The sequence below is a fragment of the [Pantoea] beijingensis genome, assembly GCF_022647505.1.
In the GTDB taxonomy this organism is placed as follows: domain Bacteria; phylum Pseudomonadota; class Gammaproteobacteria; order Enterobacterales; family Enterobacteriaceae; genus Erwinia; species Erwinia beijingensis.
The window spans coordinates 346,029-402,283 of the sequence record NZ_CP071409.1; the positions used below are offsets into that span (position 1 = coordinate 346,029).

At 51.4% G+C, this 56,255-nt stretch carries 59 protein-coding genes (2 of these 59 cut by a window edge); 44 read left to right on the top strand and 15 right to left on the bottom strand.

Annotation, left to right across the window (positions count from 1 at the left end):
* The 11 genes from J1C60_RS01455 to trpS all read left to right on the top strand — a co-directional run.
* On the top strand, positions 1-71 hold the 3' end of the coding sequence (locus tag J1C60_RS01455) for a PilN domain-containing protein (protein ID WP_128177098.1). 466 nt of this gene lie to the left of the window's left edge; 71 of the gene's 537 nt are visible here — the last part of the coding sequence; the start codon falls outside the window, past its left edge; the stop codon is at positions 69-71.
* The gene (locus tag J1C60_RS01460; RefSeq protein ID WP_128177100.1) at positions 64-567 is read left to right on the top strand and encodes a HofO family protein; all 504 of its coding nucleotides are present in this window, start codon (positions 64-66) and stop codon (positions 565-567) included. Before J1C60_RS01455 ends, J1C60_RS01460 begins: the two co-directional genes overlap by 8 nt.
* A complete protein-coding gene (locus tag J1C60_RS01465; RefSeq protein ID WP_128177102.1) occupies positions 548-934 on the top strand; it encodes a HofP DNA utilization family protein in 387 nt (128 codons plus the stop codon). The genes J1C60_RS01460 and J1C60_RS01465 overlap by 20 nt, the downstream gene beginning before the upstream one ends.
* Complete coding sequence (hofQ, locus tag J1C60_RS01470; protein ID WP_164877283.1) at positions 876-2,123, top strand: DNA uptake porin HofQ; 1,248 nt, start codon at positions 876-878, stop codon at positions 2,121-2,123. The genes J1C60_RS01465 and hofQ overlap by 59 nt, the downstream gene beginning before the upstream one ends.
* A 934-nt stretch (positions 2,124-3,057) precedes the next feature.
* The gene (gene aroK, locus J1C60_RS01475; RefSeq protein ID WP_024966530.1) at positions 3,058-3,579 is read left to right on the top strand and encodes a shikimate kinase AroK; all 522 of its coding nucleotides are present in this window, start codon (positions 3,058-3,060) and stop codon (positions 3,577-3,579) included.
* Between the two features lie 176 nt (positions 3,580-3,755).
* Positions 3,756-4,844, top strand: coding sequence for a 3-dehydroquinate synthase (aroB, locus tag J1C60_RS01480; protein ID WP_128177106.1), 1,089 nt, complete (start codon positions 3,756-3,758; stop codon positions 4,842-4,844).
* A gap of 160 nt (positions 4,845-5,004) precedes the next feature.
* Positions 5,005-6,039: an SPOR domain-containing protein gene (locus J1C60_RS01485; protein WP_128177108.1), complete on the top strand. Its 1,035-nt coding sequence runs from the start codon at positions 5,005-5,007 to the stop codon at positions 6,037-6,039.
* A 103-nt stretch (positions 6,040-6,142) separates the two neighbouring features.
* Positions 6,143-6,955: an adenine-specific DNA-methyltransferase gene (dam, locus tag J1C60_RS01490; RefSeq protein ID WP_128177109.1), complete on the top strand. Its 813-nt coding sequence runs from the start codon at positions 6,143-6,145 to the stop codon at positions 6,953-6,955.
* Positions 6,956-7,021: 66 nt separating this feature from the next.
* Positions 7,022-7,708, top strand: a complete 687-nt coding sequence (rpe, locus tag J1C60_RS01495) for a ribulose-phosphate 3-epimerase (RefSeq protein ID WP_128177111.1) — start codon at positions 7,022-7,024, stop codon at positions 7,706-7,708.
* Positions 7,692-8,372 carry a phosphoglycolate phosphatase gene (locus J1C60_RS01500; RefSeq protein WP_128177113.1) on the top strand — a complete coding sequence of 227 codons (681 nt, stop codon included), beginning with the start codon at positions 7,692-7,694 and terminating at the stop codon, positions 8,370-8,372. The genes rpe and J1C60_RS01500 overlap by 17 nt, the downstream gene beginning before the upstream one ends.
* Positions 8,373-8,390: 18 nt before the next feature.
* A complete protein-coding gene (trpS, locus tag J1C60_RS01505) occupies positions 8,391-9,395 on the top strand; it encodes a tryptophan--tRNA ligase (protein WP_128177115.1) in 1,005 nt (334 codons plus the stop codon).
* Between the two features lie 58 nt (positions 9,396-9,453).
* Here trpS and cysG read toward each other — a convergent pair whose 3' ends face one another.
* The 5 genes from cysG to tsgA form a co-directional block, all read right to left on the bottom strand.
* A complete protein-coding gene (cysG, locus tag J1C60_RS01510; protein WP_128177117.1) occupies positions 9,454-10,818 on the bottom strand; it encodes a siroheme synthase CysG in 1,365 nt (454 codons plus the stop codon).
* 86 nt (positions 10,819-10,904) lie between these two features.
* Positions 10,905-11,231: a nitrite reductase small subunit NirD gene (gene nirD, locus J1C60_RS01515; protein WP_128177119.1), complete on the bottom strand. Its 327-nt coding sequence runs from the start codon at positions 11,229-11,231 to the stop codon at positions 10,905-10,907.
* Positions 11,228-13,771: a nitrite reductase large subunit NirB gene (gene nirB, locus J1C60_RS01520; protein WP_128177121.1), complete on the bottom strand. Its 2,544-nt coding sequence runs from the start codon at positions 13,769-13,771 to the stop codon at positions 11,228-11,230. Before nirB ends, nirD begins: the two co-directional genes overlap by 4 nt.
* 230 nt (positions 13,772-14,001) lie before the next feature.
* Positions 14,002-14,952, bottom strand: a complete 951-nt coding sequence (locus J1C60_RS01525; RefSeq protein ID WP_128177123.1) for a hypothetical protein — start codon at positions 14,950-14,952, stop codon at positions 14,002-14,004.
* Between the two features lie 526 nt (positions 14,953-15,478).
* Positions 15,479-16,660, bottom strand: a complete 1,182-nt coding sequence (tsgA, locus tag J1C60_RS01530; protein WP_128177125.1) for an MFS transporter TsgA — start codon at positions 16,658-16,660, stop codon at positions 15,479-15,481.
* 274 nt (positions 16,661-16,934) lie between these two features.
* Between tsgA and ppiA the strand changes: the two genes are divergently transcribed.
* The 5 genes from ppiA (at position 16,935) to argD (ending at position 20,719) form a co-directional block, all read left to right on the top strand.
* Positions 16,935-17,507: a peptidylprolyl isomerase A gene (gene ppiA, locus J1C60_RS01535; protein ID WP_128177127.1), complete on the top strand. Its 573-nt coding sequence runs from the start codon at positions 16,935-16,937 to the stop codon at positions 17,505-17,507.
* Between the two features lie 266 nt (positions 17,508-17,773).
* Positions 17,774-17,944, top strand: a complete 171-nt coding sequence (locus tag J1C60_RS01540) for a YhfG family protein (RefSeq protein ID WP_128177129.1) — start codon at positions 17,774-17,776, stop codon at positions 17,942-17,944.
* Entirely contained in the window at positions 17,934-18,524 is a 591-nt protein-coding gene (locus J1C60_RS01545) for a putative adenosine monophosphate-protein transferase Fic (RefSeq protein WP_128177131.1), read from the top strand. Before J1C60_RS01540 ends, J1C60_RS01545 begins: the two co-directional genes overlap by 11 nt.
* 113 nt (positions 18,525-18,637) lie before the next feature.
* On the top strand, positions 18,638-19,213 hold the full coding sequence (locus tag J1C60_RS01550; protein ID WP_128177133.1) for an aminodeoxychorismate synthase component II: 576 nt from the start codon (positions 18,638-18,640) through the stop codon (positions 19,211-19,213).
* A gap of 285 nt (positions 19,214-19,498) precedes the next feature.
* Positions 19,499-20,719, top strand: a complete 1,221-nt coding sequence (gene argD, locus J1C60_RS01555; protein ID WP_128177135.1) for a bifunctional acetylornithine/succinyldiaminopimelate transaminase — start codon at positions 19,499-19,501, stop codon at positions 20,717-20,719.
* Between the two features lie 68 nt (positions 20,720-20,787).
* Here argD and J1C60_RS01560 read toward each other — a convergent pair whose 3' ends face one another.
* Both J1C60_RS01560 and crp read right to left on the bottom strand, forming a co-directional pair.
* Positions 20,788-22,863 (bottom strand): YccS/YhfK family putative transporter, encoded by a 2,076-nt coding sequence (locus J1C60_RS01560; protein ID WP_128177137.1) that lies wholly within the window; start codon positions 22,861-22,863, stop codon positions 20,788-20,790.
* Between the two features lie 61 nt (positions 22,864-22,924).
* Positions 22,925-23,557 (bottom strand): cAMP-activated global transcriptional regulator CRP, encoded by a 633-nt coding sequence (gene crp / locus J1C60_RS01565; protein ID WP_000242758.1) that lies wholly within the window; start codon positions 23,555-23,557, stop codon positions 22,925-22,927.
* A 398-nt stretch (positions 23,558-23,955) separates the two neighbouring features.
* Here crp and J1C60_RS01570 point away from each other — a divergent pair, with 398 nt between their 5' ends.
* Positions 23,956-24,360, top strand: a complete 405-nt coding sequence (locus J1C60_RS01570) for an OsmC family protein (RefSeq protein WP_128177139.1) — start codon at positions 23,956-23,958, stop codon at positions 24,358-24,360.
* Between the two features lie 68 nt (positions 24,361-24,428).
* Here J1C60_RS01570 and J1C60_RS01575 read toward each other — a convergent pair whose 3' ends face one another.
* Positions 24,429-25,298: a phosphoribulokinase gene (locus J1C60_RS01575; protein ID WP_128177141.1), complete on the bottom strand. Its 870-nt coding sequence runs from the start codon at positions 25,296-25,298 to the stop codon at positions 24,429-24,431.
* 172 nt (positions 25,299-25,470) lie between these two features.
* On the opposite strand from J1C60_RS01575, the gene J1C60_RS01580 reads away from it, so the two are divergent.
* On the top strand, positions 25,471-26,274 hold the full coding sequence (locus tag J1C60_RS01580) for a creatininase family protein (RefSeq protein WP_128177142.1): 804 nt from the start codon (positions 25,471-25,473) through the stop codon (positions 26,272-26,274).
* On the opposite strand, the gene J1C60_RS01585 is transcribed toward J1C60_RS01580, so the two are convergent.
* Positions 26,246-27,145 (bottom strand): LysR family transcriptional regulator, encoded by a 900-nt coding sequence (locus J1C60_RS01585; RefSeq protein WP_128177144.1) that lies wholly within the window; start codon positions 27,143-27,145, stop codon positions 26,246-26,248. The genes J1C60_RS01580 and J1C60_RS01585 overlap by 29 nt on opposite strands.
* A gap of 110 nt (positions 27,146-27,255) precedes the next feature.
* Between J1C60_RS01585 and J1C60_RS01590 the strand changes: the two genes are divergently transcribed.
* Genes J1C60_RS01590 through J1C60_RS01615 form a run of 6 tightly spaced genes read left to right on the top strand, consistent with a single transcriptional unit; the run spans position 27,256 to position 33,044 of the window.
* A complete protein-coding gene (locus tag J1C60_RS01590) occupies positions 27,256-28,263 on the top strand; it encodes a BMP family protein (protein WP_229655776.1) in 1,008 nt (335 codons plus the stop codon).
* Between the two features lie 25 nt (positions 28,264-28,288).
* Positions 28,289-29,821, top strand: coding sequence for an ABC transporter ATP-binding protein (locus J1C60_RS01595; RefSeq protein ID WP_229655808.1), 1,533 nt, complete (start codon positions 28,289-28,291; stop codon positions 29,819-29,821).
* Entirely contained in the window at positions 29,802-30,920 is a 1,119-nt protein-coding gene (locus tag J1C60_RS01600; protein ID WP_235859166.1) for an ABC transporter permease, read from the top strand. Before J1C60_RS01595 ends, J1C60_RS01600 begins: the two co-directional genes overlap by 20 nt.
* Positions 30,917-31,855 (top strand): ABC transporter permease, encoded by a 939-nt coding sequence (locus J1C60_RS01605; protein WP_128177150.1) that lies wholly within the window; start codon positions 30,917-30,919, stop codon positions 31,853-31,855. The genes J1C60_RS01600 and J1C60_RS01605 overlap by 4 nt, the downstream gene beginning before the upstream one ends.
* A 3-nt stretch (positions 31,856-31,858) precedes the next feature.
* Positions 31,859-32,281, top strand: coding sequence for a cupin domain-containing protein (locus J1C60_RS01610; RefSeq protein WP_128177152.1), 423 nt, complete (start codon positions 31,859-31,861; stop codon positions 32,279-32,281).
* A gap of 1 nt (position 32,282) precedes the next feature.
* Positions 32,283-33,044 (top strand): cysteine hydrolase family protein, encoded by a 762-nt coding sequence (locus J1C60_RS01615; RefSeq protein ID WP_128177154.1) that lies wholly within the window; start codon positions 32,283-32,285, stop codon positions 33,042-33,044.
* A 77-nt stretch (positions 33,045-33,121) separates the two neighbouring features.
* Here the strand turns inward: J1C60_RS01615 and J1C60_RS01620 are convergent, their stop codons facing one another.
* A complete protein-coding gene (locus J1C60_RS01620) occupies positions 33,122-33,340 on the bottom strand; it encodes a YheU family protein (protein ID WP_128177156.1) in 219 nt (72 codons plus the stop codon).
* 4 nt (positions 33,341-33,344) lie between these two features.
* Complete coding sequence (locus J1C60_RS01625) at positions 33,345-34,310, bottom strand: hydrolase (protein ID WP_375139764.1); 966 nt, start codon at positions 34,308-34,310, stop codon at positions 33,345-33,347.
* A 108-nt stretch (positions 34,311-34,418) separates the two neighbouring features.
* On the opposite strand from J1C60_RS01625, the gene J1C60_RS01630 reads away from it, so the two are divergent.
* Positions 34,419-35,021 carry a LysE family translocator gene (locus J1C60_RS01630; protein WP_128177160.1) on the top strand — a complete coding sequence of 201 codons (603 nt, stop codon included), beginning with the start codon at positions 34,419-34,421 and terminating at the stop codon, positions 35,019-35,021.
* On the opposite strand, the gene J1C60_RS01635 is transcribed toward J1C60_RS01630, so the two are convergent.
* Positions 35,022-36,002, bottom strand: coding sequence for a LacI family DNA-binding transcriptional regulator (locus J1C60_RS01635; RefSeq protein WP_128177161.1), 981 nt, complete (start codon positions 36,000-36,002; stop codon positions 35,022-35,024).
* A gap of 347 nt (positions 36,003-36,349) precedes the next feature.
* On the opposite strand from J1C60_RS01635, the gene J1C60_RS01640 reads away from it, so the two are divergent.
* The 8 genes from J1C60_RS01640 (at position 36,350) to tauD (ending at position 44,379) form a co-directional block, all read left to right on the top strand.
* On the top strand, positions 36,350-37,597 hold the full coding sequence (locus J1C60_RS01640; protein ID WP_128177163.1) for an MFS transporter: 1,248 nt from the start codon (positions 36,350-36,352) through the stop codon (positions 37,595-37,597).
* Entirely contained in the window at positions 37,587-38,678 is a 1,092-nt protein-coding gene (locus J1C60_RS01645; RefSeq protein ID WP_128177165.1) for a Gfo/Idh/MocA family protein, read from the top strand. The genes J1C60_RS01640 and J1C60_RS01645 overlap by 11 nt, the downstream gene beginning before the upstream one ends.
* Entirely contained in the window at positions 38,675-39,739 is a 1,065-nt protein-coding gene (locus tag J1C60_RS01650; RefSeq protein WP_128177167.1) for a sugar phosphate isomerase/epimerase family protein, read from the top strand. The genes J1C60_RS01645 and J1C60_RS01650 overlap by 4 nt, the downstream gene beginning before the upstream one ends.
* Positions 39,736-40,863, top strand: a complete 1,128-nt coding sequence (locus J1C60_RS01655; RefSeq protein ID WP_128177169.1) for a Gfo/Idh/MocA family protein — start codon at positions 39,736-39,738, stop codon at positions 40,861-40,863. Before J1C60_RS01650 ends, J1C60_RS01655 begins: the two co-directional genes overlap by 4 nt.
* 98 nt (positions 40,864-40,961) lie before the next feature.
* Complete coding sequence (tauA, locus tag J1C60_RS01660) at positions 40,962-41,942, top strand: taurine ABC transporter substrate-binding protein (protein ID WP_128177171.1); 981 nt, start codon at positions 40,962-40,964, stop codon at positions 41,940-41,942.
* Between the two features lie 9 nt (positions 41,943-41,951).
* Entirely contained in the window at positions 41,952-42,719 is a 768-nt protein-coding gene (gene tauB / locus J1C60_RS01665) for a taurine ABC transporter ATP-binding subunit (RefSeq protein ID WP_128177172.1), read from the top strand.
* Positions 42,716-43,543 (top strand): taurine ABC transporter permease TauC, encoded by an 828-nt coding sequence (tauC, locus tag J1C60_RS01670; protein ID WP_128177174.1) that lies wholly within the window; start codon positions 42,716-42,718, stop codon positions 43,541-43,543. Before tauB ends, tauC begins: the two co-directional genes overlap by 4 nt.
* The gene (gene tauD, locus J1C60_RS01675) at positions 43,540-44,379 is read left to right on the top strand and encodes a taurine dioxygenase (protein WP_128177176.1); all 840 of its coding nucleotides are present in this window, start codon (positions 43,540-43,542) and stop codon (positions 44,377-44,379) included. Before tauC ends, tauD begins: the two co-directional genes overlap by 4 nt.
* 60 nt (positions 44,380-44,439) lie before the next feature.
* Here tauD and J1C60_RS01680 read toward each other — a convergent pair whose 3' ends face one another.
* Entirely contained in the window at positions 44,440-46,344 is a 1,905-nt protein-coding gene (locus tag J1C60_RS01680) for an ABC transporter ATP-binding protein (protein ID WP_128177178.1), read from the bottom strand.
* A gap of 230 nt (positions 46,345-46,574) precedes the next feature.
* On the opposite strand from J1C60_RS01680, the gene kefG reads away from it, so the two are divergent.
* From kefG to slyD, 4 genes are all read left to right on the top strand, one after another.
* Positions 46,575-47,126 (top strand): glutathione-regulated potassium-efflux system ancillary protein KefG, encoded by a 552-nt coding sequence (gene kefG / locus J1C60_RS01685; protein WP_128177239.1) that lies wholly within the window; start codon positions 46,575-46,577, stop codon positions 47,124-47,126.
* Positions 47,127-48,935: a glutathione-regulated potassium-efflux system protein KefB gene (kefB, locus tag J1C60_RS01690; protein ID WP_128177180.1), complete on the top strand. Its 1,809-nt coding sequence runs from the start codon at positions 47,127-47,129 to the stop codon at positions 48,933-48,935. It abuts the gene before it with no gap.
* 135 nt (positions 48,936-49,070) lie between these two features.
* The gene (locus J1C60_RS01695; protein WP_128177182.1) at positions 49,071-49,265 is read left to right on the top strand and encodes a YheV family putative zinc ribbon protein; all 195 of its coding nucleotides are present in this window, start codon (positions 49,071-49,073) and stop codon (positions 49,263-49,265) included.
* 360 nt (positions 49,266-49,625) lie between these two features.
* Positions 49,626-50,177, top strand: a complete 552-nt coding sequence (gene slyD, locus J1C60_RS01700; RefSeq protein WP_128177184.1) for a peptidylprolyl isomerase — start codon at positions 49,626-49,628, stop codon at positions 50,175-50,177.
* A 65-nt stretch (positions 50,178-50,242) separates the two neighbouring features.
* Here the strand turns inward: slyD and J1C60_RS01705 are convergent, their stop codons facing one another.
* Together J1C60_RS01705 and J1C60_RS01710 are read right to left on the bottom strand one after the other, a co-directional pair.
* On the bottom strand, positions 50,243-51,964 hold the full coding sequence (locus J1C60_RS01705; protein WP_128177186.1) for an alpha-amylase family glycosyl hydrolase: 1,722 nt from the start codon (positions 51,962-51,964) through the stop codon (positions 50,243-50,245).
* Between the two features lie 183 nt (positions 51,965-52,147).
* The gene (locus J1C60_RS01710; protein ID WP_128177188.1) at positions 52,148-52,366 is read right to left on the bottom strand and encodes a protein SlyX; all 219 of its coding nucleotides are present in this window, start codon (positions 52,364-52,366) and stop codon (positions 52,148-52,150) included.
* A gap of 287 nt (positions 52,367-52,653) precedes the next feature.
* On the opposite strand from J1C60_RS01710, the gene fkpA reads away from it, so the two are divergent.
* The 7 genes from fkpA to rpsG form a co-directional block, all read left to right on the top strand.
* A complete protein-coding gene (fkpA, locus tag J1C60_RS01715; RefSeq protein WP_128177190.1) occupies positions 52,654-53,472 on the top strand; it encodes an FKBP-type peptidyl-prolyl cis-trans isomerase in 819 nt (272 codons plus the stop codon).
* A gap of 290 nt (positions 53,473-53,762) precedes the next feature.
* Positions 53,763-54,485, top strand: coding sequence for a helix-turn-helix transcriptional regulator (locus J1C60_RS01720; RefSeq protein WP_128177192.1), 723 nt, complete (start codon positions 53,763-53,765; stop codon positions 54,483-54,485).
* Positions 54,485-54,871 (top strand): sulfurtransferase complex subunit TusD, encoded by a 387-nt coding sequence (gene tusD, locus J1C60_RS01725; protein ID WP_128177194.1) that lies wholly within the window; start codon positions 54,485-54,487, stop codon positions 54,869-54,871. The genes J1C60_RS01720 and tusD overlap by 1 nt, the downstream gene beginning before the upstream one ends.
* Positions 54,871-55,230, top strand: a complete 360-nt coding sequence (gene tusC, locus J1C60_RS01730) for a sulfurtransferase complex subunit TusC (RefSeq protein WP_128177196.1) — start codon at positions 54,871-54,873, stop codon at positions 55,228-55,230. Before tusD ends, tusC begins: the two co-directional genes overlap by 1 nt.
* Positions 55,231-55,240: 10 nt before the next feature.
* Entirely contained in the window at positions 55,241-55,528 is a 288-nt protein-coding gene (gene tusB / locus J1C60_RS01735) for a sulfurtransferase complex subunit TusB (protein WP_128177198.1), read from the top strand.
* A 180-nt stretch (positions 55,529-55,708) separates the two neighbouring features.
* Entirely contained in the window at positions 55,709-56,083 is a 375-nt protein-coding gene (rpsL, locus tag J1C60_RS01740) for a 30S ribosomal protein S12 (protein WP_075182598.1), read from the top strand.
* A 96-nt stretch (positions 56,084-56,179) separates the two neighbouring features.
* Positions 56,180-56,255: the start of a 30S ribosomal protein S7 gene (gene rpsG, locus J1C60_RS01745; protein WP_017803037.1), read on the top strand. It continues 395 nt past the right edge of the window; the window shows 76 of its 471 coding nt (coding positions 1-76); the start codon lies at positions 56,180-56,182; its stop codon lies beyond the right edge, outside the window.

A 56,255-nucleotide genomic window follows, 5' to 3' on the forward strand; every position in this document is an offset into this window, starting at 1 on the left:
AGGGGGTTATTCGCCAGGCACCAGGGCAATTGCAGTTTATTCTCCTGGCAAAGGAGGTGCTGGATGGATGAGTGGCTATCACGCTGGTTGCAAATACGGCCACTTTGGCAATGGGTTACGGTGATGGTTTTGCCGCCTGGATTCCTTCTACTCATTGGATGGATGTGGCTTCAGCCCCTGTGGATGAGCCAGCAAAGGTTAGTGAATGAACACCAGCAGTTGATGATGCGGTGGCAAACAACGCTCGTGCAGCTATTGGCGAAGCCACGTCTGGCAGAACAACAGGTGAAGAATCAGCGACTCCGTGCTGCGTTAACGCTACATCAGGAGCAGCGTTTCTCACTGGTCGCTCTGATGCGTTATGCCGGTGGCGTCGTCGAACAGTGGCAGCCGCAGCTTCACGGCGGCGAAATCACTCTGTTACTGAGTTGGGTACAACTACAGCGAGTGTTTGATTATTTGGTTACACGGCCTTTAACGCTGAAAGATTTTACCCTTCAACGCAGCGGTGAGCGGTTGCGGCTAACGTTGTTATTAGGGTGGGAATATGAAATGTCGCTGGATTAGCTGGAGTATCGTGGTAATCGCGTATTTTGCTCATGCCCGGGATCCTTTTTCCCCACCTGACGCCATGACTTGCCTGAGTGAGATTCCCCGGCCCGTACAATGGCGTTTGCAAGGGATTATTGGCCGTAAGAATGACTATCGTGGTTGGCTACTCTCGCCTCAGGGACAATCCCTGACGATGTCAACCGGAGACGTTTTCCCCCTCGCCCCCTGGTTCATTGATGAAATTGGCCCGATGAGCGTCATGCTCAGCGAAGAGAAGAGCTGCCGCCCCGGTCAGTATCAGTTAACCGTAAAAGGACCTTTCGATGATAAGGATATTCATCATGTTAATAGGACTGCTCGCTATCCGCAGCCACGCCAATGAGGAGCCTATTTCACTGGCGTTTGATGATGCGCCTGTTGAACGTGTTTTGCAGGCACTTGCCGATTATCAACAGCTTAACCTGATGGTTGCACCCGGTGTAACGGGTAATGTTTCACTACGTTTGAAAATGGTGCCCTGGCAACAAGCGCTTGATTTAATTGTTCGCATGGCAAAGCTGAGTATTGAAACTGATGGCAATGTAATGCTGGTGTATCCGGAAAGCTGGCAGCAGGAGAAGCGGCAACGCGAGAGTGAACGTCAGGATGACGCACGGCAAAAATTGCCGCTCGAAACACAAATGATTGCCCTGAATTATGCCGACGCGACGGCCATTAATGCCAGTTTGTTGGCGGAGCAAACGAAGCTCATGACGGTTCGCGGTAGCGTTACTGTTGATACCCGGACTAATGCTTTATTGGTGCGTGATACACCGTCAGCGCTAAAACAGGTTGTGCGATGGGTGCGGGCGCTTGACGTGCCATTGGAGCAAATTGAACTGGAAGCGCATATCGTGACTATCAGTAAAGATGTCCTGCATGAGCTGGGCGTAAACTGGGGATTCAGTAATGAAGAGAATCTTACGCGCGCGTTGCGTACCACGCAGTTAAGCGTGGATCTGGGCATGGCAAAGCCGACAATCAGCGCTGGATTTAATTTGGCGCGACTCGATGGACAATTACTTAATCTGGAGCTGAGTGCTCTGGAGCGTGAAAACCAGATCGAAATTATCGCCAGCCCAAGATTGTTCACCTCGCACCAGCAGCCAGCCAGTATTAAACAGGGAACGGAAATCCCTTATGAGGTTGCGAATGGAACCAGTGGTGCCACGCGTATCGAGTTTAAGGAAGCGGTGTTGGGCATGGAGGTTACGCCGGCGGTGCAGCCAAATGGGCGAATAATGCTGAAATTGCGCATCAGCCAGAATATGCCTGGGCGCAATATCCACGGCGGTGACACGGAAGTACTGACTATTGATAAACAAGAAATTGAAACGCAGGTGACGCTAAAAAATGGCCAGACGCTGGCGCTTGGGGGGATTTTCCAGCAGCAACATGCCAGAGGGCGCGATAAAGTGCCCGTGTTAGGGGATATTCCCTGGATTGGTGCCCTGTTTCGACATGATGTTCAGGAAAATAAGCGGCGTGAGCTGGTTATTTTTATTACGCCACGCTTAATTCATGACGAATGATGCTTTTTATCCAAAAAGTATTTGCACCTGAATGGTTAGTTTTGCCGCAACGGGGCCGGCAAATGACAACATTTGCATAAATGCTTTGAACGGCCGCTTCCAGCGGTTCTGAAAAGAGGAAAGGGCGGATAACTCACGGTGTGAGCGGCCATTCAACCCCGAATCTTCCAGGTATCACCTGGACGTTTTTTCATGGATTGCTAACATATGCGTTTGACGCAAGGGCGGAATTAGCTTACAAGGTTTAGCGATTTTGAATATTGGGTCATCGTGCCCGTGTGCATAATAGCCTAAGTGATTGAAGTTGCATCAAGGCGGCAAGAGCGTGACAAATTGGTTTACCCGTTTGAATCGCGATTGCGCTGGCCTGAAGGGTGAGCCGCAGGTTCATCATCCCGATGAGTTTACTCACGTTCAATATTCCGGTGAGTGATAAATCGGTCAGGAACAGGTTTGAATGCTGTTTCGCAGCGGCCCTGAAGGGTGAGGCCAAGGACGAGCCGATAACGCAGCCAACACAGAGGCAGCTTCAGATACGAAGGATAGAGCATTTTTACCGTTTTATATCGCGCTATCCCCAAGTAGCTTCAAGTCGTATTGAGGTGGCAATGTCGCAAACCCCGGCTCCTGAATAGCTCAGTGACAGGGGGGCGCCGAGTAAAGCCAACAACGATGCTGCTTGAAGTCTGATGGGTATATACAGCGTTCCGATGCTGGTAAAGTCGGTCAGATAAATAAAGCGGACTGAAACGCGCCCATACAAGCGCGCCATGAACCGGCAATTTATTCGGTTGCCAAACTACCTATAGTGTTGAGATAATTTTCAGTCTGACTCTCGCACTATCGCTCATGAGGTTTCAGTTCATGTCCCGCCAGCGGCTTAATCGTTGAACGCGGGGTATCATCAACGAATTGTCTTAGTAATACCGAAAAAATGGCAGAGAAACGCAATATCTTTCTGGTTGGGCCTATGGGTGCCGGCAAAAGCACTATTGGTCGTCAGTTAGCTCAGCAACTCAATATGGAATTTTACGATTCTGATCAAGAAATTGAGCGACGTACCGGAGCGGATGTGGGCTGGGTGTTCGACGTTGAAGGCGAAGAAGGTTTTCGCGATCGCGAAGAGAAAATCATCAACGAACTCACCGAAAAACAGGGCATTGTGCTGGCAACAGGCGGCGGCTCGGTAAAATCGCGTGAAACCCGTAATCGACTCTCCGCCCGCGGCGTCGTGGTTTATCTTGAAACCACCATTGAGAAACAGCTGGCGCGCACGCAACGCGATAAAAAGCGCCCATTGCTTCAGGTGGACTCACCGCCACGCGAGGTGCTGGAGGCTTTAGCCGACGAACGTAATCCTCTTTACGAAGAGATTGCGGACGTGACTATTCGCACGGACGATCAAAGCGCCAAAGTGGTGGCTAATCAGATCATCAATATGTTGGAAAAGAGCTGATAATCCACTTCATCTTCAAACGGCATCTGTGTGAGCTGCCCTTGCGCGCCCGGTTACATAGTTTATCTATGCCTCCGGGGGCTTACTGGTTTGCCGCCCTTGATGCCACTTGAATGATTTTATTCATAGCGTAACTTGTCTGGAAACCAGACATAAAAATAAGGTCATATCGCATTATGGAGAGGATAAGCGTCACTCTGGGGGAGCGAAGCTACCCTATCATCATCGCTGCCGGACTGTTCAACGATCCGGCTTCTTTTTGGCCGCTAAAAGCGGGCGATCAGGCTATGCTGGTGACGAACCAGACGTTGGCACCTCTTTATCTCAATAAGTTACGTACCCTGCTTGAAAACTCCGGGATAAAAGTCGATGAGGTTATCCTGCCCGACGGCGAGCAGTACAAAACCCTGGCCGTAATGGAGCAGGTTTTCACTGCATTACTTGAAAAACCGCACGGTCGTGACACGACCTTGATCGCCTTAGGCGGTGGAGTGGTGGGCGATTTGACCGGTTTTGCTGCCGCCAGCTATCAGCGTGGTGTGCGATTTATCCAGGTGCCGACTACCTTGTTATCTCAGGTCGACTCCTCGGTCGGCGGCAAGACGGCCGTTAACCATCCTCTGGGCAAGAATATGATCGGTGCTTTTTACCAGCCAGCTTCGGTAGTCATCGATCTCGACTGCCTCAAAAGTTTACCGCCGCGTGAGCTCGCTTCGGGCCTGGCGGAAGTGATCAAATATGGCATTATTTTAGACGCCGACTTTTTTGACTGGTTAGAGCAAAATCTGGATGCGGTCATGGCGCTTGATGGCGAAGCTATGGCGTATTGCATTCGCCGCTGCTGCGAGTTGAAAGCGGATGTTGTTGCCGCTGACGAGCGTGAAACGGGTCAGCGCGCCCTGCTTAACCTGGGTCACACTTACGGTCATGCTATCGAAGCGCATATGGGGTACGGCAACTGGCTACACGGTGAAGCCGTTGCAGCTGGCATGGTTATGGCTGCACGTACTGCTGAACGGTTAGGCCAATTTGATGCAGCAGATACCGCTCGTATCATCGTGCTGCTTGAGCGTGCTGGCTTACCCGTGAATGGCCCGAAAGCGATGCTGTCCAGTGACTATTTGCCACATATGATGCGTGACAAAAAAGTGTTAGCGGGTGAATTGCGGTTGGTGTTACCTCTCGCAATCGGTAAAGCTGAAGTGCGTGGTGGCGTGGCACATGATATTGTTCTGGCTGCGATTGAAGATTGCCAGATAGCGTAAGAACAAGCCGGTATTGCCGGTATGAAACAGATAAATACCCTAATAATTTGAGTTGCGCAGCAGCTGCGTATTGCCAGCAAGTTGCAGTTTGAAACAGGATGGGTATAAACGCCGGACACAGGATAGTGCCGGCGTATGCCGCTAAACGGGAGGAGGTTAAATGGACGAGTTAAAACCTGAAGACGAGTTAAAACCTGACACCAGCGATCGTCGCCCGACGCGGTCACGTAAAGCGTCTTCTGCACCGAAAGTACCGATTTCTCGTCAACATATGATGATGGGGATTGGCATTCTTGTTCTGCTGCTGTTAGTGATTGGTATCGGCTCCGCGCTGAAAGCGCCGAGTGATAGTGAGCAAAAAACACAGCCGCCGGTGGCAAACAATACGGGCAATACCGGTAATACCACGGGTAATGCTGGCAGCGAGAAAAGTATCGATCTTTCGGGCTCGCCGTCCATGAGTGGTCAGCCTACGGGTGTGCAACCAGGTCAGGAAACAGCAGCCAATGTGCCAACCTCTGACGCGGCTTCCACGCCTGCCGGACAGCAAGAGCTTAGTGCTCCACCGATCTCTTCAACGCCCACTCAGGCTCCTGCGATTGAGGCACCAGCCAATCAGCAGCGTGTCGAACTGCCTGGCGATCTGAATAATGCGCTCTCTTCTGAGCAAGGACAGGTTGATGCTGCAGCACAAGGGGCAAATAACAATGCCGGTTCGTTGCCTACCGCACCGGCTACCGTGGCAGGTGGCGTAGAAAATACGCGTCCAGTAAGCAAACCGGTACAGCATCAGGCATCAAACAGTGCTTCACGGCCAGCTAAAACCACGGCACATCATCCTGCGGCGAGCAAACCGGCCGCGGCATCAAAGCCAACGGCTAATGAGCGGAATAAGCCGACGGCAACGACCAGCCAGAGCAGTGCGAAATCTACCCCGGGTGGAAATTATACGCTACAGCTTAGTAGTGCTTCCCGCTCTGACACGCTTAATGCGTGGGCGAAAAAGCAGAATCTGAGTGGCTATCACGTTTATAAAACGACGCGTAATGGTCAGCCCTGGTATGTGCTTGTGACGGGCTCCTATGGGACGCCTGCGGAAGCCAAACGTGCCGTAGGGGCGCTTCCTGCTGAGGTGAGAGCTCAAAGCCCTTGGGTAAAACCTGTCAGTCAGGTGAAGAAAGAATCAGTCAACTGATTCATTAGGGCCGCATGTTAATGCGGCCCTGTGATAAACCTCAAGCGCAGATATGCTGTCGGTCAATCCACAGCCAGAAGAGTAGAAGCATTAAAACGACGGCATGAAAAAAAATCGCGCTTTTTTGAAATGGGCGGGGGGGAAATACCCGCTGCTGGACGATATTCGACGTCATCTTCCCCAAGGGGAGTGTTTGGTTGAGCCTTTTGTGGGTGCGGGATCGGTGTTTTTGAACACTGACTATGACAACTACATTCTGGCAGATATCAACAGCGATCTTATCAATCTCTATAACATCGTTAAAACGCGCACTCTGGAGTTTGTGAAGGATGTGCGTGAACTGTTTACTCCTCAAACTAACGATGCTGATTACTATTACGCACGCCGTCTGGAGTTTAATCAATGCCGGGACGCGTATCGTCGTGCAACACTGTTTATTTACCTTAATCGCCATTGCTATAACGGCTTGTGCCGCTATAACCTCAGCGGTGAGTTCAATGTGCCTTTTGGTCGCTATCGTAAACCGTACTTTCCGGAAGATGAGCTTTACTGGTTTGCAGAACGCGCGCAAAAAGCCACCTTTGTCTGTGAATCTTACGATGTTACTCTGAAAAACGCGCGTAAAGGCTCGGTTGTTTACTGCGATCCACCTTACGCGCCACTGTCGGCTACTGCGAATTTTACTGCTTACCATACCAACAGTTTCAGCCTGCGTGAGCAGCAACATCTGGCGGAACTGGCAACGAGGCTATCGCGGGAAAGCCAAATTCCGGTGCTGATCTCCAACCACGATACTGAACTGACACGACTTTGGTATCAGAATGCCGAAATGCATGTGGTCAGTGCCCGGCGGTCGATCAGTAGAAGCATTAATGGTCGGAATAAAGTGGACGAGCTACTGGCGCTCTATCGCTAGTGGGTTTCGTCCGCCGACCTTCGAAGAATGTTGTGCCGTAACAGGCACACTAATTGGGAGAAACGGATGAAACATTTTTTGCTGGCTCCATCAATTCTGTCCGCAGACTTTGCCCGTCTTGGTGAAGATACCGCTAAAGCGTTGGCCGCAGGCGGCGACGTTGTGCATTTTGACGTTATGGATAATCACTATGTTCCCAATCTGACCATGGGGCCGATGGTACTGAAAGCACTGCGAGATTACGGTATTACTGCGCCTATCGACGTTCATCTTATGGTGCAGCCGGTGGATAGTCTTATCCCTGCCTTTGCTAAAGCGGGGGCGACGTATATTACTTTCCATCCTGAAGCGACACAGCACGTTGATCGTACTCTGCAACTGATTAAAGAGCAGGGCTGTAAAGCCGGACTGGTGTTTAACCCGGCAACGCCGCTGAGCTATCTGGATTATGTGATGGATAAGTTGGACGTGATCCTACTGATGTCCGTCAATCCTGGTTTTGGCGGCCAATCGTTCATTCCCGGCACGTTAGATAAGTTGCGTGAAGCACGTAAACGCATTGATGAAAGTGGCTATGACATTCGCCTTGAGGTCGATGGCGGAGTGAAAATCGATAATATCGCAGAAATTGCTGCGGCTGGTGCTGATATGTTTGTGGCGGGTTCGGCAATTTTTGGTCATCCGGATTACAAAAAGGTGATCGACGATATGCGTAATGAACTGGAGAAAGCGCGCCATGGCTCATTTCACTGATATTCGTGCCGTCGCCTTCGATCTGGATGGCACTTTAGTCGATAGCGCGCCGGGGCTTTCCAACGCGCTGGACCAGGTCTTCGTGGCGATGCAGCTACCACCACCGGGCCTTGAACTGATGTCGACATGGATCGGTAACGGGGCAGATATTCTGGTGGAGCGAGCATTGACCTGGGCGTTAAACGGTAACGCGCCTGAAATGCATCAGATTCGCGATACGCGTGTGCTATACGACAAATATTACGCTGAAACGGTAGAGAGCGGCAGCACACTCTTTCCGGGCGTCGCCGAAACGCTAAAAGCCCTGGCACAGCAGCGTATTCCAATGGCCATCGTAACCAATAAGCCGACCCCGTTTGTTGCACCTTTGCTTGCTTCGCTCGGGATTGCGGATGTTTTCTCCCTGATTATCGGCGGAGATGATGTGGCGGAGAAAAAACCCCATCCGGCACCCTTGTTTATGGTTTTAGGTAAATTTGGCCTGTTTCCTCGGGAGTTGCTGTTTGTTGGCGACTCCCGCAATGATATTCTTGCTGCTCAGGCGGCTGGTTGCCCCTGCGTTGGCATGACCTTCGGTTATAACTACGGCGAATCTATCACGACCAGCCATCCGGACCTCGCTCTGGACCATTTTAACGATCTTTTGCCCGCGTTAGGGCTGTAATTATCAGGATAGAAAAGTATGAGCAAACCCATCGTATTCAGTGGCGCACAGCCTTCAGGTGAATTGAGCATTGGTAACTACATGGGTGCGCTGCGTCAGTGGGTCCAGATGCAGGATGATTTTAACTGTATTTATTGCATTGTTGACTTACATGCCATTACCGTCCGTCAGGACCCGGCTGCATTGCGCAAGGCCACGCTGGATACATTGGCGCTTTATCTGGCCTGCGGGATCGATCCTGCGAAAAGCATTATCTTCGTGCAATCGCATGTGCCGGAACATACGCAGTTAGGCTGGATTCTGAACTGCTACACCTATTTTGGTGAGCTGAATCGCATGACGCAGTTCAAGGATAAATCGGCTCGTTACGAAGAGAATATCAACAGCGGACTGTTTTCTTATCCGGTATTAATGGCGGCAGATATCCTGCTGTATCAGACTAACCAGGTGCCAGTCGGAGAAGACCAGAAACAACATCTGGAGCTAAGCCGCGATATCGCGCAGCGATTTAATGCGTTGTACGGCGATATTTTCAAGGTGCCTGAACCCTTCATTCCGAAATCAGGTGCACGCGTGATGTCGCTGCTGGAGCCGACGAAAAAGATGTCCAAGTCTGACGATAACCGCAATAACGTTATTGGCCTGCTGGAAGATCCGAAGTCTGTAGTGAAGAAGATTAAACGTGCGGTAACCGATTCCGATGAGCCACCGGTGATTCGCTACGATGTTAAGCAGAAAGCGGGCGTTTCCAACCTGCTGGATATTCTGTCCGGTGTGAGCGGTAAAACCATTACCGAGCTGGAGCAAGAATTCGAAGGTAAAATGTATGGCCACCTGAAAGGCGCAGTGGCCGATGCAGTTTCCGGCATGCTCAGCGAGCTGCAGGAGCGTTACCATCGTTACCGTAACGATGAAGCATATCTGGAGCAGGTGATGCGTGACGGCGCGCAGAAAGCACGTGCGCATGCGCAGGAAACGTTGAAGAAAGTGTATGAGGCAGTCGGGTTTGTCGCTCAGCCGTAGCTATGCCACTGAGCTATTCAAAGGGGAGCCATGGCTCCCCTTTATTACGAAGGTAGACTCAGAACCAGCGCAGACGATCGCGCAGGGCGACGACGCGGCCGACAATAATCAAGCTGGGGCTTTCAACCTGTCGGGCAAGTTCGGCCAACTGATGTAGTTCGCCGCTGACTACGCGCTGACGTGTCGACGTCCCGTTTTCTACCAGGGCTACCGGCATGTTTAACGACATGCCATGGGCACTGAGTTGACGCTGAATTTCCGGTGCCTGCGACAATCCCATATAGAACACCAGTGTCTGTTTTTCGGCGGCGAGGTTTGCCCAGTCGAACTCACCATCGGGCTTAAGATGCCCGGTGACCAGACGCACGCTTTGCGCATGATCGCGGTGGGTCAGGGGAATACCGCTGTAGGCGGAACAACCGGAGGCCGCGGTAATCCCGGGCACCACCGAAAAAGGGATATCAGCATCAAGCAAGGCTTCCAGCTCTTCCGCCCCACGTCCAAAAATAAAGGGATCGCCACCTTTTAAACGTACTACGCGTTTGCCGCGCTGTGCCTGCTCCAGCAGGATCTGATTGATATCTGACTGTGGCACGCAGTGATACCCGGCGCGTTTACCGACAAAAATACGCTCGGCGTCACGGCGTATCAGATTCATTACTTCATCGGAAACCAGACGATCGTAAACCACGATGTCTGCCTGCTGAATGTGTTGTAACCCTTTTAACGTTAATAAACCGGCATCACCGGGACCCGCACCGACCAGGACTACCTCACCATGATCTTCCAGCGGTTGGCTAAATAACGCTTCGGTAAGTTTGGTGACCTGATGTTCATCGTTATTAGCGAGTGACTGCGCCAACCGATCACTGGTGAACAGTTTTTCCCAGAAACGGCGGCGAAGACGGTGCGTGGAATAATGATTTTTTACTCGCTCGCGCAGGGAACCTGCAAAGGCAGCAACCTTCCCTAAATGCAGCGGCAACATGGCTTCCAGTTTCTCGCGCAGTAAACGTGCCATCACCGGGGCGCGCCCACCGGAAGAGACGGCGATCATCAGGGGAGAACGATCGATAATCGACGGCATAATAAAGCTGGCACTTTCCGGTGCATCCACCACATTGCAAAAAATGCGTCGTACTTCGGCGGCAGAACTCACTGCCTGATTGACCCGTTCATCGTTGGTTGCAGCAAACACCAGCCAGCAGCCATCTAGCATCTCGGCCCGAAAGGGAGCGCCAACCAGCGTGAGCTTTCCGGCCTGGGCCCAGAGGGTGAATTGCGGGGTAAAGTCGAGAGCACATACTGAAAGCTCAGCACCCGTTTCCAGCAGCAGGCGGGCTTTACGCTCCGCCACGTCGCCACCTCCGACCAGTAGACAACGTTTATCCCGTAACTGACAAAATAGCGGCAGATAGTCCATGGTGGTTCCTCTGGATGGCAGGGTATTGCGGGTACGCTGGTATATAGCGTACCCGCAAGCCAGTTTCTTCGACAGGGAAAAACGCGTCAGGCTGCAACTTCTACCCGGCCCTCGATGACACGTACCGGGAAATGGGCGACGGAGTAATGTTCATCTTCCATGCATAATCCATCACGCAGGCGGAAACGTTGTTTTTTTAACGGGCTGGCGACCCACAACTCTTGCTGGTGTTCCACAATCAGACCGCGGGATAGCACGCTGGCATTCGCGAAAGGATCGATGTTGCTGATCGCATAAAGTTGTTCATCCTTGCCGGGACGAAAGATGGCAACCTGCTGTTCTCCCAAGAGGGCACAGACGCCGGTGGCAGGCAGGATATCGTTCAGTGAGCACACTACTTTCCACGTGTTCATCGGTTCTCCTCCTCGACCATCGTGACGGCGATACGTTCCAGGGGACGAGCTGGACGATGCTGGTCGCGTTCGGCAACCATTTGCACGTTAGGATCGCGTTGGACGCTATTAATAAAATGTGCGAAACGTGTTTGTTGCTGAGGGGCATTTACCGTTTCTGTCCATTCGCAGGTCACGACCTCTCGCAGACGTGCCAGTTCGCCTTCAAGCTGAGTATTGAGCCCCAGCTTGTCGTGAATAATCACCTCTTTCAGGTAATCAAGGCCTCCCTCCAGGCTTTCAAGCCACACGGAGGTACGCTGGAGTTTGTCGGCGGTGCGGATGTAAAACATCATAAAGCGGTCGAGATAGCTGACCAGCGTATCGTGGTCAAGATCCGCAGCCAGCAAATCGGCATGGCGTGGTTTCATTCCGCCGTTACCGCAAACGTAAAGATTCCAGCCTTTTTCGGTTGCGATAATACCGACGTCTTTGCCTTGTGCTTCGGCACACTCGCGGGTGCAGCCGGAGACGCCGAATTTCATCTTATGCGGCGTACGAATGCCCTTGTAGCGGTGTTCCAGCTCTACGCCGAACCCTACACTATCCCCTACGCCAAAACGGCACCAACTGCTGCCGACGCAGGTTTTCGCCATGCGCAACGATTTGGCATAAGCGTGTCCGGTTTCAAAACCGGCTTCGATCAGCTGTTTCCATATTGCCAGCAGGTCATCTTTCTGGGCCCCGAACAAGCCGATACGCTGAGAGCCGGTGATCTTGGTATAGAGGTTGTATTGCCGCGCAACTTTGCCGATCGCCAACAGGCCGGCAGGGGTAATTTCACCACCCGCAGAGCGAGGAATGACGGAATAAGTGCCGTCTTTCTGGATATTGCCCAGAAAGATATCGTTGCTGTCCTGCAACGGGGTGTGCTGTGGTTTTAAGATATATTCGTTCCAGCAGGAAGCCAGCAGGGAAGCCACGGTAGGTTTACATATTTCACAACCGTAGCCTTGACCATGTTTCTCCAGCAGCATATCGAAGGTTTTGATCTCTTCCACGCGAATCAGGTGATAAAGCACCTGACGTGAATAAGCGAAGTGCTCACAGAGATTGTGGTTCACCTCAATCCCCTGACGGCTCAGTTCAACGTTCAGAACCTGCGTGATTAACGGAACGCAGCCACCACAGCCGGTGCCAGCTTTGGTTTCGGCTTTCAAAGCGGCAACCGTGTGGCAGCCTTTCTGTACGGCACTGATAATATCGCCTTTGGTAACGTCGAAGCAGGAGCAAATCTGTGCGCTATCCGGTAGCGACTCGACACCGATTGTGGGTTTATCCCCACCGGCATGGGCTGGTAAAATAAGTGTATCCGGATTCTCCGGCAGCGTTATTTTATTCAGTGCCAGCTGCAACAAGTTACCGTAGTCGCTGGTATCACCAACCAGCACTGCACCCAGCAGAGTCTTGTTATCGGCACTCACCACCAGACGTTTATAGACCTCTTTATTTTCATCAAGGTAGACATAACTACGGGCACCTTCAGTACGGCCGTGTGCATCGCCGATGCCGCCCACGTCAACGCCCAGCAATTTCAGCTTCGCACTCATATCCGCGCCGGTGAACGCATTCTCGTTACCGAGCAGATGATCGCAGGCGACCTGTGCCATTTTGTAGCCCGGAGCCACCAGACCGTAAATACGGTTATTCCATGCGGCGCATTCGCCAATAGCATAGATATCTGGATCCGCAGTCTGGCAGCGATCGTTGATCAGAAAACCACCGCGTTGACCCAGTGGCAGATCACACTGTTTAGCCAGTTTATCCTGCGGGCGAATACCGGTTGAAAATACAATGAAATCAACGTCGAGATGGCTGCCGTCGGCGAAGTTCAGCGTTTTACCTGCGTTATGATGATGAACGATCTTCTGGGTATTTTTACCGGTATGCACCCGTACGCCCATGCGTTCAATTTTCTGGCGCAGTTGCTCGCCGCCCATTGGATCCAATTGTTCTGCCATCAGTACCGGCGCGAACTCAATAACATGTGTTTCAATCCCGAGATTTTTTAGCGCACCAGCGGCTTCTAAACCTAGCAGTCCACCACCAATCACTGCGCCGCTTTTACTGCGTCGCGCGCAGGCTTCAATGGCATTGAGATCTTCAATTGTGCGGTAAACAAAGCAGTCCTGGCCTTCAGAGCCGAGAATAGGGGGAACCCATGGCCATGAACCGGTTGCCAGAATCAGTTTGTCGTACCAAATCGGGCGTCCGTTATTTGAGTAGATCACCTTCTCCTGACGATTAATTGTAATCGCGCGTTCACCCAGCAGAACGGTTACGCCGTGCTTTTGGTAATAGCCATCGCGGACGAGGGAGAGTTCTTCAGCAGTATGGTGTGAGAAATAGGCTGAGAGATGGACGCGATCGTAAGCAACACGGGGTTCTTCACAGAAGACGGTTATCTCAAACTGACCGGGATCGGCTTTATCAATGATCTCTTCAATGAAGCGGTGACCAACCATGCCATTACCAATAATGACGAGTTTGACTTTGCTCATTTTTGCCTCAATTTTTTATTAATTGACGCTACAATAGCGCGGCAGAAATGGCGATTATTGATGTATATCAATCCTCTTGCTGTATACCTCTTTGTGGGTATGTCGCTGATTTCTTGATGAGTTTACTTAAGCTAAGGAATTTATTCGGTTTTAGCTGAATCGTGTCAGATTTGAGTGTAATAATGGGCATTTCGGCCTGCGGCTATTGTTCTGCAGGCCTGTTCTTTGAATTAATTTGGGCTTAGACGAACACCACCACTCATATTTAGCCTTGCAAGGCGAGTATCAAGGGCGCGCATGAAGTCCCGATAGCCGTTTTTTCCGTTCAGAGGGTCAGGGAGATCGCTGAAATAGCCGAGTTGACGTCCCGGCAATAGTGCTTCAACGATGCTGTGGTGGCCGCCGGCAACCATTATAGCTGTGTGCGTTAACAGCTTGGTTTCCGCCGCCTCCCGCTCTTCTTGCGTCAGCTTCGAATGAGGTTTCAGTACTTCTAAATGCTGAAAAATATACTGCATAGTGCCGGAAGCCCCAGTAATAAAAGGGGCGCCGCTCTGTCTAAACTGTTGGGCTGTGCTGGAGCTTTCGCTCCTTTCGTAGTCCGCTTTCGCGTGTTCTGTGTTTTTGCTGAAAAAGTTTTCCACAGAAGGACGGCGGTTTACTTCAGTTGCAATACCGGCGTGGCGATTAAAAAGGCTGTTCTGACGTACCCGCGTTGCATGTATCATGTTACGGCCACGATCCTCAAAGAAGGATTGCTCTCGCATTGAGTCATACAAACTGGAGTCGGTAATCTCTAATAACATTCCTCTCAGGTCGAGCATGTTTTTATAACTCTTGTTCTCGAGAAGACCCGTAATAAGTTGGGGGGAGGGCTGATTTAATCTTCCCCCCTCGTTAAGGTATTCTTTAGTCTTTTTCGTATCGGCAAAAAGCGCCTTAACTACGGTAATAATCTCATGATTCTCTCCGTAGGTCTCTGATAAATAGCCTATATATAATGATTCTAATCTTTCAACGTTCAAGATGATATTTGAAATATGCCTCAGAAATAGTTTTCCCTGGGCGGGACTCAAACTTTGCAGCATTTTTACCGACCAACTTGACTCGCGTTGTGTCGCACTGACATCATTTTGCCGATAATCCAGTGCTGCGACATCTGTGCGCTGTCTGATCGACATCTGATTAAAGCGTGCGACTAAATTATTTCTGCTATCTGGTGTAGCGGTTGTCGTGCGAGAAATAGCGTTTCCGATTGCGGGGTTAGCGCCATGTTGCCGGGCAAGGGGGTGGACCTGTCGGTTGGCTGGTGGTGGCGCATAGCCGCCTTGGGGCGGCGATTGCTGTTGGTTACCTTGGGCGGAGGCAGCGGATGATGAGCGTGTGTTCGTGCGGAGATTTTGCTGGGTAACCTGTAGGTTCGAGTACTCACGTTATAGCTACCAGCCGTATTTCTTATACCAGACATTTTTCTACCTTTCTTTATAGCGACAAAAATAATCGCGGCATTAAGTGTCTTTATACTGTTAAAGATTCCCCTGATAGATGAAGCCAGTGTGTAAGTAAATGCTAAAGCGTGGATCCGCTTTTATTGTTTTTGCTTTCATTAGGGTAGGTGCACGCGAAAGGGGGCATTAATGGCGTGGGGAGAGTTCTTGCAGGGGTCTGTATTAAAAAAGGAGCCGGAAAGGCTCCTTTAACATAGAATTAATGCGTCGCGTGCCCGTGGCTACGGTGTTTGGTCACGAAGCCCAGTAACAGACACATTACGAAAACGACCGCATACAGGCCGTTCGCCGTTGCCAGTGCGGCATGTGGACCACCGTGTTCAACGATAGGGCTGGTTACGACGAAGGTTAACATCGTGCCAATGGTGCCGCAGGTCAGGATAAAGTTCACCAGTTTTGGTGAAGATACTTTAGTCTGCAGGGAGCCCAGGGTAATGATGGTGGTATAAATTGCGCTTGAGCTAAAGCCGAGGACCATAATAATCCACTTCAGCATGGAGGCATCATTGCTGCTGACGAACCAGTACATCAGTACGGTAGCGAAGGCAGCTAGCACCAGCAGAATACGTTGCAGGTCGAAGAAGCGCAGCACAAAACTGAATATCCACATACCGACCATATAGGCGGTCCAGAAATTACCCACTAACTGGCCGGCGGCAGAGATATCCATCCCCATGGTTTTGGTGGCATATTCCGGAACCCAGGAGATAAAGCCTAGCTGTCCAAGGATATAGCAGAGTGCGGCGATAGACAGGAACAGTACACCGATGCCCCATTTCTCTTTTTCGACCGGTTTATTCTCTATCGATTTTTGGCCCAGTACCGGGAATTCTACGGTAAGAGTCAAAATAAAAATGGCGACATAAATCAGACCGATGCAGGCATACACCCAGAACCATGGCAGATGACGTGCCAGCAGGATACCGGCGATAATGGGGAAAACTGTACCAGCCATACTGAAAAATGAGTCGGTGAACAGCAGGCGAGAACCGCGCTGGCGCCCTTCATAGAGATGGGTAATCAGGAAGGTACCAATCGACATGGTAATACCACTGACTACGCCCAGCACAAACATGCAGAGTGAAAAAATACTCAGGCTATGACTGGTCATCAGCCCGGCGATGGCCAGAATCATTAGGACAAAACCGAAGATCAACTGACGCTTCAGTGGCACGATCTCCATCAGCCAGGCATTGAGGAATATGGCGATAAGAATGCCCGCGTTGAGAAAGGTAAAGGTATTACTCATTTGTGACACCGGCAGATGGAAGTACTCTGCGATATCGCCCATCACCATCCCGGTGACAATGACCAGTGCGCCGGTTAACGCATAGGAGAAAAAGCTGATCCAGGTAAGCCCGATTCGATTACGATTAGTCATTTTATGGAGACCTGTGTGTCAATAAGTCCTGCAGCAGAAATTGCAGGGTAAGCGGCCGAATTGTAGAGATAAACGTGACACGATTAAACATATAGTGAAACATGTTTTATTGATTTCACTTATAACGTGACACTTATCACTTTTTTCAGCTCTCCGGACCGGCTATTTCCACAAAATCCTGCGTAAATATAGGTAAAACGCTGGCCCTTAGATAATGGCATCTCTACAATCAATTTCGATTTTTGAGCTTGTTGCCCCCAGTAAGGAATCTTTCATGTTGAAACGTACTTTGACAGTGGTCGCGACAGTCTTCGCACTGTCGACATTTTCTGCTTCCGCGTTTGCCGCTAAAGGCGATACGCATGTGCTGCTGACCACTTCAGCTGGCAATATCGAACTTGAACTTGATAATCAAAAAGCGCCTGTTTCGGTGAAAAATTTTGTTGATTATGTGAATAGTGGTTTTTATAACAACACCACTTTCCATCGCGTTATCCCGGGTTTTATGGTGCAGGGTGGTGGCTTTACCAGCGATCTGCAGCAGAAGCCAACCCAAGCGCCGATAAAAAATGAGGCTGACAACGGTCTGCGTAATGTGCGCGGCTCCATCGCTATGGCGAGAACGGCTGAACAAGACAGTGCTACCAGCCAGTTTTTTATCAACGTTGCAGATAACGCCTTCCTCGATCATGGTCAACGCGATTTCGGTTATGCGGTATTCGGTAAAGTGGTGAAAGGAATGGATATCGCCGATAAGATCTCCCAGGTCAAAACAGAGAATGTTGGACCTTACCAGAATGTCCCCAGTAAGCCGGTAATGATCCTTTCGGCTAAAATTCTGCCCTGATAGCGCTGTACAGGCTTATTATTTTGCGGCTCCGTCCTTCGGGGCTGCATCTCCACGCTCTTACCTGAATTTTCCAACCACCGTCCCTTCTCGCGGGTTCTTGCGCCATCACCGCGTCGATTTAGGGTATATACTTAGCATCTGACCTGACAGCTTATTTCATCATCGCACGGATGCCAGGCCGTTCTATCTCCCCGGACCTACAGTGAACGCTGTCTCTCCAGACGCTGGTTGTCAGAAAACCCTTTCACGGTCACGGAGGCATAATGAGTAAGAAACTGACCGATAAGCAGAAAGCAGCGCTTTGGCTGCAATATCATAACGCCAATTTTCAGGCCAGCACTCGGCTTGAAGGTTATGAGATCGAGCGGGTTACGCTATCGCCAACCGAAGTTATTGAGCGTCTGAAGGTATTGAGGAGGCACTATGAGCGCTAACGCAATGACCGACCGCGATCCTTATCTGTGGCAGGATATCAAAGTACTGAAGAACCGCTTGCAGATCCGTGAAGCCCATCGCTTGCAGCAGGCTGAACTCGCGTTTACCGCATTACGTGCGGCTACCCTCGAACTGGGAAGCGATAACCCTGGCCTGCCCCATCTTTGTGCAATTCATCGTGTTCTGTTCCAGGACTTGTATGAATGGGCGGGCGAACTGCGCCATATCGATATTTATCTCGACGACACGCCATTCTGCCATTTTGAATATATTGAAAAGGAAGGCAATGCGTTGATGGCGGCACTGGAGGCGGAAAAGGGATTCGACGGATTATCACAGAAAGCCTTTATCGAGCGTCTGGCGTATTACTATTGCGAAATTAATATGTTGCACCCCTTTCGCGATGGCAATGGGCGTACCCAGCGTATTTTCTTTGAACAGCTGGCGCTGCATGCGGGCTATCTGATTGACTGGACACCGATCGAACGTGAAGTATGGCTTGCTGCAAACCGTGAAGGTGTCAGTGGTAATCTGCAGGGGCTGATTGATATCTTTAGTAAAGTGGTGAGTGTCGCTTAGCAAATTGGGTAGAATATGCGACTTATTCTTCAGGCGGCAGCATTGACTGCGTCTGTGCCCGCGATTGCCTGTGCCAGGGTGAGAGTGGCGTATTTACCCGGTCTGGAGCAAGAATGCTGTTACTGATTGATAATTATGACTCGTTTACCTGGAACCTTTATCAATATTTTTGTGAATTAGGCAGTACGGTCTGCGTGCGTCGCAATGACAGCATCACTCTTGAAGATATTGAGCAAATGAACCCTGCTCACTTAGTTATCTCCCCTGGTCCCTGTACACCTGATAAATCGGGTGTTTCTATGGCTGCTATTGCCAAATTTGCCGGTAAGTTACCGATTTTGGGCGTTTGCCTTGGGCATCAGGCGATTGCACAGACGTTCGGCGCGCGGGTGGTACGTGCGCGCCAGGTTATGCATGGGAAAACGTCAGTGATCGAGCACAATGATAGCGGCGTATTTGCCGGATTGTCACATCCATTGACGGTGACACGCTACCATTCATTGATTGTTGAAAGAGAAAGTCTACCTCGCGATTTTGAAGTCACCGCCTGGAGCTTGCGTGAGGGAGAACCGGATGAAATCATGGGGTTTCGCCATAAGCATCTGGCGTTACAGGGGGTTCAATTCCATCCTGAAAGTATTTTGAGCGAGCAAGGGCACCAGTTGCTGGCCAATTTTCTTACGCTGTAAATCGCCTCCGAACTACCGACACTGATTAATATATCGATCTGCCTGATGTTATAGGCGGCGGATAACGTGCTGCTCTCATTTCTCTTTTAGTGATTTTTTATGCGTATTTTTTGATTATAATTGCATATATTGATACTGTGATAACTTCGAGTTGCAGAACGCAGACAGCAAGACACCCTCCTGAATACACGCCTCAGAGAAGCGGTCGATATTCGCTATGAAATTCAATGCACAGGCAACTTGAAGTATGACGAGCATATAACGTGACATCATGAGAGGTAGTCAATGGCAGCGGAAAAAATGGCGGTAACGCGGGAAACCTTTGAACAGGTTATTTTGCCTGTTTATGCACCCGCACAGTTTGTACCAGTCAAAGGTAAAGGCAGCCGGGTGTGGGACCAGCAGGGTAAAGAATATATCGATTTTTCCGGCGGTATTGCCGTCACCGCGCTGGGGCACTGCCACCCGGCACTGGTGGAGACGCTGAAAGCGCAGGGTGAAACTCTGTGGCACACCAGTAATGTTTTTACCAATGAACCAGCGTTGCGGCTGGCCAGCAAATTGATCGCTGCCACTTTTGCCGATCGCGTTTTTTTCGCTAATTCTGGTGCGGAAGCTAACGAAGCGGCATTTAAGCTGGCGCGTTACTATGCTTCAACGCGCCATAGCCCTTACAAAAGTAAAATTATCGCGTTTCATAATGCGTTTCATGGCCGTACTTTATTTACCGTAACGGTTGGCGGGCAGCCGAAATATTCTGACGGTTTTGGTCCTAAGCCCGCGGATATTGTGCATGTTCCCTACAACGATTTGGCTGCGGTTAAAGCAGTTATTGACGATCATACCTGCGCTATCGTGGTTGAACCGATCCAGGGTGAAGGCGGGGTTATGCCCGCATCGCAGGAATTTATTCAGGGACTTCGGGCATTATGTGATGAGCACAATGCGCTGCTGGTGTTCGATGAAGTCCAGAGTGGAATGGGGCGGTGCGGCAAGCTGTTTGCTTATGAAGATTATGGTGTAAAGCCCGATATTCTTACTACGGCAAAAGCATTAGGTGGTGGCTTTCCGGTGAGCGCGATGCTAACCACGCAGGATATCGCATCCGTGATGGCACCGGGTGTTCATGGAACGACTTATGGTGGAAATCCGCTGGCCTGTGCGATAGCGGAGACGGCGCTGGATATTATTAATAGCGACGAAGTGCTAAAGGGTGTTGAAGTCCGTCGTCAGCAATTTGTTGATGCGTTGCAGGCGATCGACAGCAAACTCGATGTCTTCAGCGAGATCCGCGGAAAAGGGTTGCTGCTTGGCGCTGTGCTGAAGCCACAATATGCGGGTAAAGCGCGTGATGTATTGAACGCTGCCGCGGAGCAGGGCGTAATGGTGTTAAATGCCGGTACTGACGTTATCCGCTTCGCGCCGTCGTTGATCATTGAACCCACGGATATTGTCGAAGGAATGGCGCGTTTTGCTCGAGCCCTGGAGAGCGTACTGGCCGAATAGCAAGCGGTGTTGCCTGGAATGCCGATACGCAGGCCAACCTCAACGGGCAGTTACTCTCTGTCCGTTTGCTATGATTTCCTCAGCTTCCCAACCAGCCACTTTCCGTGACGTGGGCGCTGGCTCCATGCCAGTGATGAGATAGTATGCATTACGCTCAGATGACCCAGAATCCGCGAAACATGCCGTTCCATAATGGTTATTGGACCGGTATGCAGATTATTTTGCGCTTCGAGGATATTAGTATCTGACCCCGGACCGTCATATTCCAGTCGCTGCTGGCATCGCTGCAGCGCGACCTCGCAGGATTGCAAATAGCGCTCGGCTAGTGATGGCGTAAGCATAGTATGTTCACGAGCCAGGATCGTCATCGCATTAATATGCTCGACGATAAATTGGCTATGCGTCACCCAGAGCTTCATATCAGACAGATACTGAGCATTAAAGGCTGGTTCCTGCATCGCCTGATTTAATGAGTTATACAACGCGTTATGCGCCTGGTTGACGCGGACGCGCTGGTAGGCCAGTTTCACGCTGTCCTGCTCGTTTCCCAGCAACATTCTTAATGCGTCCTGGTCAGCTTCCAGTGCATCGTGGGCGTTTTGTCGCAGCAGGCCGCTTTGCCATTGCGGCCAGAGCCAGATCATGCCGCCGAAAGCAATCAGACATCCCATGATGGTATCCATCAACCGCGGTAGTAAAAACTGCGCGCCATTCAGCGTTAGCAATTGCAGTGAATAGACGGCGGTGACGGTAAAACCAATCGTTGCCCAGCCATAAAACTTGCGGATAAACAAATAACTTACCAGTGTGATTGTCAGCATCGCGAGCAGTACCCAACTATCTGCAACCTGCAAGCGCAGCGTTGCCGCAGCGATAATTAATCCGACTAGCGTACCCAGAGCACGGTGCTGAATGCGTACGCGGGTGGCGCTATAGCCGTTCTGACTGACGAACATAATTGTCATCAGAATCCAGTAAGGCTTAGGAATATTGAAAAATAGCGCCAGCGTACTGCCAATCACCAGCATGACGGCGAAACGTGTCGCCGTTCGCAATGCGGATGAGTTGAGTGAAAGGTAACTTTTCAGTGCCGGGATCAGCGGCAGTCGTCGTTGTCGATCTTCCATTAGATTACGTTGGTAAAGCGGGCGTTGGGTGCGCAGCACGCGCGCGATGCGACTGAAGTGGTAATAACAAAAATTGCCGACTGGGTTTTCACTGTTCTGTCGTGCGATTTTCTCCAGTGCCTGCAGCTGCTTATCCATACTAAAGCGCTCGGGTAGCCGATGGTAAAGAATATCATCGGCTAGCGTACGAAGCCGGGCCGCTATCGCCTGTGCATTCCAGCGAATCACCGCTTCAGCATGGCTGCGTTCAACCAGTTTTTGCACCTCATCCGGTAGCGACAGGCTGACGGCAATATGCTCCTGCAGATCGAGTGCCACTTGAAATGCACGCGTCAGTCGCTTATGACTGCTGTGGCGGTTTGCCGCCAGCATATGCATCTGCTGATAGCAGATGGTGATCAGGTCCACCGCTCTCTGCTGTCGTACTAACAGAGGTGGTAGTGCTTTTTCAGGGTCGGTGAGCTGTGTTAGCAAGCTATATTTTGCTTCACAGTAGTCGGCCAGTTCACGATAGAGCAGGCTGATCGTTTCGCGCATTGGTTGCTCTTTCCACAGCCAAAACCAGAACCAGTTAAATGCGCCATACCAGATTGTACCGAGTATATAGAGCAGGGGAGGCTCCCATACCGCCATGTGGCCAATAAGGCTGAGCGTAAAAATTCCGGCAATCAAGGACGCGGGGAGAAGCCGTGCATGTAACGGGCTAATTTCTCCGGTCACACCCAGCAGCATGGCCATAGCAAACAGGATTGCAGGCAAAGGGAGCTGGTGTTGCGTCATCCACTGGATCAGAAAACTACTGAGAGCAAATAAGCCACCGCCGATAATCAGCCGCTTAAAAAAGCGTTTGTGTGGCGTATCGAGCCCGGCAATATTGCAGCAGGCGGGGACTAACGAGAAGAGCAGTCCTTTTTGGAGATCGCCAAGCAGCCAGCCAATGGCCACCGGTAAACACAGCACTAGCGTCTGGCGCAGCGCATAGTTTATTTCAGGGTGATAAATGATTCTCCGCCACATCAGGTTATCGCAATATAAAAAAACGGCGTGATAGCAACATCACGCCGTGGGTCGGGATGAATTAACGTGTGCCGTATACAACAATCGTTTTGCCGTGTGCGGAAATCAGGTTTTGATCTTCCAGCATTTTCAGGATACGGCCGACGGTTTCACGCGAGCAGCCGACGATTTGACCAATCTCCTGACGGGTGATTTTGATCTGCATACCGTCTGGATGCGTCATGGCATCCGGTTGTTTAGCCAGATTGAGCAGCGTTTGCGCAATACGCCCCGTCACGTCAAGGAAAGCTAAATTACCTACTTTTTCTGAGGTGACCTGCAGGCGACGCGCCATTTGGGAAGAGAGACGCATCAGAATATCAGGATTGACCTGAATCAGCTGACGGAATTTTTTGTAAGAAATTTCAGCCACTTCACAGGCTGTTTTGGCCCGAACCCAAGCACTACGTTCCTGGCCTTCTTCAAAGAGGCCAAGCTCGCCAATGAAATCGCCCTGGTTGAGATAAGAGAGGATCATCTCTTTGCCTTCTTCATCCTTAATCAGCACTGCTACAGAGCCCTTCACGATGTAGTAGAGCGTTTCCGCCTTTTCACCTTGGTGAATCAGCGTACTTTTGGATGGATACTTGTGAATATGGCAATGTGACAGGAACCATTCGAGAGTCGGGTCTGTTTGCGGTTTGCCGAGAACCATTCGCTGTTATCCTCTATTGTAATCGTGCCCTAAATACAGGGAGGGTATTCCCTGCCAGGCGTTGAAATATTCAAGCGTTTTCCTATCAGGAATTTTATCCGGGCATCTGCTCATTATGTTGTCCCACTTTCGCCGGACTGATTACCCGTCATACTTCGGACTGCAAGTTTTTGGCTGCGTTGTCTTACATGTGGGTATACCCGCTTACCACCATCCTGCTACCCGTGCTCTTCAGGGTATATATGAGTTGGCAAAATATTACAACTTCGTTTGTAGCACAGCTTTCGCTAAGTGTCTCCTGTTGTCTCGCTTCAGCATGAAGTGAATTGCATAGCGTTGCCGTTTTTTCTTGTAAAGCGTAGTCTGAAGTCAACCGGACGAATCAGGAGATGAATGTTATGCAGGCGCGTGTAAAGTGGGTAGAAGGGCTGACTTTTTTAGGTGAATCTGCATCCGGGCATCAGGTGCTGATGGATGGTAATTCCGGTGATAAAGCGCCCAGTCCGATGGAGATGGTATTAATGGCCGCGGGGGGATGCAGTGCAATTGACGTGGTTTCCATCCTGCAAAAAGGGCGCCACGACGTGGCTGACTGTGAAGTGAAATTGACGTCCGAGCGGCGCGAAGAGGCACCGCGTCTTTTTACCCACATTAATGTGCATTTTATCGTTAGTGGCGCCGGATTGAATGATAAAGCGGTGGCACGCGCGGTCGACCTGTCGATAGAAAAATATTGCTCGGTGTCGCTGATGCTGGGTAAAGGTGTAGAGATCACGCACAGCTATGAAGTCATCGAACTGTAATATAGCCCGCAGGGCGGATTGCGATCCGCCACTGCAGTGTTCCTGCCAGCCTTGGCTGGCTTGACGAGTTACTCAATTTTTTTCCCTTCAATCAGACGCTTAACCAGCGGCCCCATGATCAATTCCATCGCCAGCCCCATCTTGCCTCCCGGTACCACCAGAGTATTAATATGGGAAATGAACGATCCCTGGATCATCGCCAGCAGGTAAGGGAAATCAATGTCCTCCAGCCCACGGAAATGGATCACCACAAAGCTTTCATCCAACGAGGGAATATCTCGTGCGGCGAAGGGATTTGAGGTATCGACGGTCGGCACGCGCTGGAAGTTAATGTGGGTTCGTGAAAACTGCGGCGTGATGTAATTGATATAATCTTCCATGGATCGTACGACAGAATCCATTACTGCCTCACGCGAATGACCGCGCTCGCTGGTGTCGCGAACCAGTTTCTGGATCCATTCCAGGTTAACGATCGGCACTACGCCCACCAGCAGATCGACTTTCTCCGCCACATTGTGCTGCTGGGTTACCACGCCACCGTGCAGCCCTTCATAGAACAGCACATCAGTGGGTTCCGGTAGCGGTTGCCACGGCGTAAAGGTGCCAGGCACTTGATTCCACGGCACGGCTTCATCGTACGTGTGCAAATATTTACGTGAGTTACCGCGACCACTGCGGCCATATTCGCTAAAGGTTTCTTCCAGTAGCCCGAAGTCGTTTGCTTCCGGTCCGAAATAGCTAATATGGCGCCCTAAATCACGAGCTTTACGGATTGCCAGATCCATTTCCGGACGGGTATAGCGATGAAAGCTATCACCTTCCAGTTCGGCTGCATGCAAATTAAGCTGCTGGAAGATTTTGCGGAAGGCGAGGCTGGTCGTCGTGGTTCCTGCGCCGCTTGAACCCGTGACCGCAATAACCGGGTGTCTGGATGACATAATAGAACTCCCTGAGAAAATTCGGGCGAAGTGCATTGTTATCACGTTTAGCGCAGCAAAGTCATCTCCGTCGCTTTTTGATGCAAAAAAAGCAACACAGTGCGGCAATTTTGTTGCTTTCATCAGCGCGTTAAATTGGCGAAACTGAGATAAATATTGCAGGAGGTTGCCAATGAATATGCCCTCATCCCGCTGGTGGTGGGATCTCTCGACGCGTGAGTTTAGCGAACTTGAAATGGAAAAGGTGGTGGTGATATTACCTATTGGCGCAGTGGAACAGCACGGCCCACACCTGCCCGTACGCGTAGATGCCGCGATTAATGCCGGTATTATTGCGCGCGCGGTTGAACTGATGCCGGCGGACTTACCGGTACTGGTGATGCCTGCGCTGCCAATCGGCAAATCTGATGAACATCTCAGTTATCCGGGAACGTTAACGTTGCCTTATGATCTCTTGGGAAAGGTATGGTTTGAGGTTGCGAAAAGCGCCTGGCGCGCTGGCGCACGTAAAATTATTTTCTGGAATTCACACGGCGGCCAGCCGCAACTGATGGAGATTGTTTGTCGCCAACTGCGCGTTGAGCTTGAGATGTTCGCCGTTGGCGCCAGTTGGTTTCGCACCATTGACAGTAGCGATCTGTATTGTGCCGATGAGCTACAGCATGGTATCCATGGCGGAGAGTCGGAAACCAGCGTGATGCTGCATTTGCACCCTGAACTGGTACAGATGCAGTATGCGGAAAATTTCGTTTCGGCCTCGGTAGCTTCGGCGGAGAAAGGTGGGATTCTAACGCCCGAAGGTGGCGTAAGCTTTGGCTGGATGGCTGAGGATCTTCATCCTTCCGGTACGACCGGTAATGCGGCCTCAGCGGATGCAGCCCGTGGAAAAATTGAAACAGAACGTGCTGCCCAGGCGTTAGTTCAATTGGTTCAGGAGGTACAGGCTTTTACGCCATTTCCGCCATCATCCCTTTAATCGTTTCTGCTAATACGCTGCCAATTGCGCTGGTGCCACGATCGTGACCGATCAGCATCAGTGTTTGCGGCTGCTGCGACAATTCACGCACCGGAATATAGATCAATCTGCCGCTGCGTAAATCAAATTCAATATCGAACGGTGTTAAAAAGGTGAGCGCCTGATCGACCATCGCGGCCTGGCGCATCACTTCAATGGAGTTGGTTTCAATGACCGGCTGCATGGTCACCTTGGCTCGTGCGAAAAGATCGTTAAGATAAGGGCGGATCACCATACTTTTATCGGCAATAACCAATGAATGTGGCACACAATCGCTGAGACGCAGGCTGGTTTTATCTGCCAGAATATGGCCCGGCGCAACCACAGCACCCAGACGGCCAACTGACGATGCGAGGGTTCTTAACGTCGGCGGGAGTTCGAAATCGAAACCGAGCCCTAAATCGGCCTCGCCGGAGGCGACAGCATTGATAATATCTTCACCGGTGGTCATTTGACGAAGGATCAATTTGACGCGCGGATTTGCCCGACGAAACTCGGCAGCCGTGCGCGGAATCAGGTTTGCTGCCAGACCGCTCATCATTGCGACGGTTACTTCACCGCGCCGTAACCCTTTCAACTCCTCAATTTTTATCTGTGCCCACTCCAGCTCCTTAAAGCTTTGCCGTACGTGGTGGATAAGCGTTTCACCAGCGGCGGTCAGCACCATTTTTCGTGGCAGTCGTTGGAACAGCGGGGTACCTAATGTTTCTTCCAGCGCCAGGATCTGGCGGTTAATCGCTGAGGCTGAAATATGCAGGCGTGCCGCTGCCTTACGGATCGATCCACACCGCGCCACTTCATCAAGATAAATTAACAACCGGTGCTGCAGCATGCTTCTCCTTTGCGTTGCCTTTTAGGCATCACTGAGTGCGAAAATATATGCTTTTAAGGTAACGAAAATCACGGCATAACAGAAGCATATTTAGCAGGAGGAGCATAAAAATGGCGGGTTTAAGTCGCAGAGATTTCGCAAAAATGCTGGCAGGAGCGGTGTTGTTGCCCACACTCACTCCGCTGTTATCAAGTAAAGCGCAGGCGGCAGACGCACACGTTAAAGTCGCGTTGCTGTTACCCGGCTCTATTGCTGATGGCGGCTGGAATACATTGGCCTGGCAAGGACTGCAATCGCTGAAAAAACAGGGCTATACCGTTGCCTACAGCGAGAGCGTGCCGCAGGCACAGATGGAACAGGCAATCCGTGGCTATGCCGATGACGGTTTTGCGCTCATTATCGGGCACAGCTTTGAGTATGGTTCTGCCTTTGCAGAAATTGCGCCTGAATATCCAGACACGCAGTTTTTTGCTTCTACATTCAAACCTGCTGAAGCTGCGCCGCCTAACGTTGAATATGTCGACCTGGCCTATATCCAGGCAGCATATGCAGCAGGCGCGCTGGCGGCATTGATCTCAACGAACGGTCGCGCTGTTGGTTTTGTCGGTGGTGGTGATAACCCTACACAGCAAGGGATGATGCGGGCCTTTATCGCGGGTGCGGAGAAGGCGCGTTCGGGTGTGAAAGGCCTGGGCGTTATTACCGGTGAATACGGTAATGCAGCGAAGGGACGTGAAGCGGCAACCACCATGATCGGCAATGGGGCGGATGTGATTTGGCATGCGGCAGATGTCACCGGACTGGGGGCGTTGCAGGGAGCCGCAGCGGCAAAAGTGAAAGCTATTGGCTGCTATTCCGACCAGAAAGATATTGTTCCAGGTACCGTCGCCTGTAGTTTTAAGCAAAACCTTGACTGGTTGGTGGAAGAGGTAGGGCACTCGGTAGCTAACCACCAATTTTCGGGCGGGAAAGAGTGGCAGCCCAGCGTCGCTAAAAGTTGGTCGGTGATCTACGGCAGCGGCCAGTTTGACAGCAAGCTGGTTAGCGCCAGTGCATGGCAGGCTTTTCTGGCTATCTGGCAGCAGCTTGATAGTGGCGCGTTACTGGTAAAAGTCTGAGGGGCGAGAGACGATTTTGACGACGGTGCGAGTTGCGCTTCAGAACATTACCAAACGCTTTGCCCGCGTGACCGCCAACGATCGCGTATCGCTGACGGTGAAAGCGGGGGAAATCCACGCGCTGCTCGGTGAGAATGGTGCGGGAAAAAGCACGCTGATGCAGATTTTGTATGGCCTCTATCACCCTGATGAAGGCGAAATTATTGTTGATGGTCAGCCAGTACAGTTCCGCGATCCGGGGGATGCCATTGCCTGTGGTATCGGCATGGTACATCAGGAATTTATGCTCGTTCAGCCAATGAGTGTGGTTGAGAACGTTATCCTGGGCCTGAAAGAGAACGCCAGTGGACGGCTCGATCTGCATGCGGCCGCGGCGCGGCTCACGGCGCTGTCGAAGCAGCACGGGCTGGATGTCGATCCTTGGGCGAAGGTGCAGCATTTGCCGATTGGTGTGCAGCAGCGGGTAGAGATCCTCAAGTTACTTTATCGTGATGCCCAAGTGCTGATTCTTGATGAGCCCACGGCAGTCCTGACGCCGCAGGAAAAAGCTGGATTGTTTGCAACGTTAACGTCGCTACGTGCCGAAGGTCGTTCGGTCGTTATCGTAACCCATAAGCTGTATGAAATTATGGCGATAGCCGATCGCGTATCGGTTATGCGTAGTGGAAAAATGGTCGATACCGTTGCGGTCACTGAAACGTCGGAAACAGATTTAGCCCGGCGCATGGTGGGACGAGATGTTGTGTTGCGCGTTAATAAATCGCCCTGCCGACCAGGAAAAGAGGTGTTGCGTGTCGACAGCATCGCATTACGTGATGAAAGTGGTAAACAGAAAATTTGGCGTGCATCACTTCAGGTGGCGGCAGGTGAAATTCTCGGGATTGCCGGTGTTGACGGAAACGGTCAGTCAGAACTGGCGGATGCATTGCTCAACCTCCGCAGTGTGGAAGCGGGACGTATCTGGCTATCCGGCAAGGATATTACTGAAGATTCACCGGCGCAGCGCCGCGCTAAAGGCATTGGATTTATTCCTGCCGACCGTCGTGGCGTAGGCTCGATCACCTCTATGTCTATTGCCGATAACGCGATGCTTGGCGCGCAACAGACCTTTACCCGTGCGCGCGGCTGGCTATTAGATCGAGGGCGTATTGCCCGCCATGCGCAAAGTATTATTGCGCACTTCAAGGTGCGTACACCGGACAGTGAATTTGAAGCTGGAAAACTCTCCGGTGGGAACCTGCAAAAACTCATCCTTGGAAGAGAGGTGGCCCGTAATCCGCGACTGTTAGTGGTGGAGCAACCCACTCGCGGTTTGGATGTCGGTGCCGTAGAAGCGGTATGGCAAGGGCTGCTGGCTGCTCGTGAACAAGGGTGTGCCATTGTCATGATCTCAGCCGAGCTGGAAGAGATTCTTAACCTCTCCGATCGTATTGCCGTGATGTACGGCGGTCAGATTGCCGGTGTGCTGGATGCGGCAGAGGCTACGCCGGAAAAACTGGGTGAACTAATGGCGGGCGGTAAACTGAAAAAAGGAGCGGATGATGAAAAAGCTGCTTGAGAAACGCCTGGCCCCCGTGGACTCCTCCTCGGCAATATTGATCACCTCGCTGAGCGCAATGCTGGCCGCGTTCGTGCTGGCGGGCCTGTTATTTATTCCCTTCGGTGGTAACCCATTGGTTGCCTATGGTTTCTTGTTTAGCGAGGCCTTCGGCTCGCTGCGCGGGATAGGGTTAACGCTGGTCCAGGCAACTCCACTAATGCTTATTGCGTTGGCTACCATCGTTATTTGGCGCGCGGGGCTGGGCTATATCGGCTTTGAGGGGTGCTTTTTAGTTGGGGCAGCGGCGGCAAGCTGGATAGCGCTGTCCGGTACGCCACAGGGATTTCCCTGGACGTTACCGGATTGGTTCTACTGGCCTGCGGTGCTGATAGCGGCATTTGTCTCTGGCGCGCTGTGGGCTGGTTGGGTCGGAGCACTGCGAGTGCGGTTCGGCGGTAACGATGTGCTGATCTCATTGATGGCAAACTACGTGGCGATCTTCCTGGTGCAATATTTGGTGTCAGGCCCGATGCGTGCCGTGGGCGATCTTCCGCAAACGCCGCGGTTGCCTCACGACAGTTGGTTACCCTATCTGGTCAACGGTATGCGGATGCACTGGGGGCTGGTGATTGCATTATTCTCCACGCTTTTTGTCTGGTGGCTAATCCGCGCGACGCCTGCCGGATATGAAATTATTGTGAGCGGCCTGAATCTGAAAGCGGCGCGTTATGGCGGAATCAATGTCGCGAAACGGCAGATGAGCGCCGTGCTGCTTGGCGGCGGCCTGGCGGCGCTGGCGGGACTCTGTGCGGTGCTTGGCGTACAGCATCGCTTGATGGATGGACTCTCTGGCGGCGTAGGATTTATTGGGGTGGTTGTAGCGCTACTGGCCCGGTTGAATCCGCTGCTGGTGATCCCCACGGCAATCCTTTATGGCGGGCTGGAAGTCGGCGGTAATGCTATGCAGCGTCAAACGGGCTTACCCACTTCAGTGGTGCTGATCCTGCAAAGCCTGGTGGTATTGCTGATTCTGGCAGGCGATATCCTGCGCTATTACCGCGTACGCTGGCCGGGTACAGCACGTTCAACGCCACCGTTGTCGGAGGACACGCCATGAATGAATTAATGAATGTTAATAACGCTTTCATCGTCACCTGGTTGGCCGCTGCGGTGCGTTTAGCCGGGCCGGTATTGCTTGCCGCACTTGGTGAAATCTATGCTGAACGCGCCGGGGTACTGAATATCGGTATCGAAGGGGCCATCTTGATGGGGGCGCTGGGCAGCTATATGACTGCAGTATATAGCGGTTCCACAGTGCTCGGGTTTATGGCTGGAGGCGTTGCGGGGCTGGTGGTAGGTTTCTTACTGGCTGCGCTGTATCTGCGCGCGCATGCCAGTCAAATTGTGGTCGGTATCGTCTTTAATATCCTTGCGGGAGGGTTTGCCACCTGGATCTACTCATTGATGATGGGCGATAGGTCGTCACCTACTATTGCTATGTTGGATCCGGTTGCCATTCCACTGCTGTCCGATATCCCTGGGTTGGGGCCAGTACTATTCAAGCAACCGCTACCGCTCTGGTTTACTTTGGCGCTGGTGGTTATCGCCCATTATGGTCTGTTCCACACCCGATTTGGACTGTCTCTGCGTGCGGTCGGTGAAAACCCCCGAGCGGCGCATGCCGCGGGTATTAACGTATTGAAAATTCGTACCTGGGGCGTGTTGCTCTCCTGTATAGGCGCAGGGCTGGCAGGCAGCTATCTGGTGACCGCGCAGATTGGGCTTTTTCGCGACAATATTGTTAGTGGGCAGGGATTTATCGCTCTTGCTATCGTGATTTTTGGTCGCTGGAGCCCATTCAAGGCTTTAATCGCAGCGTTTATTTTTGGTGCTGCCGATGCCCTTCAGCTATCGCTTCAGCTATTTGAGAGTACGTTACCGCCACAGTTACTGCTGGCATTGCCTTATTTGCTCACCATCCTGGCAATGTCCGGCGTGGTGGGGCGCACGGTTCAGCCGGGCGCATTAACTCAGCCTTATCGTAAGGAGTAGTGGATGATGAACTTCCGGTTAACTAATGTGGCAGATGCGCAGGTGTTTCGTATCAGCCCGCAGGACACGAACTATTTCGCCGTGCTTTTTGATAAGCAACAGGATGATATTGATAACATCTTTGTCGTGGAGATCTTCACTGTTGGTGGAGCAACACCGCCTAACGCCCATGTCCATGCGCATGAGTTCTTCTACGTGTTACAAGGCGAAGGTGTGGCCAGTTGCAATGGCAATGAAGTGATTATTGGCAAAGGTGACGCTTTGCTACTCCATCCGGGGAATGAACATCTTATCCGCAATACTGGCAACGGTAAGCTGTATACGCTCACGGTTATGACGCCAAATGAAGGATTTGCCGAGCTTATTCGCAGCGGTGAGCCCATGACGCTGGATGAAGAAGATTTACGCGTGCTGAGCGGGAGTTGACATGACGGGAAATCCACTGGGAAGTGCGCCGCATAATCAATGGCACGTCAGCGAAACCCAGGTTGATATGGTTCGGGCACTGCCTGTACCCCGCCCGCTGACACTTAGCAGTGCAGGGCGTGAAGTCACTTTTGATTTGACCCGTACAGCACTGTTGGTCATCGATATGCAGAATGATTTTTGCCACGTTGACGGCTGGCTCAGCCATATTGGCGTTGATGTTTCCGCAGCACGGAAGCCAATCGCACCGCTGCAAAAATTGCTGCCTACTTTGCGTAACGTTGATGTCCCGGTAATCTGGCTTAACTGGGGTAACCGGCCGGATAGACTTAATCTGAGCCCGGCATTGCTACATGTTTATAATCCCCATGGTGATGGTGTCGGCTTGGGGGATGCGCTGCCGGGGTCGGGTGCTCCGGTATTACAGGCGGGCAGTTGGGCGGCGGCGGTGGTTGATGAGCTGACGCCGGAGTCTGATGATATTCGGATCGACAAGTACCGGATGTCTGGTTTCCAGGACACGATGCTGGATAGCGTGCTGCGAAACCTGGGCGTTTCCACGCTGTTATTTGCTGGCGTCAATGCCGATCAGTGTGTGCTCTGTACACTACAGGACGCGAATTTCCACGGGTATGACTGCCTGCTGCTGGAAGATTGCAGCGCGACGACATCGCCCGCTTACTGCCTTGATGCTACGTTATATAATGTTCAACAATGCTTTGGTTTTGTCGTGAACTCGGCTGAGCTGGTAAAGCAACTTTAGGGCGCGAGCAGGGCATGTTCCGAGGGGACAGGAGCGGGGCTGATGCCCGCGCTCCAACGGCCTGACAGAATAGGCCCTTAATCGCGCAACTGCCCACGCGGCATAATATTGATGGTTTCATGCAGTTCCGACCAAACCAGCACCGCTTCGCCGCTGGTTAGCTGGCGGCGAACGTCTTCAACTTTACCTTCTAAAGAACGTTCCTGTTCGCCGTAGTCGGTACCTTCTCGTAATACAAAAGATTCAATCAGGTTATCCAGTGTTTCAGGTGTCAGGTCTTGCCAGGGAATGATCACAGCTTTAGTTATCCAGATAATGAGAAAGCCATTGCGGAATGCGTGTTTCCAGCCACATTTGCGGTTTACGCAATGTGCCGCCGACGAAGCCGACGTGCCCGCCGTTTTCCGTTAGTTGATATTCAATATTAGCAGGTAAGTTTGCCGGATCCGGGATCACCGCGTCAGTCATAAAAGGATCGTCTTTCGCGTGGATGATCAATAGCGGTTTACGCACGTTGGGTAGTAGCGGCAGCGCGCTACAGCGCCGATAGTAATCGATAGCACTGGTAAAGCCATGGGCACGTGCGGTGATGGCATCATCAAAATCGCGCAGCTTCTTCAATCCTTTCAATTGCGGCAAATCTACAGGCAGTGTACCTGGCCACGCAAGGAGTTTACGTTTGGCGGTTTGCTTAAGCAGTTTTAGTAAGTAGCGTTGATAAATACGCGAAAACCCCTGTTCCAGGCGGTCAGTACAAGGCTCCAGCATCAATGGGGCAGAAACGACCGCGCCGGCATCCAGCAGACACCGATCGCCCTGTTTACCCATCAGGCAGGCCAACATATTGCCTCCCAGCGATACGCCAACGGCAGCGGTGGGCACTTTCCCCCACGTTTGTTGTAGCCACTGCAGAAAAAAGCTGGCATCTTCCGTCTCGCCGGAGTGGTAAATGCGCTGCAGGCGATTCGGTTCACCGCTACAACCACGAAAGTGCATCACCACGCCAAGCCAACCGCGATCTTTCCATGCCTGTAACAGTCCATGCGCATAAGGGCTGTGAAAACTGCCTTCCAGCCCGTGAAACAGAACCACTCGCGGCTTATGTCGGGCCTGAGCGGGATTTTCACTCCATGCCAGGTCGACAAAGTCGCCATCGGGCAATTCGAGTCGCTGCCAACTGGGCTGCAAATGAATGCGTCGTCTTACCAGACGTGGAAGGAGGGTTTGCAGGTGCGGATTACGCATCCCAGGCATTGGCGTGAACATAATGTCATCCATGTCGTTAAAAATGATGTTGTAAAGGCTTGTACGATCCATATCACGCTGTTAGCTTCGGTAAGTTCGCAATTTTTTAGGGTGAGAGGCACCCGATTCATGGAACTCAGTCTTTTTCTCTCTATGCTCGGTTTTTTATGGGTCGCGGCAATTACGCCTGGTCCTAATAATATGTTACTCACCGCCTCCGGTGCTAATTTTGGTTTCCTTCGCTCATTGCCATTGATGGTTGGCATTATGCTTGGGATGCAGGTGATGTTGCTGCTGGTCGCTTTCGGCGTTGGCGGCTTGATCCTACTCTATCCGGCTCTGCATCTTATTCTGAAGATTGCCGGTAGCCTTTATTTGTTATGGCTGGCGTGGAAAATCGGTACGGCCGCCTATGAAACACTGGAGGTTGATGCAGGGCCACAAAACCCGATGCCATTCTGGCAGGGGGGATTATTACAGCTGATTAACCCGAAGGCATGGCTTATGGCGCTGGGGGCGGTGGCCAGTTTCAGCCTGGCCGGTGAAGCCTGGCGTGCTTCCGTGATCGCGATAAGCATTGGAATGGTGTTGGTCAATGCGGTGGCGGGGGTAATCTGGCTTGGTTTTGGGACGTTGATTGGCCGTATTTTACGTAGCAGACGGGCATGGACCATATTCAACGTTTCGATGGGACTGCTCACGGCGGCCTGTGTCCTGCTAATCTGGCATTGATCAGGCCGAGCCGCGCACGATAAGCTGGCAGTCCAGTACTTCATTCACCACCGGTTCACGGTGGTTTTTGATTCGCGCCAGCAGCAGTTGTACGCTGCGTACGCCTAGCTGATGCATCGGTTGTTCAATGGTGGTGAGCGGTGGCGCGGTGACGGCTCCAAAAGGTACACCATCAAATCCCATTACCGCGATATCTCCTGGCACGGTTAAACCGGCTTCGCTAATAGCATGCAGCGCACCACCAGCCAGTACATCCGAAATAGCAAACACCGCATCTGGTGGCTGCGGTAGCGCCAGTAGCCGCTGCATGGCGTTGCTCCCAGCCTGATAATCCAGTGTTTCGGCATACTCGACGTGATGCCATTCAAGGTTGAGTTCCGATAGGGTGTTGCGATAACCCGCTTCGCGCTGGTGGGAATAGAGATAGCGCATATCGTTATTGATTAAGGCAATCCGGTGCCGTCCTTTTTGCGCCAGGTAGCGTACTACGCTGGCCGCTGCGGCTTGGTTATCAATCGTCACCGACGAGGCGCGGTATCCGGGATCGCCTTCTGCGCACTGTACCCACGGTGAATGGCCAATCAGGGACGTTAGCCCCGGCAGACAACTGATGGCATCCATGGTAATGACGCCATCCACGACTTTACCGCTCAACAATGTCAGGTAGGCCGATTCACGGGTCACACGCGATTCCGAGTTACACAGCAGGATATGATAACCCTGCGCTTCGGCCTCGGCTTCTATGCCACGAACCACCAGTGAACAAAAGGGGTTCGTGATATTTGATACCAGCACCAGCAGCATACGGCTACGCGAGGTACGTAACTGGCGTGCCAGTAAATTGGGACGGTAGTCACTGGCTTCTATGGCCGCCAGCACTTTTTCTCGGGTGCGGGGCGTGACGCCAGGATGCTCGTTAAGCACGCGTGAAACCGTTGCGGTGGAAACGCCCGCCAGGCGAGCGACGTGTTCTATCGACATGCTAGTCCTTGAAGCCACCATGGGAAATGTGAAGCCTGCTGCAAACTTATACAAAAACGGCGCTGAGCCGCGGCCATTCGCTTGCTGAAAAGAAGAAATCGATTACATTTTGTCAAACAATAGCATTAAAAGTGCGATGACAACATCGCCTTGATGATCTTGCTACCGGCAAAGATGGTAAGCCATACGTCGACAATTTAGACGACACAATACTCATCGAATTGTTCAGACTTTCACACGTTGTCAGCAGTTACACCAGGGATGGCGACAGATTATAAAATGTAATCGATTACAAGTCGATGGCGCGAGCAGCTAAGCGTCTGGCGCTTATTATCTCTGGAGGTTATATGTCTTCACAGTCAACGGTTCAGCAGGGCGAGCTTGTCTGTAAATGGGCAGTGCCGCGTCTTTCACTGATGATGTTTTTGCAATTCTTTGTTTGGGGCTCATGGTACGTGACGCTGGGTGTGGTGATGGGTGAATACGGCCTGTCCGCACTGATTGGTGATGCCTTTTCTACCGGGCCAATCGCATCGATTCTCTCACCTTTTTTCCTCGGCATGGTTGTTGACAGATTTTTCTCGTCGCAACGGGTCTTGGGTGTTCTGCATCTGGTGGGCGCGGCACTGTTGTGGATACTTCCCGGCATGTTTGCCGACGGGCAAAGCGGTATTTTGTGGGTCATCTTTGCTTATATGCTGTGCTATATGCCAACTATTGCGCTCAGCAATAACGTCGCCTTTCATAGCCTCAGCAACAGTGAGAAAAGTTTCCCGGTGGTCCGGGCATTTGGCACCATCGGTTGGATCGTCGCCGGCCTGCTGGTTGGGCTGGGCGGCTTATCGAGCAGCACCACTATTTTTACGCTGGCGGCGATCGCCTCACTGGTGCTGGGAATATACAGCTTTACTTTGCCGCATACGCCCGCGCCGGATAAAGGAAAACCGCTGGCATTGCGTGACCTGTTGTGCGCCGACGCCTTTGCCTTGCTAAAACAGCGCCATTTTTTAGTCTTCAGCATCTGTGCCATGTTGATCTCCATCCCCCTCGCCGTTTATTACGCCTATGCCGCTCCCTTTATCTCTGCTCTGGGGTTTGAAAACGTTAGCGGTGTCATGGCCTTTGGGCAAATGTCAGAGCTGATCTTTATGCTGCTGATCCCTCTGCTGTTCCGTCGGCTGGGCATTAAGATGATGCTGTTGATCGGGATGCTGGCTTGGTTCTTACGCTATGTCATGTTTGCGCTGAGCGTTAATGAGGAGACACGCTGGCTGATCTATCTGGGGATTGTGTTGCACGGCGTATGTTACGACTTCTTTTTTGTGATTGGTTTTATCTATACCGATAAAGTGGCGGGTAAACGTATTAAGGGCCAGGCGCAGAGCCTGCTGGTGTTGTTCACTTATGGCCTCGGCATGTTAATAGGTTCCCAAATCAGCGGTGCCATTTTTAACCGTTCGGTAACCGCACAAGGCAGTGAAGCACTGGTGCAGTGGCAGCATTTCTGGTGGCTGCCAGCGATTGCTGCGTTGGTTATCGCCTTCCTCTTCTTCCTGACGTTCCACTACAAAGAGGAGAAAGCGGATGTCAAATAGTCCGTTACGTATCTTGATGGTGGGTTGCGGCAATATGGGACGTTCACACGCGCTCGCTTGTCAACGGTTGGAGGCGTTTGAGCTCTGCGGTTTAGTGTCAACTGGAAGCTCAAAGCAGGTTCTGGGCAAACAGCTTAACGATAACCTTCCGTTGTTTGACGATCTCTCGCAGGCGCTTGTGGCCACAAGCCCTGATGCCGTTTGCATTGCCACCTGGCCAGACAGCCACGAAGCGTATGCCTTGATGGCGCTGGAGGCAGGATGCCATTTGTTTATTGAAAAGCCATTGGCCGCGACGCTGGAAGGTGCCCGACGTGTAGTGGATGCAGCGCGCAAAGCCGAACGTAAGTTGGTTGTCGGCTATATTTTGCGCCACCATCCCGCCTGGCAGCGCTTTGTCACGCTGTCTCATTCTTTGGGGAAGCCGTTGGTGATGCGTATGAACCTGAATCAGCAAAGTCACGGCAATATGTGGCACGTTCATCAGCAGATCATGCAGTCGCTCTCACCGATAGTTGATTGCGGGGTGCATTATCTGGATGTGATGTGCCAGATGACGCAGGCAAAACCGGTTAGTGTGAGTGCTATCGGTGCCCGTCTTAGTGATGTATTACCGGACGGGCAATACAATTATGGCCAGCTTCAGGTCCGTTTTGACGATGGATCCGTTGGCTGGTACGAGGCAGGTTGGGGGCCGATGATGAGTCAGACCGCGTTTTTTGTTAAAGACGTGATTGGTCCTCACGGATCGTTATCCATCGTCGCCCGGCAGGCCGGTGGTGAAGGGGAATCGGATAATGTCGATTCCCACACGCGTACCGAATCGTTACGCCTGCATCATGCTGAACTGGACGACAGCCAGCAGTTTGTGCATAAGGATGAGTGGTTTGATTATCAGGATGAACCTGACCATCTGGCGCTGTGCCAGCGTGAGCAGACTTTCTTTGCTTCCGCCATTCGACACAATCTCGATCTTGCTACCCATCAGCAACTGGCGATAGACAGCCTGGCAATTGTGCTGGCGGCAGATAAGGCCGTTCGTCAACAACGTACGATTTTTCTTGCTGAGGAGATGCCATGAACACGCTGAAAGGGCCCTCTATTTTTCTTTCACAATTTATCGGTGATTGCGCGCCTTTTAATACCCTGGATGGGTTGACCGGCTGGGCCGCTGCGTTGGGCTTTCGCGCCGTACAGATCCCCACGCATCTGCCGGCTATTTTTGATCTGAAGCAGGCGGCTGAAAGCCAGACATATTGCGATGAGATTTGCGGAAAACTTGCCGAAAAAGGTTTGTCTATCAGTGAATTATCTACCCATCTTCAGGGGCAGCTTGTCGCCGTTCATCCCGCTTATGATGATGCATTCAATAGTTTTGCCCCGCCTGAACTGCATAGTGATAGCCGCGGCAGAACGCTCTGGGCGCAGCAGCAGCTGCGTTATGCGGCCACTGCGTCAAATCGTTTAGGGCTACGTGCCCATGCCACTTTCTCTGGTGCGCTGGCGTGGCCTTTTATTTATCCCTGGCCGCAGCGAGCAGAAGGACTGGTTGAAACGGCATTTGAAGAGCTTGCCCGGCGCTGGCGGCCAATTCTGGATGCTTTTGATGAGGCAGGCGTGGATCTCTGTTATGAGCTACATCCGGGGGAGGACCTGCATGATGGTGTGACCTTTGAGCGTTTTTTAGCGCTGGTAGATAATCATCCGCGCTGTACGCTGCTCTACGATCCCAGTCATATGATCCTGCAACAGCTGGATTATCTGGGGTTTATCGATCGCTACCATTCCCGTATCCGGGCTTTTCATGTGAAAGATGCTGAATTCCGGCCCAATGCCCGATGCGGGATGTACGGTGGCTATCTGAATTGGACCGAACGCCCCGGGCGTTTCAGATCGTTGGGCGATGGGCAGGTCGATTTTACCGCTATTTTCAGCAAGCTGGCCCAATATGACTATGATGGCTGGGCCACGCTGGAGTGGGAGTGTTGCCTTAAGGATAGTGAGGTCGGCGCCCGTGAGGGGGCAGAATTTATTGCTCGCCATATTATTCCTGTTGCCCGCCATGCGTTTGATGACTTTGCCGGAGGAAAATACGATCGGCGACAGATTCGCCGTATGCTCGGACTGGAGGAGTCACAATGAGTAAACGGCTAAGGCTGGGGATGGTCGGCGGCGGTGAAGGTGCTTTTATTGGTGCGGTCCACCGTATTGCTGCCCGACTTGATGACGAGTATGAACTGGTCGCTGGGGCATTTTCCTCTTCACCGGAAGTCGGGCAACGCAGTGGTGCAACGCTGCATATAGCGCCGGAACGGTGTTACCGCGATTTTTGGCAAATGGCACAGCAGGAAAGCGCCCGTGATGAGGGTATTGATGTGGTGGCGATCGTGACGCCAAATCATCTTCATGTTCCGGTTGCGCTGGCTTTCCTTCAGCAGGGTATTCACGTGATCTGTGATAAACCGCTGTGTATTTCACTGGAGGAAGCGAGGCAACTTGCCGAGGTGGTTTCTGCCGGAGAGGTTCACTTCATTCTTACGCATAATTACAGTGGATTACCGCTAATCCGTGAGGCGCGCGAGCGTGTCTTACGTGGAGAGTTGGGCGAGATTCGCTCTGTCGAGGTTGAGTATTTACAGGACTGGATGAGCGAGCGTGTCGAGCTGACTGATAATAAGCAGGCCCGCTGGCGGGGCGATCCTGCACTATCAGGTTTTGGCTGTATTGGGGATATTGGTACTCACGCCTGGCAACTGGCAAGGTTTGTCAGCGGGATGGAGCCGGAAGCAATACGCTGCGAGATGTTAACGCGCGTAGCGGGGCGTAAACTGGATGATGAAATATTTGTCGATATGCGTTATCACGGCGGCGCCCGCGGCCGTCTGTGGGCCAGCCAGGTAGCGGCAGGGCACGAGAACGATCTGCGCTTACGCATTTACGGCAGCGAAGCCAGTCTGACATTTCATCAAACCCATCCGAATGAGCTATGGATCCAATCCCGGCAAAGCAGTGCGAAACGCATTACACGGAATAACGGGGATTGTGGTGAGAGCAGTCGGCGGGTTTGTCGTACACCTGCAGGACATCCTGAAGGGTATCTGGAGGGGTTTGCACAGATCTACCGTGAGGCGGCAATCGCCATTCGTGGCGGTGACGCACCTCTGTTGCCGGGCATTGACGACGGGCTATCAGGCATGCGTTTTATCGAGACTGCTCAACAAAGTAGCCTGCAAGGTGGTTTGTGGCGACCGTTAATCGCATTTTAATGCAAATTTGGAATAAAAAATAATTTCTAATTCCTTTATTGTTTATTACCCGCTCGGTTACAACGGTATTCCTTTGGGGATAAATGTTGGAGCGAGTGATGGCGGGAAAATTATGCGGTCTGTTGTGGGTAGCGGCGCTGACGCTCACGTCTCTGAGTGCCCGCGCCGTTGATGTTACCGTAGCGTACCAAACGTCGGCAGAGCCGGCAAAAGTGGCGCAGGCGGATGAGGTTTTCGCGAAGCAGAGCGGCGCGCATGTCGACTGGCGTAAATTTGATAGCGGCTCCGGTGTAGTAAGGGCGCTGGCATCTGGCGATGTACAAATTGGTAATATTGGGTCCAGTCCGTTGGCGGTCGCCGTCAGCCAGCAGGTGCCGATTGACGTTTTTCTCATTGCCTCCCGGTTGGGTAGCTCAGAAGCGCTGGTGGTGAAAAAAGCCATTAGCTCGCCAAAAGATCTTATCGGTAAACGTATTGCCGTTCCTTTCATTTCTACCACCCATTACAGCTTGTTGGCGGCGTTAAAGCGCTGGGGCATAAAGCCCGGACAGGTGCAAATCATCAATTTACAGCCTCCGGCCATTGTGGCCGCATGGCAGCGTGGCGATATCGATGGCGCTTACGTTTGGGCGCCGGCGGTAAATGAGCTGGAGAAAGAGGGCAATATACTCACTGATTCTGCGCAGGTAGGGCAATGGGGATCGCCAACGCTTGATGTCTGGGTGGTACGTAAAGACTTTGCCCAACAACATCCTGAGATTATTACCGCGTTTGTTCGTAGTGCGCTGACTGCGCAGCAGGCCTATCTTGATCATCCGGATTCCTGGTTAAAGGATGAGAATAACCTCAACAAGCTGTCACGTTTAAGCGGCGTACCACCTACACAAGTGCCGGGGTTGGTCAAAGGCAATACCTACCTTACCGCGCAGCAGCAGGTTGAACAGCTGGCACAGCCGGTGAACAAAGCCATTGTTGATACCGCTCAGTTCCTGAAAGAACAGGGCAAAATTCCGCAGGTAGCGAACGATTACAGCGGATTTATCACTGACCGCTTTGTTAAACAGATTGTCGAACAGTGAGGCGCGCCTATGTTATCCGTTTCTCATCTTTATGCGCGTTACGATGGTCAACCGGTCTTGCAGGATATCAATCTGTCGATCGCAGCAGGTGAGCTGGTGGTTGTTCTGGGGCCATCGGGCTGCGGTAAAACCACGTTACTGAATTTAATCGCCGGGTTTTTATCTGCCGAATCGGGCACGATCGCGCTGAACGGTAAGCCAGTGACCAAACCGGGAGCGGAGCGTGGTGTAGTCTTCCAGAACGAGGGCCTGCTGCCGTGGCGCAACGTTGAGGATAACGTCGCGCTGGGGCTACAGTTGGCGGGGATCGGTAAAGTGGAACGCCGTAGTATTGCGCGGCGCATGTTGAAAAAGGTTGGACTGGAAGGCGCCGGGCAGCGCTTTATCTGGCAGCTGTCCGGCGGGATGCGGCAACGCGTCGGGATTGCACGTGCCTTGGCGGCAGAGCCACAGCTAATGCTGCTTGATGAACCTTTTGGCGCGCTGGATGCTTTTACCCGTGAGCAGATGCAGGAACTATTGCTGACTCTTTGGCGAGATAGCGGTAAGCAGGTACTGCTGATTACCCACGATATCGAAGAGGCGGTGTTTCTTGCCAGCGAGCTAATTCTGCTCTCACCCGGACCGGGACGCATCACTGAACGCCTAACGCTTAATTTTGGTCATCGCTATGCGGCGGGTGAACCTTGCAGGGCGATAAAATCTGATCCGGCATTTATCGCATGCCGTGAATATGTGTTAAGCCGCGTATTTCAGCAGCGAGAGGTGTTCTCATGAGCTTACTCATTCACGATAAGGTGGCCACTCGGCGGGCTTGGTTGCACTTGCCATTTTCACGCCAACTGACCTTAAGTTTCATCACGCTGGCGATATTAACGCTGATTTGGTGGAGCGTTACTGCATTTGGCTTGCTTGGCCCGTTATTCTTACCGGCGCCTCAGCAGGTGCTGCAAAAGCTGTTTGCTATCGCCAGTCCACAGGGATTTATGGATGCCACACTGTGGCAGCACCTCACCGCTAGTTTAACCCGGATCCTGGTTGCCTTGTTCGCTGCTGCTTTTATCGGTATTCCGGTCGGGATTGCCATGGGATTAAATTCAACGGTGCGCGGGATTCTCGATCCGCTAATTGAGCTTTACCGCCCGGTACCGCCGCTGGCCTATTTGCCGCTGATGATTATTTGGTTCGGCATTGGTGAGACATCAAAAATATTACTGATTTATCTGGCTATTTTTGCACCGGTCGCACTGTCTGCTATGGCTGGCGTTAAGAGCGCGCAGCAGGTCCGCCTGCGCGCCGCGCGTTCACTGGGCGCCAGTCGCTGGCAGGTATTGTGGCTGGTGATTTTACCTGGCGCGCTGCCGGAAATTTTAACCGGCCTGCGCATCGGGCTCGGCGTCGGCTGGTCAACGCTGGTGGCTGCCGAACTGATTGCCGCCACGCGTGGACTGGGCTTTATGGTGCAGTCCGCCGGCGAGTTTCTGGCGACCGACGTGGTACTGGCCGGTATTGCCGTTATCGCTATTATCGCTTTTACCCTGGAGCTGGGGCTACGCGCCCTGCAGCGACGTTTAACCCCCTGGCACGGAGAACAGCGATGAAAGAGCGTCTAACCATTACCGCGCTGGGCCCGCATATTGGTGCCCAAATCAGCAATCTGGATTTGAGCCGTCCGCTGAGCGATGCGCAGTTTGAACAGCTTTATCACGCATTAATTCGCCACCAGGTGCTGTTTTTCCGCGATCAGCCGTTAACACCGGTACAACAGCGTGCGCTGGCAGGACGTTTTGGCGATTTGCATATCCATCCGGTTTACCCACATGCCGAGGGCGCGGAAGAGATTATCGTGTTGGATACCCACGATGATAACCCACCGGATAATGATAACTGGCACACCGATGTCACCTTTATTGACACGCCGCCAGCGGGGGCGATTCTGGCGGCGAAGTTGCTGCCAGAAAGCGGGGGCGATACGCTATGGACAAGTGGGATTGCCGCATGGGATGCGCTTTCGCAGCCGTTTAAGCAATTGCTTAGCGGCCTGCAGGCAGAGCACGATTTTACCAAATCGTTTCCGGAATATAAGTACCGCGGCAGTGAAGAGGAGCATCAGCGCTGGAAGCAGGCGGTCGAGAAGCATCCGCCGCTGCTGCATCCTGTGATCCGAACGCATCCGGTTAGCGGCAAGCAGGCACTATTTATCAATGAGGGCTTTACTACCCGAATTGTGGGCATCAGTCAGAAGGAGAGCGATGCATTGCTAAACTTTCTGTTTGCACATATCACTAAGCCGGAATTCCAGGTGCGCTGGCGCTGGCAGGAGAACGATGTGGCGATTTGGGATAATCGGGTGACGCAGCATTACGCCACCGCGGATTATTTGCCGGCTCGCCGGATTATGCATCGGGCGACTATCCTGGGGGATAAGCCATTCTGAGCAGGGGCGTACGGGATGCCAGCAGGCGAGTGTGCCGGCTTCCCGTTCTAATTTTTTAGTTTACGGAACCAGCATTGATTCCAGCTGTTCCTGCGCTTCCAGCCAGGCCATTTCACATGTTTCCAGCGACGATTTTGCTTCAGCTTGCTGTTGCAGTGCAGTCGTAAGATCGGCTTTACGGTTTTGTTCGTAAAGGGCTGGCTCTGCGAGTGATGCTTCTGCTGCCGCTAACTGAAGATTCAGCTTTTCCATCTGCTTTTCCAGCTTTTCGATCTGCTTACGTAGCGGCTGGGTTTGGCTGCGTAGCTCAGCTTCTCGACGTTTCTGATCTTTACGTGCCTGAGCGCTATTAATGTTGTCTTGCTTGGGTACGCTATCCTGTTGAGCTTGCTGTTTTTGCAGGTCGCTCAGCCACTGTTGATAATCTTCCAGATCACCTTCAAAGGTTTCAACTTTGCTATCGTGGACCAGGTAAAGATCGTCAGTGGTGGAGCGTAACAGGTGGCGATCGTGCGATACCACCACTAATGCCCCTTCAAAATCGATTAAGGCTTCGGTAAGCGCCTGGCGCATATCCAGATCGAGGTGGTTGGTCGGTTCGTCAAGCAGTAGCAGATTTGGACGTTGCCATACAATAAGCGCCAAAACCAACCGGGCCTTTTCGCCACCGGAGAAACGGCTGGTGCTTTCACCGACTTTATCGCCCTGAAAACCAAACCCCCCAAGGTAATCTCTGAGTTGCTGCTCGAGTACTTTAGGTGCCAGGCGAACTAAATGCTGGAGAGGTGATTCATCTGCTCGTAAGAATTCCAGCTGATGCTGGGCGAAATAGCCGAGTTTGATGCCCTTCGCCAGCCCGATATCCCCACCCATTGGAGCGAGCTCACCGGCAAGCAGTTTGATTAGCGTCGATTTACCTGCGCCATTACGGCCAAGCAGGCCAATACGTGAGCCTGGCACCAGATTAAGTTTGATGGAGTTCAGGATGATATTTTCACCGTACCCAGCGGTCACCTTTTCCATTTTTAGCAGCGGATTAGGCAAATTTTCTGGTTCGCGAAAACTAAAACTGAACGGGTTATCGACGTGTGCGGGGGCGATCAATTCCATGCGTTCAAGCATTTTGACACGGCTTTGCGCCTGTTTTGCTTTGCTGGCCTTCGCTTTGAAACGGTCGATAAAACTTTGCAGGTGGGCCACTTTTTGCTGCTGATTTTCATACATTGATTGCTGCTGAGACAGTTTTGTCGCGCGCTGCTGTTCAAAGGCGCTGTAGTTTCCGGTGTATTCAAACAGCGTTTGTTGCTCGATGTGCAGAATTTTATCGACAACGGGATCGAGAAAATCACGGTCATGCGAAATAAGGATAAGCGTACCGGTGTAGCTTTTTAACCAGCGTTCCAGCCAGATGACCGCATCAAGGTCGAGGTGGTTGGTCGGTTCATCAAGTAGCAGTAAATCGGAGCGGCAGATCAGCGCCTGTGCCAGATTTAGACGCATGCGCCAACCACCGGAAAAATCGCTAACTGGCCGCTGTAATTGTTGCTGACTAAAGCCCAAACCGTGAAGTAGAGCGGCGGCGCGCGACGGTATACTCCATGCCTGGATGGCGTCCATCTTGCCGTGTAGTGTGGCGATAGCAACGCCATCATTGACGTCATTAGCACGCTTTAATTCAGATTCAAGCTGACGATATTCCCGGTCGCCATCGATAACATACTCAATGGCGGGCACGTTAAGCGCAGGTGTTTCCTGATTAACCCAAGCCATTGCCCAGTTACCAGGAAAAGTCACACTACCGGCATCGGCGCTTATCTCGTTTTTTAGCAGCGACAGTAAGGTGGACTTACCACAGCCGTTTTTTCCCACCAATCCCACTTTTTGTCCGGGGTTGATGGTCGCAGTCGCGTTGTCGAGTAGCACACGTGTGCCACGACGGATTTGTAACGAGGAAAATACAATCATAAGTGCCGTATCGTCAGAGTATGTTAATTTATTGTCATCATAATTTGCCCGTCTTCAAGTTGCAGCCTGGCTGCTTGCGCGCGCGGCCACTTACATGGGCAAGCGCTTCGCGGCTGTCTGCCGCCAGCAACTCGAATGACTTAGGGTATATAACATTTGGAATAACCAATTCCGTTGCGCCGCCATGGTAGCTGAAAACGCACACTATGACGACGATTTGGAGAGGAATGATGTCACAGCTGCCTAAAGTCCTGTTGCTGTATGCTCACCCGGAACCACAAGATTCGGTGGCTAACCGAATGTTGTTACAGCCGGCGCTGCAGCTAAATAATGTCACCGTGCACGATCTTTATGCGCACTACCCTGATTTTTTTATTGATGTGCATTATGAGCAACAGTTATTACGAGAACATCAGATCGTGGTGTTTCAGCATCCTTTGTATACCTACAGCTGTCCGTCGCTGATGAAAGAGTGGCTTGACCGGGTATTGTCACGCGGTTTTGCCAGCGGAGCGAACGGCAACATGCTGGAAGGGAAATACTGGCGAAGCGTGGTTACTACGGGTGAACCGGAAGCCGCTTACCATCAGGAAGGGTTAAACCGTTATCCGATGTCGGAAATTATGCGCCCGTTTGAACTGACTGCCCAAATGTGCCGAATGCACTGGATGACACCCATGATTGTTTATTGGGCACGGCGCCAGACGCCAGAAATTATGAAAAACTATGCGAATGCTTACCGTGACTGGCTGGCCTCACCACTGCCTAATGGAGGCGTGTAAATGGAAGGACAAGATTTGCTGATGGCCGGGGTCCTTTACCTCTTCGCGGCGGTAGTGGCCGTGCCGATTGCCGCGCGGCTGGGTATTGGTGCGGTACTGGGGTATTTGTTGGCCGGTATCGCGATTGGTCCCTGGGGATTGGGCTTTATCAGCGATGTAGAAGAGATTCTGCATTTTTCCGAACTTGGCGTTGTTTTCCTTATGTTCATCATTGGGTTGGAGCTTAATCCGGCTAAGCTCTGGCAACTGCGGCGCTCTATTTTTGGCGTAGGAACTTCTCAGGTGCTGCTAAGCGCAGCAGTATTGGGTGGGTTGTTATACCTTACGGATTTCTCCTGGCAAGCGGCCATTATTGGCGGTATTGGCCTTGCCATGTCCTCAACCGCAATGGCGTTGCAGTTGATGCGTGATAAAGGGATGAACCGCAGTGAATCCGGGCAACTTGGGTTTTCAGTGCTGCTTTTTCAGGATATCGCGGTTATCCCGGCTCTGGCTTTAGTACCGTTATTAGCGGGCGGCAACAGTGGACATATTGACTGGTTTAAGGTTGATCTAAAGGTGCTGGCATTTGTCGGCATGCTGATTGGCGGCCGTTTTTTACTGCGCCCTATTTTTCGGTTTATTGCAGCTTCAGGTGTGCGCGAAGTTTTCACAGCCGCAGCGCTGTTGCTGGTACTGGGATCGGCGCTATTTATGGATATGCTGGGCGTATCAATGGCTCTGGGGACCTTTATCGCAGGTATTCTTTTGGCTGAGAGTGAATATCGCCATGAACTTGAAATTGCGATTGAACCCTTTAAGGGGCTGCTGCTGGGCTTATTTTTTATTTCGGTAGGGATGGCGCTGAATCTTGGTGTGCTTTATACGCATATTCTGGAAATCCTGATTGGCGTTGTGGTGCTGGTGGCGGTTAAAAGTGGGGTGCTTTACCTCCTGTCCCGTATTTATGGTCTTCGCAGCTCGGAGCGATTGCAGTTTGCTGGTGTGCTCAGTCAGGGGGGAGAGTTTGCCTTTGTACTGTTTTCGGCTGCCTCTTCTGCGAAATTGTTTAGCGGCGATCAGTTGCCGCTATTGCTGGTCACTGTAACGCTCTCCATGATGACAACGCCGTTGCTGATGCAGGGGATCGATAAAATTCTGGCTCGTCGCTTTAACGAGCCGGAAGAAGGTGAGGAAAAGCCTTTTGTTGAGGATGATAAACCCCAGGTTATTGTGGTGGGATTCGGCCGTTTTGGGCAGGTGGTGGGCCGCCTGCTGATGGCGAATAAAAAACGTATTACCGTTCTGGAGCGCGATATCAGCGCGGTCAGTTTGATGCGCAAATATGGTTATAAAGTATATTATGGCGATGCCACGGAACTGGAGTTGCTACGCGCAGCGGGTGCTGACAGCGCTCAATCTATCGTTATCACCTGCAGTACACCGGAAGATTCGATGATTATTGTTCACCTGTGTCAGCAACACTTTCCGCATCTGCAAATTCTAGCGCGTGCGCGGGGGCGCGTTGAGGCGCATGAGTTATTACAGGCCGGCGTGACGCAGTTTTCGCGTGAAACTTTTTCCAGCGCCCTGGAATTAGGGCGTAAGGCGCTGTTGACGGTAGGTATGCATCCCCATCAGGCGCAGCGTGCCCAGTTACATTTCCGCCGTCTTGATATGCGTATGCTACGGGAGTTAATGCCAAATCACACGGGCGACAGTGCGCAGATTTCTCGCGTAAAAGAGGCGCGCCGTGAGCTGGAGGATATTTTCCAGACTGAAATGCAACACGAGAGGCGACAATACGATGGTTGGGACGGTTTTGAGTAATTTTGCCTGATTCCGTCTGGGTGCTTTACGCTGGTATCTGAGCTCCTCCCGTAGCGCGCTTGCGAGGATTTTTGTTTACTGGCACGCATCGATAGGTGTATCAGCCACGGCGAAATAGCCAACATAGGTAAAGTCATGCGTAAACGTTTTATTGCTGGTGCGGTCTGTCCGCACTGCCAGGAAAAAGATTCACTGGCGCTGTGGCGGGAAAACAATATTGATGTTGTGGAATGTGTAAAGTGTGGTCACCAAATGCGTGAAGCGGATAAACAGGCACGTGACCAGATCCGTACTCATGAGCAGGTGATCGGGATTTTCCATCCTGAATAATCCACGCGGAAAAAATCCCCTTTGTGTCTGTATGAGTAGAGCGTTATGAGCAGCTTTTTTAATGTCTGGGTGCACAGTGAGGTTGAATTCCGCTACAATCGCCACATATATACCTGTCATACTCAAGGCTGCAGGTTTGTCGACGGCATCGCTCTGCCCCGATGATTTACTTGAATGTGAGTAAATGTGCCGGGTTGTTGCCATGTAGCCTGAGTTATTTAGGATATGGGTTGTTCCGTTCACATGGGCGTAATGTACACGCCAATGTGAACACAACCTTAAACCTTTCTGGTTGGTGTTATTGCACGCAAAAATAGACCAATGAGGCGGGAGCTTAGTTCTCAACGGTTAGGAGATATCATGAAAGTAGCAAAAGACCTGGTCATTAGCCTGGCCTACCAGGTACGTACAGAAGACGGTGTATTAGTTGATGAGTCTCCGGTGACCGCACCGCTGGACTATCTGCACGGTCATGGTTCCCTGATCTCTGGTCTGGAAAAGGCACTGGAAGATCATGTGGTTGGCGATAAGTTTGACGTGCATATCGCGGCAAATGAAGCCTATGGCCAATATGACGAGAACCTGGTGCAGCGCGTGCCAAAAGATGTATTTATGGGCGTTGATGAACTACAGGTTGGTATGCGTTTTCTGGCGGAAACCGATCAGGGTCCAGTACCGGTCGAAATCACCGAAGTTGAAGATGAGCACGTAGTGGTCGATGGTAACCATATGCTGGCAGGGCAGAACCTGAACTTCAACGTTGAAGTGATGGCGATTCGTGAAGCAACGGCGGAAGAGCTGGCACATGGTCACGTTCACGGTGAGCACGATCATCATCACGACCATGACCATGACCATGAGCATGAGCATGGCAAAGGTGGTTGTGGTAACGGCGGCTGCGGCTGTCACTAATTCGGGATGACCCCTGAAGCAAAAAAGCACCGATTATTCGGTGCTTTTTTCATGAAATAACCCGCCTACTCCAGCTTAAATACCAGCGCAGAAATTGGTGCAACGTTAACTTCTGGCTGCGCAGCCTGTGTGCTTAATGTCCCCTGAGCCTCATCACCTACTACGCGGGTGGCCTGATTGATTTTCAGATTATTGATCGAGGCGCTAACCGGTCGATCGCTTGGGTTAAGGGCAATCAAATACCGCTCGTTACCTGAAGAACGTAAGTAAACCATCGGGTAAGGGCGATTGATATTACTGACCAATTCCCAGTCACCTTCGGCAGAGAGCGCCGACGACGAGGCACGCAGTTTTAATAAATTACGAGTGTAATTGAGCAATGAGCGAGGGTCTTTCTCTTCTTTTGCTACGTTTGGCCGCTGTGGATTTTTATCGATCGGTAGGTACAGATTCCAGTAATCAGTGGTAGAAAATCCGGCATTTTTACTGTCATCCCATTGCATTGGAGTGCGTGCACCTGCTCGGTTCTTCGTCGATTTTCCCTGACTTCCTTCTTTGTTCCATAAACCGGTTTGGAAACGCATACCAATTTCATCACCGTAGTAAATAAACGGTGCGCCAGGCATCGTCAGGAAAAATGTCATGGCAACTTTTAATTGTTCAACGCTGTCACGATCGCCGGCATTCAGGCGTTGAATATCATGGTTACCTGTAGGCAGGGTGATCAGACTGTTACCTTTAGTCGCGTTATATTGTTCAGAATAGAGTTTGTACCAGGTTTTGAGCTCACCTTTGCCGTCTTTGGCAAAATAGCTTACGACAGGAGCAAATTCGCCGCCGACCCGGTTTACAAAGAGTGAGTTAAAATTATATTTGCCGGTATGCATCATAAAGTCGATGTTGAAACCGGCGCTGGATGACTCCTTAGGGTTACTCCATTCAGAAATCAGCACTGCGTCAGGATAGTGTGTGTGATACCAATTTGAAATATCCTGCCAGACGCCAATCGTGGCTTTTTTATCAGGATCGTTTTTAACGATGCTGGATGCCATATCGACACGAAAGCCATCAATGCCTTTATCCATCCAAAAAGCCATAATGTTTTCAAGTTCTCGGCGAACTGCCATGGGGCCCGGTGCATCAACGGCTTGCTCCCAGGCATTTTTGGGGTTTGGATTAGCGTAGCCGTAATTTAGCGCAGGCTGAGCGTCATAGTAATTTTTAATATAATAAGACGCCCGCGGAGCAGTGGACTTAACGAAGCTGTCCTCGCCAATGACGCCACCAATTTGGTCCTTTTCTTTGCCTTTCACGTCGTCCGGTATCCGGTCAGGCCAGATATAATAATCGCTATAGCGTCGGTCATGGCCCTTGCTGGCTTCCTGGAACCAGGCGCTTTTATCTGAGGTATGGCCTGCAACCAGATCGAGGCAAATACGTAGACCGCGCTTATGAGCTTCTTCAATGAGCTGGACTAAATCACTGTTACTGCCATAGCGCGGATCGACCTGGTAGAAGTCGGTGATGTCATAGCCGCCATCTTTAAACTCAGACTTGAATAGGGGGTTGAACCATAATGTATTCACACCCAGAGATTTAATGTAGTCGAGTCGTTGAATCACACCCTGGATATCGCCAATACCATCGCCGTTAGAATCCTGGTATGACGGTGGGTAAATTTGATAAAAGATGGCTGATTTTACCCAAGGCGGGGTGGTGTTTTCCGCATAGCCCAGTAACGGGAACAGAGCCATAGCCACAATAGCCAAGGGTGTTTTTACTGCCATAGTGAATATTCCTTATCAACGGTAATGCGCACATAACGGGTTGATAAGTATCAGTCAAATCATCATTTGCGATGCCTTTATTGCCGGGCAAAACCGCTTAATGTGATTCATATCACGTATGGCCGATACGTTGGATAAGCATGTACGGGAGGACAGGTGATGCGTTTTTCATCTACGATGCCATCAGTAGTGGGGCGGTGGCGTCTCTTCAGACTGCGAAGCTATCATTGACGGCGCCGCCGCTTTAAGTTTGTCGAGCATCAGGCGCAGTTGTTCGCGCATTTTTGCCATCTCCAGCTCATGCTGTACCACCGTTTGATTTAGCTCTTCGATGGTGTGTTCCTGAAATGCCAGTTTGCTTTCCAGTGTTTCCAGCCGCTGCTCAAACAATGATTGTTGCATTTTATTTCCTCTTATTTGGACCTGGTGCCCCGTTCTTTGGGCGAATCGTCTGATTCTACGGGGAAAAGCATTGCGTTAACCAGGTAATTACGACTAATTTTCCTTCTGCGATTGAAAATGCATTATGTCGCCTTCATGTAGTGTTTGAAACTTCGCGGCAAAATTAGAGTCGGAAGTAAACTGAGATATCTCATAGCGAGAGTTTTTATTCTTTCGTACCCAGTTATAGTACAAGCCGTAGGCTTTAAAAATTCCCGAGGTGAGAGGCTTCGGTTTTGGAGAAATGGATGAAATCACTGTTTAAAGTTACTTTGTTAGCTACCACCATGGCCGTTGCGCTGAATGCGCCATTGGCAATGGCAGCAGAATCCGCACCGGCTCAACAGGCTGCACCTCAGACACCAAAAAATGCAGCGTTTAAAAATGACGATCAGCAGTCCGCCTATGCGTTGGGTGCATCGCTAGGCCGTTACATGGAAAACTCGCTGAAAGAGCAAGAGAAACTGGGTATCACGCTGGAAAAACAACAGTTGATCGCGGGTGTGCAGGATGCATTTGCCGGTAAGAGTAAGCTTTCTGATAAAGAAATCGAACAAACCCTTCAGGCTTTTGAGACCCGCGTGAAAGGTGCCGCTCAGGCGAAAATGGAAAAAGATGCGACGGAAAACGCGACCAAAGGTGATGCATTCGCGACTAAATTCGCCAAAGAAAAAGGCGTGAAGAAAACCGAATCTGGCCTGTTATACCAGGTTGAGAAAGAAGGTAGCGGTGATGCGCCAAAAGATAGTGATACCGTCGTCGTTAATTACAAAGGTACGCTGATCGACGGTACTGAGTTTGATAACTCATATACCCGTGGGGAGCCGCTCTCTTTCCGTCTTGACGGTGTGATCCCTGGCTGGACCGAAGGTCTGAAGCAGGTGAAAAAAGGCGGTAAAATCAAGCTGGTTATCCCGCCACAGTTAGCCTATGGTAAAAATGGTGTTCCGGGCATCCCGGCTAACTCAACGCTGGTGTTTGATGTAGAGTTGCTGGATATTAAGCCAGCACCAAAGGCTGATGAAAAGGCACAAGCCCCTGCTGCTGCCGAGAAAAAAGCACAGTAACACTGAAGCGCATGACGTAATAGCCTAAGCCTGTCCGGTTGCTCTTCAGCCCATGTTGATGGGAATAAGGGTTGCCGTTCCTCTTATGGCGAGAATAGCCGCCGCAACTACTGCGGCGGTTTTTTTACGATACGAGCTGCCATGCTTGCTTGAGATTTCCCGCAATTATTAACAAAGGTTGGGACACGGCTTTCCGACATTTGCTAAACTAATGTCCGCGCAAAATTCTGTATGATGAGTCTGCCCTGGTGTGCGCTGAGACAGGCTCCTGCCAATTAGGGTGTGTCTTCATGTCTAATCCATTCAGTCCCGGTGAACTTATTGAGTCAGATTTGCTGGAACGGCATCCGTTTGAACAAACCGATCTCGATATCCTCAAATCTTATGAAGCGGTAGTTGACGGTTTGGCCATGCTTATTGGCTCCCATTGCGAGATCGTGCTGCATTCACTCGAAGATTTAAAATGCTCTGCAGTGCGTATCGCAAACGGCGAGCATACTGGACGGAAAATTGGCTCCCCCATTACCGATCTGGCATTACGTATGTTGCATGATATGACCGGGGCCGATAGTAATGTTTCAAAAGCCTATTTCACGCGGGCGAAAAGCGGCGTGCTGATGAAGTCCGTCACAATTGCCATCCGGAATCGTGAACATCGCGTTATCGGTCTGCTGTGCATCAATATGAATCTCGATGTTCCTTTTTCACAGATTATGTCGACCTTTATGCCACCAGAAATTCAGGAAGTGGCTTCATCAGTTAACTTTGCTTCTTCGGTGGACGATCTGGTGATGCAAACGCTGGAGTTCACTATTGAAGAGGTGAGTGCTGACCGCAATGTTTCGAATAACGCCAAGAACCGTCAGATAGTATTGAATCTGTATGAAAAAGGTATTTTCGATATTAAAGATGCGATTAATCAAGTTGCTGACCGCCTGAATATCTCTAAGCACACGGTATACCTCTATATCCGTCAGTTTAAAAACGGTGATTTTCAGGGGCAGGATCGTTAATGCGCTTTACCTTGTTGGTCACTGGACCGGCATATGGTACTCAGCAGGCCAGTAGTGCTCTGCTGTTTGCCCAAGCGTTATTGGCCGCCGGTCATACTTTAACCAGCGTCTTTTTTTATCGTGAAGGTGTGCTTAATGCGAATCAGCTTTCCTCACCAGCAAGCGACGAAGTCGATATCGTACGAGAATGGCAGACTTTGCGTCGTGATAGCGGGGCCGAACTGAATATTTGTGTTGCCGCCGCGCTGCGTCGCGGTATCACGGATGCGCAGGAGGCCGCTAGCCTCGGGCTACCCGCTGCTAATTTACAGCCTGGTTTTCAACTGACGGGGCTGGGCTCGCTTGCTGAAGCTGCGTTGCATTGCGATCGTCTGGTGCAATTCTGATGAACTCGATTGCTTTTATCTTTACCCACGGCCCACACGGTACCAGTGGTGGTCGTGAAGGGCTTGATGCCGTGCTGGCAACGTCGGCGCTCAGCGATAATATTGCACTGTTTTTCATTGGTGATGGCGTCTTACAACTGATGCCGGGGCAGCAACCACAAAAAATCCTCGCACGTGATTATATTGCGACTTTTGGTGTTCTCCCCTTATACGATATTGAGCAATGTTATCTCTGTGCAGAGTCGCTTGCTGAACGTGGGCTGACGGCGGATAGCGCCCGGGTTTTGCCTGTTGAGATCCTCAGCGGCGAGTTATTGCGGGCCCGTCTGAATGATTTTGATTGTGTGATCACTTTCTAAAGGAGTTGAGATGCTTTATTCGTTAATGAACTCTCCTTTCCAGTGTGATTTCACATCACTATTGCGTTTGACCGGTGAGGGTGACGCGCTGCTGTTGCTTCAGGATGGTGTCGTTGCTGCATTGCAAGGCAGTATTGCGCTGGATAAATTGTTGGCGACGCCGGCAGCATTGTACGTGTTACAGGAAGATGTTGAGGCGCGTGGTTTGGTTGGCCAAATTTCACCCAAAATAGTATCGGTGAGCTATACTGATTTCGTCGCGCTGACGATAAAGCACCCGCAGCAAGTAGCCTGGTAGCACCATGTCGACCGCAAGCAACTTCGCATCTAATTGCGTCGCAATCTGAACTATGGTGGATATAACCCTGGTTATTTCTTGACACCCTTTACGCTCAGCCCTAAAATTCTGCGTCCCGTGATACTACGGGGCGATTTATTACGTGTTTACGAAGCAAAAGCAAACCCCAGGAGCTATTTAATGGCAACAGTTAACCAGCTGGTTCGCAAACCACGCGCGCGCAAAGTTGCAAAGAGCAACGTGCCAGCGCTGGAAGCTTGCCCGCAAAAACGTGGCGTATGTACTCGTGTGTACACCACTACCCCTAAAAAACCGAACTCAGCACTGCGTAAAGTATGTCGTGTTCGTTTAACCAATGGTTTTGAAGTTACCTCCTATATCGGTGGTGAAGGTCATAACCTGCAGGAACACTCCGTGATCCTGATCCGTGGCGGTCGTGTTAAAGACCTGCCAGGTGTGCGTTACCACACCGTTCGTGGCGCGCTGGACTGCTCAGGTGTTAAAGACCGTAAGCAGGCTCGCTCCAAGTATGGCGTGAAGAAGCCAAAGGCTTAATGGTTCTCCGTTAAGTAAGGCCAAACGTTTTAACTTAAATGTCAAACTAAACTCGTAGAGTTTTGGACAATCCTGAATTAACAACGGAGTATTTCCATGCCACGTCGTCGCGTTATTGGTCAGCGTAAAATTCTGCCGGATCCTAAGTTCGGATCAGAACTGCTGGCTAAAT

What these genes read in the sequence shown, in the direction of transcription:
- J1C60_RS01460 (WP_128177100.1), top strand. Translation starts at nt 64, where the DNA reads ATGGATGAGTGGCTATCACGCTGGTTGCAAATACGGCCACTTTGGCAA.
- J1C60_RS01465 (WP_128177102.1), top strand. Translation starts at nt 548, where the DNA reads ATGAAATGTCGCTGGATTAGCTGGAGTATCGTGGTAATCGCGTATTTT.
- hofQ (WP_164877283.1), top strand. Translation starts at nt 876, where the DNA reads ATGATAAGGATATTCATCATGTTAATAGGACTGCTCGCTATCCGCAGC.
- aroK (WP_024966530.1), top strand. Translation starts at nt 3,058, where the DNA reads ATGGCAGAGAAACGCAATATCTTTCTGGTTGGGCCTATGGGTGCCGGC.
- aroB (WP_128177106.1), top strand. Translation starts at nt 3,756, where the DNA reads ATGGAGAGGATAAGCGTCACTCTGGGGGAGCGAAGCTACCCTATCATC.
- J1C60_RS01485 (WP_128177108.1), top strand. Translation starts at nt 5,005, where the DNA reads ATGGACGAGTTAAAACCTGAAGACGAGTTAAAACCTGACACCAGCGAT.
- dam (WP_128177109.1), top strand. Translation starts at nt 6,143, where the DNA reads ATGAAAAAAAATCGCGCTTTTTTGAAATGGGCGGGGGGGAAATACCCG.
- rpe (WP_128177111.1), top strand. Translation starts at nt 7,022, where the DNA reads ATGAAACATTTTTTGCTGGCTCCATCAATTCTGTCCGCAGACTTTGCC.
- J1C60_RS01500 (WP_128177113.1), top strand. Translation starts at nt 7,692, where the DNA reads ATGGCTCATTTCACTGATATTCGTGCCGTCGCCTTCGATCTGGATGGC.
- trpS (WP_128177115.1), top strand. Translation starts at nt 8,391, where the DNA reads ATGAGCAAACCCATCGTATTCAGTGGCGCACAGCCTTCAGGTGAATTG.
- cysG (WP_128177117.1), bottom strand. Translation starts at nt 10,818, where the DNA reads ATGGACTATCTGCCGCTATTTTGTCAGTTACGGGATAAACGTTGTCTA.
- nirD (WP_128177119.1), bottom strand. Translation starts at nt 11,231, where the DNA reads ATGAACACGTGGAAAGTAGTGTGCTCACTGAACGATATCCTGCCTGCC.
- nirB (WP_128177121.1), bottom strand. Translation starts at nt 13,771, where the DNA reads ATGAGCAAAGTCAAACTCGTCATTATTGGTAATGGCATGGTTGGTCAC.
- J1C60_RS01525 (WP_128177123.1), bottom strand. Translation starts at nt 14,952, where the DNA reads ATGTCGATCAGACAGCGCACAGATGTCGCAGCACTGGATTATCGGCAA.
- tsgA (WP_128177125.1), bottom strand. Translation starts at nt 16,660, where the DNA reads ATGACTAATCGTAATCGAATCGGGCTTACCTGGATCAGCTTTTTCTCC.
- ppiA (WP_128177127.1), top strand. Translation starts at nt 16,935, where the DNA reads ATGTTGAAACGTACTTTGACAGTGGTCGCGACAGTCTTCGCACTGTCG.
- J1C60_RS01540 (WP_128177129.1), top strand. Translation starts at nt 17,774, where the DNA reads ATGAGTAAGAAACTGACCGATAAGCAGAAAGCAGCGCTTTGGCTGCAA.
- J1C60_RS01545 (WP_128177131.1), top strand. Translation starts at nt 17,934, where the DNA reads ATGAGCGCTAACGCAATGACCGACCGCGATCCTTATCTGTGGCAGGAT.
- J1C60_RS01550 (WP_128177133.1), top strand. Translation starts at nt 18,638, where the DNA reads ATGCTGTTACTGATTGATAATTATGACTCGTTTACCTGGAACCTTTAT.
- argD (WP_128177135.1), top strand. Translation starts at nt 19,499, where the DNA reads ATGGCAGCGGAAAAAATGGCGGTAACGCGGGAAACCTTTGAACAGGTT.
- J1C60_RS01560 (WP_128177137.1), bottom strand. Translation starts at nt 22,863, where the DNA reads ATGTGGCGGAGAATCATTTATCACCCTGAAATAAACTATGCGCTGCGC.
- crp (WP_000242758.1), bottom strand. Translation starts at nt 23,557, where the DNA reads ATGGTTCTCGGCAAACCGCAAACAGACCCGACTCTCGAATGGTTCCTG.
- J1C60_RS01570 (WP_128177139.1), top strand. Translation starts at nt 23,956, where the DNA reads ATGCAGGCGCGTGTAAAGTGGGTAGAAGGGCTGACTTTTTTAGGTGAA.
- J1C60_RS01575 (WP_128177141.1), bottom strand. Translation starts at nt 25,298, where the DNA reads ATGTCATCCAGACACCCGGTTATTGCGGTCACGGGTTCAAGCGGCGCA.
- J1C60_RS01580 (WP_128177142.1), top strand. Translation starts at nt 25,471, where the DNA reads ATGAATATGCCCTCATCCCGCTGGTGGTGGGATCTCTCGACGCGTGAG.
- J1C60_RS01585 (WP_128177144.1), bottom strand. Translation starts at nt 27,145, where the DNA reads ATGCTGCAGCACCGGTTGTTAATTTATCTTGATGAAGTGGCGCGGTGT.
- J1C60_RS01590 (WP_229655776.1), top strand. Translation starts at nt 27,256, where the DNA reads ATGGCGGGTTTAAGTCGCAGAGATTTCGCAAAAATGCTGGCAGGAGCG.
- J1C60_RS01600 (WP_235859166.1), top strand. Translation starts at nt 29,802, where the DNA reads ATGATGAAAAAGCTGCTTGAGAAACGCCTGGCCCCCGTGGACTCCTCC.
- J1C60_RS01605 (WP_128177150.1), top strand. Translation starts at nt 30,917, where the DNA reads ATGAATGAATTAATGAATGTTAATAACGCTTTCATCGTCACCTGGTTG.
- J1C60_RS01610 (WP_128177152.1), top strand. Translation starts at nt 31,859, where the DNA reads ATGATGAACTTCCGGTTAACTAATGTGGCAGATGCGCAGGTGTTTCGT.
- J1C60_RS01615 (WP_128177154.1), top strand. Translation starts at nt 32,283, where the DNA reads ATGACGGGAAATCCACTGGGAAGTGCGCCGCATAATCAATGGCACGTC.
- J1C60_RS01625 (WP_375139764.1), bottom strand. Translation starts at nt 34,310, where the DNA reads ATGTTCACGCCAATGCCTGGGATGCGTAATCCGCACCTGCAAACCCTC.
- J1C60_RS01630 (WP_128177160.1), top strand. Translation starts at nt 34,419, where the DNA reads ATGGAACTCAGTCTTTTTCTCTCTATGCTCGGTTTTTTATGGGTCGCG.
- J1C60_RS01635 (WP_128177161.1), bottom strand. Translation starts at nt 36,002, where the DNA reads ATGTCGATAGAACACGTCGCTCGCCTGGCGGGCGTTTCCACCGCAACG.
- J1C60_RS01640 (WP_128177163.1), top strand. Translation starts at nt 36,350, where the DNA reads ATGTCTTCACAGTCAACGGTTCAGCAGGGCGAGCTTGTCTGTAAATGG.
- J1C60_RS01645 (WP_128177165.1), top strand. Translation starts at nt 37,587, where the DNA reads ATGTCAAATAGTCCGTTACGTATCTTGATGGTGGGTTGCGGCAATATG.
- J1C60_RS01650 (WP_128177167.1), top strand. Translation starts at nt 38,675, where the DNA reads ATGAACACGCTGAAAGGGCCCTCTATTTTTCTTTCACAATTTATCGGT.
- J1C60_RS01655 (WP_128177169.1), top strand. Translation starts at nt 39,736, where the DNA reads ATGAGTAAACGGCTAAGGCTGGGGATGGTCGGCGGCGGTGAAGGTGCT.
- tauA (WP_128177171.1), top strand. Translation starts at nt 40,962, where the DNA reads ATGGCGGGAAAATTATGCGGTCTGTTGTGGGTAGCGGCGCTGACGCTC.
- tauB (WP_128177172.1), top strand. Translation starts at nt 41,952, where the DNA reads ATGTTATCCGTTTCTCATCTTTATGCGCGTTACGATGGTCAACCGGTC.
- tauC (WP_128177174.1), top strand. Translation starts at nt 42,716, where the DNA reads ATGAGCTTACTCATTCACGATAAGGTGGCCACTCGGCGGGCTTGGTTG.
- tauD (WP_128177176.1), top strand. Translation starts at nt 43,540, where the DNA reads ATGAAAGAGCGTCTAACCATTACCGCGCTGGGCCCGCATATTGGTGCC.
- J1C60_RS01680 (WP_128177178.1), bottom strand. Translation starts at nt 46,344, where the DNA reads ATGATTGTATTTTCCTCGTTACAAATCCGTCGTGGCACACGTGTGCTA.
- kefG (WP_128177239.1), top strand. Translation starts at nt 46,575, where the DNA reads ATGTCACAGCTGCCTAAAGTCCTGTTGCTGTATGCTCACCCGGAACCA.
- kefB (WP_128177180.1), top strand. Translation starts at nt 47,127, where the DNA reads ATGGAAGGACAAGATTTGCTGATGGCCGGGGTCCTTTACCTCTTCGCG.
- J1C60_RS01695 (WP_128177182.1), top strand. Translation starts at nt 49,071, where the DNA reads ATGCGTAAACGTTTTATTGCTGGTGCGGTCTGTCCGCACTGCCAGGAA.
- slyD (WP_128177184.1), top strand. Translation starts at nt 49,626, where the DNA reads ATGAAAGTAGCAAAAGACCTGGTCATTAGCCTGGCCTACCAGGTACGT.
- J1C60_RS01705 (WP_128177186.1), bottom strand. Translation starts at nt 51,964, where the DNA reads ATGGCAGTAAAAACACCCTTGGCTATTGTGGCTATGGCTCTGTTCCCG.
- J1C60_RS01710 (WP_128177188.1), bottom strand. Translation starts at nt 52,366, where the DNA reads ATGCAACAATCATTGTTTGAGCAGCGGCTGGAAACACTGGAAAGCAAA.
- fkpA (WP_128177190.1), top strand. Translation starts at nt 52,654, where the DNA reads ATGAAATCACTGTTTAAAGTTACTTTGTTAGCTACCACCATGGCCGTT.
- J1C60_RS01720 (WP_128177192.1), top strand. Translation starts at nt 53,763, where the DNA reads ATGTCTAATCCATTCAGTCCCGGTGAACTTATTGAGTCAGATTTGCTG.
- tusD (WP_128177194.1), top strand. Translation starts at nt 54,485, where the DNA reads ATGCGCTTTACCTTGTTGGTCACTGGACCGGCATATGGTACTCAGCAG.
- tusC (WP_128177196.1), top strand. Translation starts at nt 54,871, where the DNA reads ATGAACTCGATTGCTTTTATCTTTACCCACGGCCCACACGGTACCAGT.
- tusB (WP_128177198.1), top strand. Translation starts at nt 55,241, where the DNA reads ATGCTTTATTCGTTAATGAACTCTCCTTTCCAGTGTGATTTCACATCA.
- rpsL (WP_075182598.1), top strand. Translation starts at nt 55,709, where the DNA reads ATGGCAACAGTTAACCAGCTGGTTCGCAAACCACGCGCGCGCAAAGTT.